The organism is Sorangium sp. So ce406, assembly GCF_051474675.1.
GTDB classification, from domain to species: Bacteria; Myxococcota_A; Polyangia; order Polyangiales; family Polyangiaceae; genus Sorangium; species Sorangium cellulosum_G.
Genome location: NZ_CP150340.1, coordinates 3343315 through 3400985, shown reverse-complemented (window position 1 = coordinate 3400985; position 57671 = coordinate 3343315). Strand labels below are relative to the sequence as shown.

At 73.6% G+C, this 57671-nt stretch carries 42 protein-coding genes and 2 tRNA genes (2 of these 44 only partly in view); 30 read left to right on the top strand and 14 right to left on the bottom strand.

The genetic code is table 11. The features are described from left to right. Positions 1–216, bottom strand: partial view of a carboxylating nicotinate-nucleotide diphosphorylase gene (gene nadC, locus WME96_RS12770; protein WP_437292311.1) — the beginning only. 636 nt of this gene lie to the left of the window's left edge; the window shows 216 of its 852 coding nt (coding positions 1–216); it begins with the start codon at positions 214–216; its stop codon lies off the left edge, out of view. Between the two features lie 320 nt (positions 217–536). Here nadC and WME96_RS12765 point away from each other — a divergent pair, with 320 nt between their 5' ends. From WME96_RS12765 to WME96_RS12755, 3 genes are all read left to right on the top strand, one after another. Continuing rightward, on the top strand, positions 537–2621 hold the full coding sequence (locus WME96_RS12765) for a protein kinase domain-containing protein (RefSeq protein ID WP_437290409.1): 2085 nt from the start codon (positions 537–539) through the stop codon (positions 2619–2621). 33 nt (positions 2622–2654) lie between these two features. Then, a complete protein-coding gene (locus tag WME96_RS12760; protein ID WP_437290408.1) occupies positions 2655–3608 on the top strand; it encodes a hypothetical protein in 954 nt (317 codons plus the stop codon). 108 nt (positions 3609–3716) lie between these two features. After that, the gene (locus WME96_RS12755) at positions 3717–3920 is read left to right on the top strand and encodes a hypothetical protein (protein ID WP_061618641.1); all 204 of its coding nucleotides are present in this window, start codon (positions 3717–3719) and stop codon (positions 3918–3920) included. Between the two features lie 41 nt (positions 3921–3961). On the opposite strand, the gene uvrA is transcribed toward WME96_RS12755, so the two are convergent. The 3 genes from uvrA to WME96_RS12740 form a co-directional block, all read right to left on the bottom strand. Further along, on the bottom strand, positions 3962–9313 hold the full coding sequence (gene uvrA / locus WME96_RS12750) for an excinuclease ABC subunit UvrA (RefSeq protein WP_437290407.1): 5352 nt from the start codon (positions 9311–9313) through the stop codon (positions 3962–3964). Positions 9314–9626: 313 nt separating this feature from the next. Then, on the bottom strand, positions 9627–11120 hold the full coding sequence (locus WME96_RS12745) for a collagen-like protein (RefSeq protein WP_437290406.1): 1494 nt from the start codon (positions 11118–11120) through the stop codon (positions 9627–9629). Positions 11121–11133: 13 nt separating this feature from the next. Beyond that, positions 11134–11451 carry a hypothetical protein gene (locus WME96_RS12740; RefSeq protein ID WP_437290405.1) on the bottom strand — a complete coding sequence of 106 codons (318 nt, stop codon included), beginning with the start codon at positions 11449–11451 and terminating at the stop codon, positions 11134–11136. 231 nt (positions 11452–11682) lie between these two features. Here WME96_RS12740 and smpB point away from each other — a divergent pair, with 231 nt between their 5' ends. From smpB to WME96_RS12725, 3 genes are all read left to right on the top strand, one after another. Then, positions 11683–12234: an SsrA-binding protein SmpB gene (gene smpB / locus WME96_RS12735; RefSeq protein WP_433935731.1), complete on the top strand. Its 552-nt coding sequence runs from the start codon at positions 11683–11685 to the stop codon at positions 12232–12234. Continuing rightward, the gene (locus tag WME96_RS12730) at positions 12231–12530 is read left to right on the top strand and encodes a hypothetical protein (RefSeq protein ID WP_437290404.1); all 300 of its coding nucleotides are present in this window, start codon (positions 12231–12233) and stop codon (positions 12528–12530) included. The genes smpB and WME96_RS12730 overlap by 4 nt, the downstream gene beginning before the upstream one ends. Positions 12531–12676: 146 nt before the next feature. Next, positions 12677–14131: a DUF362 domain-containing protein gene (locus tag WME96_RS12725; protein WP_437290403.1), complete on the top strand. Its 1455-nt coding sequence runs from the start codon at positions 12677–12679 to the stop codon at positions 14129–14131. On the opposite strand, the gene WME96_RS12720 is transcribed toward WME96_RS12725, so the two are convergent. The 7 genes from WME96_RS12720 to WME96_RS12690 form a co-directional block, all read right to left on the bottom strand. Further along, the gene (locus WME96_RS12720) at positions 14109–14651 is read right to left on the bottom strand and encodes a hypothetical protein (RefSeq protein ID WP_437290402.1); all 543 of its coding nucleotides are present in this window, start codon (positions 14649–14651) and stop codon (positions 14109–14111) included. The two genes, WME96_RS12725 and WME96_RS12720, sit on opposite strands and share 23 nt — an antisense overlap. Positions 14652–14736: 85 nt before the next feature. Beyond that, entirely contained in the window at positions 14737–15150 is a 414-nt protein-coding gene (locus tag WME96_RS12715; protein WP_437290401.1) for a hypothetical protein, read from the bottom strand. A gap of 120 nt (positions 15151–15270) precedes the next feature. Continuing rightward, entirely contained in the window at positions 15271–16035 is a 765-nt protein-coding gene (locus WME96_RS12710; protein ID WP_437290400.1) for a hypothetical protein, read from the bottom strand. After that, positions 16025–17326 carry an ABC transporter ATP-binding protein gene (locus WME96_RS12705; protein ID WP_437290399.1) on the bottom strand — a complete coding sequence of 434 codons (1302 nt, stop codon included), beginning with the start codon at positions 17324–17326 and terminating at the stop codon, positions 16025–16027. The genes WME96_RS12710 and WME96_RS12705 overlap by 11 nt, the downstream gene beginning before the upstream one ends. Further along, positions 17323–18063 carry a hypothetical protein gene (locus WME96_RS12700; protein WP_437290398.1) on the bottom strand — a complete coding sequence of 247 codons (741 nt, stop codon included), beginning with the start codon at positions 18061–18063 and terminating at the stop codon, positions 17323–17325. The genes WME96_RS12705 and WME96_RS12700 overlap by 4 nt, the downstream gene beginning before the upstream one ends. Before the next feature lie 209 nt (positions 18064–18272). Further along, positions 18273–19565, bottom strand: a complete 1293-nt coding sequence (locus WME96_RS12695) for a formylglycine-generating enzyme family protein (RefSeq protein ID WP_437290397.1) — start codon at positions 19563–19565, stop codon at positions 18273–18275. Between the two features lie 4 nt (positions 19566–19569). After that, complete coding sequence (locus tag WME96_RS12690; protein ID WP_061617219.1) at positions 19570–21015, bottom strand: sigma-54-dependent transcriptional regulator; 1446 nt, start codon at positions 21013–21015, stop codon at positions 19570–19572. 377 nt (positions 21016–21392) lie between these two features. On the opposite strand from WME96_RS12690, the gene WME96_RS12685 reads away from it, so the two are divergent. From WME96_RS12685 to cyaY, 10 genes are all read left to right on the top strand, one after another. Further along, positions 21393–22196: a tetratricopeptide repeat protein gene (locus WME96_RS12685; protein ID WP_437290396.1), complete on the top strand. Its 804-nt coding sequence runs from the start codon at positions 21393–21395 to the stop codon at positions 22194–22196. Between the two features lie 133 nt (positions 22197–22329). Next, on the top strand, positions 22330–23538 hold the full coding sequence (locus tag WME96_RS12680; protein ID WP_437290395.1) for a hypothetical protein: 1209 nt from the start codon (positions 22330–22332) through the stop codon (positions 23536–23538). Beyond that, the gene (locus WME96_RS12675; RefSeq protein ID WP_437290394.1) at positions 23535–24797 is read left to right on the top strand and encodes a hypothetical protein; all 1263 of its coding nucleotides are present in this window, start codon (positions 23535–23537) and stop codon (positions 24795–24797) included. The genes WME96_RS12680 and WME96_RS12675 overlap by 4 nt, the downstream gene beginning before the upstream one ends. Positions 24798–24808: 11 nt before the next feature. Further along, positions 24809–25387 carry a hypothetical protein gene (locus WME96_RS12670; protein WP_437290393.1) on the top strand — a complete coding sequence of 193 codons (579 nt, stop codon included), beginning with the start codon at positions 24809–24811 and terminating at the stop codon, positions 25385–25387. A 163-nt stretch (positions 25388–25550) separates the two neighbouring features. After that, entirely contained in the window at positions 25551–26252 is a 702-nt protein-coding gene (locus tag WME96_RS12665; protein ID WP_433935718.1) for a winged helix-turn-helix domain-containing protein, read from the top strand. A 3-nt stretch (positions 26253–26255) separates the two neighbouring features. Further along, complete coding sequence (locus WME96_RS12660) at positions 26256–27632, top strand: histidine kinase dimerization/phospho-acceptor domain-containing protein (RefSeq protein WP_437290392.1); 1377 nt, start codon at positions 26256–26258, stop codon at positions 27630–27632. 279 nt (positions 27633–27911) lie between these two features. Further along, entirely contained in the window at positions 27912–28652 is a 741-nt protein-coding gene (gene uppS / locus WME96_RS12655; protein ID WP_437290391.1) for a polyprenyl diphosphate synthase, read from the top strand. A 132-nt stretch (positions 28653–28784) separates the two neighbouring features. Further along, a tRNA-Arg gene (locus tag WME96_RS12650) sits at positions 28785–28858 on the top strand. 64 nt (positions 28859–28922) lie between these two features. Next, a complete protein-coding gene (locus WME96_RS12645; protein ID WP_437290390.1) occupies positions 28923–29222 on the top strand; it encodes a hypothetical protein in 300 nt (99 codons plus the stop codon). A 120-nt stretch (positions 29223–29342) separates the two neighbouring features. Then, positions 29343–29681: an iron donor protein CyaY gene (gene cyaY, locus WME96_RS12640; protein WP_437290389.1), complete on the top strand. Its 339-nt coding sequence runs from the start codon at positions 29343–29345 to the stop codon at positions 29679–29681. A gap of 10 nt (positions 29682–29691) precedes the next feature. On the opposite strand, the gene WME96_RS12635 is transcribed toward cyaY, so the two are convergent. Then, positions 29692–31248, bottom strand: a complete 1557-nt coding sequence (locus WME96_RS12635; protein ID WP_437290388.1) for a hypothetical protein — start codon at positions 31246–31248, stop codon at positions 29692–29694. Positions 31249–31682: 434 nt separating this feature from the next. Here WME96_RS12635 and WME96_RS12630 point away from each other — a divergent pair, with 434 nt between their 5' ends. From WME96_RS12630 to WME96_RS12595, 8 genes are all read left to right on the top strand, one after another. Next, positions 31683–33890 (top strand): pseudouridine synthase, encoded by a 2208-nt coding sequence (locus WME96_RS12630; RefSeq protein ID WP_437290387.1) that lies wholly within the window; start codon positions 31683–31685, stop codon positions 33888–33890. Between the two features lie 270 nt (positions 33891–34160). Continuing rightward, complete coding sequence (locus WME96_RS12625) at positions 34161–35648, top strand: HD domain-containing phosphohydrolase (RefSeq protein WP_437290386.1); 1488 nt, start codon at positions 34161–34163, stop codon at positions 35646–35648. A 2-nt stretch (positions 35649–35650) separates the two neighbouring features. After that, a complete protein-coding gene (gene lipB, locus WME96_RS12620) occupies positions 35651–36499 on the top strand; it encodes a lipoyl(octanoyl) transferase LipB (protein ID WP_437290385.1) in 849 nt (282 codons plus the stop codon). A 144-nt stretch (positions 36500–36643) separates the two neighbouring features. Continuing rightward, a complete protein-coding gene (locus tag WME96_RS12615) occupies positions 36644–38914 on the top strand; it encodes a hypothetical protein (protein WP_437290384.1) in 2271 nt (756 codons plus the stop codon). Between the two features lie 163 nt (positions 38915–39077). After that, complete coding sequence (locus WME96_RS12610) at positions 39078–39773, top strand: hypothetical protein (protein ID WP_437290383.1); 696 nt, start codon at positions 39078–39080, stop codon at positions 39771–39773. Between the two features lie 124 nt (positions 39774–39897). Then, a complete protein-coding gene (locus WME96_RS12605) occupies positions 39898–40449 on the top strand; it encodes a hypothetical protein (RefSeq protein WP_061617968.1) in 552 nt (183 codons plus the stop codon). 358 nt (positions 40450–40807) lie between these two features. Continuing rightward, positions 40808–43930: a hypothetical protein gene (locus WME96_RS12600; RefSeq protein WP_437290382.1), complete on the top strand. Its 3123-nt coding sequence runs from the start codon at positions 40808–40810 to the stop codon at positions 43928–43930. A gap of 67 nt (positions 43931–43997) precedes the next feature. After that, positions 43998–46085: a S9 family peptidase gene (locus WME96_RS12595; RefSeq protein WP_437290381.1), complete on the top strand. Its 2088-nt coding sequence runs from the start codon at positions 43998–44000 to the stop codon at positions 46083–46085. 112 nt (positions 46086–46197) lie between these two features. Here WME96_RS12595 and WME96_RS12590 read toward each other — a convergent pair whose 3' ends face one another. After that, positions 46198–46926 (bottom strand): hypothetical protein, encoded by a 729-nt coding sequence (locus WME96_RS12590; RefSeq protein WP_437290380.1) that lies wholly within the window; start codon positions 46924–46926, stop codon positions 46198–46200. A 463-nt stretch (positions 46927–47389) separates the two neighbouring features. Between WME96_RS12590 and WME96_RS12585 the strand changes: the two genes are divergently transcribed. After that, on the top strand, positions 47390–48157 hold the full coding sequence (locus tag WME96_RS12585) for a hypothetical protein (RefSeq protein ID WP_437290379.1): 768 nt from the start codon (positions 47390–47392) through the stop codon (positions 48155–48157). A gap of 40 nt (positions 48158–48197) precedes the next feature. Beyond that, positions 48198–50405 (top strand): type VI secretion system Vgr family protein, encoded by a 2208-nt coding sequence (locus WME96_RS12580; RefSeq protein WP_437290378.1) that lies wholly within the window; start codon positions 48198–48200, stop codon positions 50403–50405. A 63-nt stretch (positions 50406–50468) separates the two neighbouring features. On the opposite strand, the gene WME96_RS12575 is transcribed toward WME96_RS12580, so the two are convergent. Then, the gene (locus WME96_RS12575) at positions 50469–51554 is read right to left on the bottom strand and encodes a hypothetical protein (protein ID WP_437290377.1); all 1086 of its coding nucleotides are present in this window, start codon (positions 51552–51554) and stop codon (positions 50469–50471) included. 656 nt (positions 51555–52210) lie between these two features. Between WME96_RS12575 and WME96_RS12570 the strand changes: the two genes are divergently transcribed. The 4 genes from WME96_RS12570 to WME96_RS12555 form a co-directional block, all read left to right on the top strand. Further along, positions 52211–52344 (top strand) — tRNA-OTHER (locus WME96_RS12570). A gap of 58 nt (positions 52345–52402) precedes the next feature. After that, positions 52403–54079, top strand: coding sequence for a TROVE domain-containing protein (locus tag WME96_RS12565; protein ID WP_437290376.1), 1677 nt, complete (start codon positions 52403–52405; stop codon positions 54077–54079). Positions 54080–54262: 183 nt separating this feature from the next. Continuing rightward, the gene (locus WME96_RS12560; RefSeq protein WP_437290375.1) at positions 54263–56929 is read left to right on the top strand and encodes a DUF2169 family type VI secretion system accessory protein; all 2667 of its coding nucleotides are present in this window, start codon (positions 54263–54265) and stop codon (positions 56927–56929) included. Continuing rightward, a protein-coding gene (locus WME96_RS12555; RefSeq protein WP_437290374.1) for a pentapeptide repeat-containing protein crosses the window boundary here: on the top strand, positions 56916–57671 show its 5' portion. 309 nt of this gene lie beyond the right edge of the window; 756 of the gene's 1065 nt are visible here — the first part of the coding sequence; it begins with the start codon at positions 56916–56918; its stop codon lies beyond the right edge, outside the window. The genes WME96_RS12560 and WME96_RS12555 overlap by 14 nt, the downstream gene beginning before the upstream one ends.

Sequence of the window (57671 nt, the reverse complement as noted above, 5' to 3'; positions counted from 1 at the left end):
CGGGACGAGCACCTCGCCCTCCACCGCCGGATCCAGGCGCTGGAAGACGCGGAGGAACACGGCCCCCCCGCACGCGACGAGCGGCTTGCGCGCGACCGCCTTCGCGGTGGCGCGGGCGGAGGCCTCGACACAGGCCTCGGTGGTGAGATCGCCCCCCGCGAGATCTTCTTCCAGAGCGCGATCGATCAAGGCATCGAGCAACGGCGCAGCCAGCACAGGCATCTCCCTCAGCGCCGCACCCCGGCGGCGCCCCCAGGTATACCCGCTCCCACGCGCGCGCATCAGCGCCGTCGTACCGTCAAGGCCTCACAATAACGCACTGCATCATCGCCAACCCCTGGGCTGGCGATTGCGACCTCGGCGGTATGGCTGCCCTGGACGGGACCGGGACGGGACGGATAGGGCTTGCGTCGCCGAAAAAACGGTGCCGATCGCGACCATCGCGACCTTGTGTCGCACAAATGGGGCTGACGTTCGTCTACCAGCCTGTGAGACTCTCCGAGCAACTCCAGCCCCAGCGCCCTCAACGGAGATCGATGCGTCCGCAGGCAGGCCAGGTCATCAACAACAAGTACCGACTCGTGCGCGTCATCGGGGACGGCGGCATGGGGAGCGTCTACGAAGCCCGCCACGAGGTGCTGGGGACGACGGTCGCCCTCAAGTTTCTCCACCCCGAGCTGTCCCGCCGCTCGGGCCTGGTGCAGCGCTTCCTGCAGGAGGCGCGCGTCTCCGCGCAGATCCAGAGCGCGCACGTGGTCCGCGTGGTCGACGTCGACCAGACGACCTCCGGCCTGGCGTTCATCGTGATGGAGTACCTGGAGGGGAAGACGCTCCAGGCCCTCTACGAGGAGCTGTACCGGGCGGGCGTGCGGCTCGCGTACGCCGACGCGCTCGAGTACGCGATGCAGATGCTCGAGGGCGTCGAGGCCGCCCACCGCGCGGGCGTCGTCCACCGGGACCTCAAGCCGGACAACGTCATCATCACGAGGACGTCCAAGGGGGAGCCGCTCATCAAGCTGCTCGACTTCGGCATCGCCAAGCTGAAGGTCACGGGGGAGCTCGATCGCGGGCTCACGCGCCCGGGCGTGATCATGGGCACGCCCGAGTACATGGCCCCGGAGCAGGCGTACTCGGCGGACTCCGTGGACGCGCGCGCCGACATCTTCTCGCTGGGCGTCATCATCTTCGAGATGCTGGCCGGCCGTCGGCCCGTCGGCGGCGATGAGCCCCAGCAGATCGCGGGCGCCTACCTGTCGGGCCAGATCTCGCGGCTCTCGGACCTCGCCCCCGAGATCGCGCCCGCCCTCTGCGCCGCCGTCCACCGCGCGATGGCGGCCTCGCCGCCCGATCGGTTCGCGACCACCGCCGAGTTCCGCAGCGCGCTCGAGCCGTTCGCCCGGGCCGCCCGCGCCCCCTCGGCGCTCACGCCCTCGCCCTCCGAGGTCAGCCTGGCGCGGTCGTCCGCGTCTGCCCTGCCGGCGGCCCTCGCGGCGCCCGGGGTGGCCTCGCCTTCCGCGCTGGCGCCCGCGACCAACCCGATGGGCGACGGCCGCATCAGCGCCGTGCCCAAGACGATCCCGCCGGAGGACGACGGCGCGCAGCGCGCCGTGAGCGGCCCCCCGGGAGCCCCCGGGGCCTCGACCCCCATGGGGGGCTTCTCGTCGGACGCCCGGGGCCCCTCCGCGTCGGCCCCGGGGTTCACGCCCAGGCCGGAGCCCTCGTCGGGCCCGTACTTCGCCCACGGAGGCTACCCTCCGGTCGGGCAGCCTGCGACGGTGAACGCCGCGCCGTACATGCCGCCGCACGGGATGCCCGGCGTGCCGGCCACGAGCCACGAGCCTGGGCCGTTCGACGTGTCGCCGCGCCCGGGCGGGACGGCGGTCGGAAACGCGCCTCCTTTCATGGGCCGGAGCTCGGCGGCGCCCGCGGGCGCGTTCAACGGCGGTCCGGCGCCCGGCTACGGCGGGCCCTACGGCGGCGGCCCGCAAGGGTACATCCCCGGGACGGCGCCGATGGAGCCGCTGCCCGGGACCACGCACGGCGGCTCGGCGCACCGGGCGCAGCCGCCTCGGCGCGGAACGTCGGTGTTCACCATCCTGCTGCTCGCCACGGGGATCACCGGCGCCGTCGTGGGCGGCCTGTACATCGCCAACGAGGTCAACCGCGGGAGGCAGGCGGACGCGGTGCCCACCATGCCGACGCTCCAGCCGGCCATCACGGTCCCCTCGGATCCCGGCCCCGCCACCACGACGCCGCCCGCCACGACGCCCCCCGCCGTGACGTCGCCCGCGGTCGAGCCGCCGCCGGTCGTCGCCAAGCCTCAGCCCAGGCCGCCATCGACCACGACCTCGAAGCCTCCGACGACGCCGAGCGCGACAGGGACGCAGACACCGCCGACGCGGCCGAGCGGGACGACGATCATCCCCACGCTGCCGCCCCTCGTCATCCCCTCGACGTTCCCCCCGTTCCCGTTCCCTGGGTCGACCAGCGCACAGCCTCCGACCAACCCGCCGACGACCACCACGCCGAGCCCGCCGACGACCAGCCCGCCGACGCCCACCACGCCCACCACGCCGTCCGAAAGGCCGCGACGACGCGTGATCATCGTACCGAACAACTGACTCGCCCGGCGCGCACGGTAGGATGCGATCCCGATGAGCAACCAGAATAGCGGTCCGCCGCCCGGATGGCCTGCGCCCCCGAGCGGCATGTACGGCCCTGGCAAGACCGTGCCCGGCGAGCCTCCGGTCGCAGGGCTCAACTCGCCTCAGGGCACCTTCCCCGTGCCTCCCGGCGCCGCGCCGCAGGACCCAGGAGCCGCAGGCGCGAGCGTCCCGCGGACCATCGTCGAAGGCGGGAGCAACAGCGCGCCGCCGCCCGGCGCGTACGGCGCTCCTCCGGGCGCATACGGCGCGCCGCCAGCGGGCGCGTACGGTGCAGGGCCGGCAGGTGGAGCCGGACCGTATGGCCCCGGTGCAACGGCGACGTACGACGGCCCCCCCGGAGCCGGGGGCGTCTACGGGCAACCGCCCCTGCCGCCCGCCGGTCCGTTCGGCGGCTCGCCGTTCGGCGCACCCGGGGCTGCCGGCGCGCCGGGGTATCCAGCGGGGGGCGCTCACCAGATGCCAGGCGGCGCCCCGCCGTACGCGGCCCCGATGCCCGCGCGGCCTCGCCCGAAGAGCTCCGGCCTACCGCTCGCCTTGATCGGGCTCGGTGCGTTCGTGGTCTTCGGGGGCGGCGCGACCGCCTACTTCATGGCGCGGAGCGGAAGCTCGTCTGACGACGCCACGCTGCCCGCGGTCGATGCGCCCCCGCCGACCCCCGTGTCGGTCGCCGGTGACGCGCCGCCGCCCCCGCCCGCGACCACCACGCCCGAGCCACCCCCGCCGGATCCCGTCCCCGTGGCAGCCCCGAAGCCGCCGCCGAAGACGCAACCCAAGCCGGCGTCGACGCCCAGCGCGGGCGCCACGACCACGCCTCCGGCGACCACGCCCACCGCGACCACGCCTCCGGTGACCCCGACGACGCCGTCCGCGACGACCCCCACGCCGACGCCCTCCACGTCCTCGTCGGGCCGGCGGAGGATCGTCCTGCCCGGCAGGAACTGAGCGGATCCACGCCGGCCGCGCCATCGCCGACAGCGGCGCGGCCGGCGCGATCCGGGGTACCCCTGAGCCCGCTTGACATGGCGGTCAGGGTGAGCAGGTTCCGATGCCATGAGCAAATCCGGGATCGCCGCAGTCCTCTCGTTCCTCGTTCCGGGCGTTGGGCAGCTCTATAACGGCGCGTTTCTGCGCTGCATCTTCTGGCTGATCATCACGCCCGGCCTGTGGATCGGCTCGGGCGGCTGGCTCGGCTGGATCTGCCACCTGATCTCCGCGTACACCGCGTACCAGTACGCGAAGCGCTCCGACGCCTGACCCGCGACCCCGAGGCGAGCGCGCCCCCCCGGCGCGCTCGCTCAGGTCGCCTTCGCGAAGATCCTCTTCAGCACCTCGCCCGTCGCCGTCGCCTGACGCGCCACCTCGCGCGGGGTTCCCTCCGCCACGATACGTCCCCCGCCCGCGCCGCCCTCCGGGCCCAGCTCCACCACGTGATCCGCGCACGCGATGACCGCGGGGTGGTGCTCGATGATCACGAGCGTGTCGCCGCGCTCGACCAGACGATCGAGCACGCGGACCAGCCGCGTCACGTCCGCCAGGTGCAGGCCGGTCGTGGGCTCGTCGAGCACGTAGAGCGTGGGCTTGGGGCGCGCGCCGGCCGTCAGCTCCGCCGCGAGCTTGAGCCGCTGGGCCTCGCCGCCCGAGAGCGTGTGCGAGCCCTGGCCGATGTGGAGGTAGCCAACGCCGAGATCGCACATGGTCGCGAGCGGCGCGCGGATCCGCGGGTGCGCCGCGAAGACCTCGACCGCCTCCTCGGCGGTGAGATCGAGGATCTCGCCGACGGACAGGCCGAGGTAGCGCACGTCGAGCGTCGCCGGCTCGAAGCGCGCGCCGCCGCACGCCTCGCAGGGCGTGGTCACGTCGGGCAGGAACGACATCTCGTGCGCGATGACGCCCTGGCCCTCGCACGCGGGGCACCGCCCGCCGGAGGCCGTGTTGAAGGAGAACCGCGCCGGACCGTAGCCGCGCACCTGCGCGTCGGGGCACGCGGCGTAGAGCTTGCGGACCTCGTCCCAGACGCCCAGGAACGTCGCCGGGACCGAGCGCGGCGTCCGCCCGATGGGCGACTGGTCGACGGCCACCGCCCGGAGGATGCTCTTCGGCAGCTTGAGGGCCTTGTGCGGGCCCGGCTCGGGCGCCTCGAGCTTCAGCGCGCGGCGCGCGGCGGGGTAGAGCACCTTCTGGATCAGCGTGCTCTTCCCCGAGCCGGACACCCCGGCGACCACCGTCATCCGGCCCGCGGGGATCCGGAGCGCGTCCCCCTGGAGGTTGTGCGCGCGCGCCCCGAGCAGCTCGATGTGCTCGCGCGCCGGAGGGCGCGCCGGGCGCGCGCTGAGCAGGGCGTCCTCGCCGGCGAGCGCGCGGGCCGTCGGCGAGTCGGGGTTCGCGAGCACCTCGCGCGACGCGCCCGCCGCGACGATCCTGCCGCCCTTGCGCCCGCCCGAGGGGCCGAGGTCGATCAGGTGATCCGCGGCGCGGATGGTGTCGGCGTCGTGCTCCACCATGAGCACGGTGCTCCCCATGGCGGCGAGCCGCCGCAGGTTGTCGAGCAGCCGATCGGTGTCGCGCGGGTGCAGGCCGATCGTCGGCTCGTCGAGCACGTACAGCGCGCCGGTGAGGCCGCTGCCGAGCTGCGCCGCGAGCCGCAGGCGCTGCATCTCGCCGCCCGAGAGCGTGGACGCGCGCCGGTCGAGCGTCAGGTAGCCGAGGCCCACCTCGCAGACGAAGTCGAGCCGGCGGCAGAGCTCCTTGTGCGGCGCCTCGGCGATCAGCGCGCGATCGCCCGTGAAGCGCAGCCCCTTCGCCCACGCCGCCGCGGCGGCGACCGATCGGCCGGACGCCTGGTGGTACCGCTCGCCGGCGAGGCGCACGGCGCGCGGGACCGGCGCGAGGCGCGAGCCCCCGCAGGCCTCGCACGGATCGGGCGTCGCGAGCGCGTCGTCGTCGAAGTCCGAGGCGCCCGTCCCCTCGCACGCCTCGCAGCGGCCCTGCTTCGTGTTGAACGAGAACCAGCGCGGATCGAGCTCCGGGACGCCGACGCCGCAGCGCGGGCAGGTGCGCGTCGTGGAGAGGAGCTGCTCGCCGCCGCGGCCGCCGGCGAGCTTCACCGCCCCCCGCCCGAAGGCGAGGGCGCGATCGAAGAGCGCGCGATCGAGGCCGTCCATGCGCCCCTCGTACATCACGAGGTCGATCGAGTGCTCGCGGCGCTTGTCGAGGCGCGGCGGGCTGTCGGTCGCGCACGGCTCGCCGTCGGCGAGCGCGCGGGTGATGCCGGCGCGGGCGGCGGCGGTGAACACGTCGAGGTACGTCCCCTTGCGCGCCACGACGGCGGGCGCGAGGAGCGTCCGCGCGCCGCGCGTCGCGAGGAGCGCGCGGTAGACCTCGTCCGGCGAGCGCGCCTCGATCGGCACGTCGCAGTCCGGGCACCGCGCCTCGCCGACCTTGGCGTAGAGCAGCCGCAGGTAGTGCGCGATCTCGGTCACGGTCGCGACGGTCGAGTTGGCGCCGGAGCGCGTGGTGCGCTGCTCGAGCGCGATCGACGGGGGCACGCCGGTGACGCGGTCGACGTCGGGCCGCGGCAGCGTGGGGAGGAACTGGCGCGCGTAGGGGGTCAGCGTCTCGAGGAAGCGCCGCTGGCCCTCGGCGAAGACGACGTCGAAGGCGAGCGTGCTCTTGCCGGAGCCGCTCGGGCCCGTGACGACGACGATCTGGCCGTGCGGGATCACGGTCGAGACCTCGGCGAGGTTGTGCTCGCGCGCGCCCTCCACCTCGATCCGCCCCTGGTCGAGCGGCGCGCGCGCGGCGCCGTTGCCGCCGCGCCTGGCGGGCTTCGGGGCGGCGGTCGCCGCGGCCGCCGCGCCGCGCCGCGGTCGCCGCGCAGCCCCCTCTCCGCGCTGCGCGAACCAGTCGGCGAGCGAGCTGCCGGTCCGGCCCGTCGTCCTGGCCACCTGCTCGGGCGTCCCTTCGGCCACGACGCGCCCGCCCTCGCTGCCCGCGCCCGGCCCGAGGTCGATGACCCAGTCGGCCGCCGCGATGACGTCGAGATCGTGATCGACGACGATCACCGAGGCGCCCTCGGCCACGAGCACGGAGAGCGCGGCGTTGAGGTGCTTCACCTCCTCCGGGTGCAGGCCGGCGCTCGGCTCGTCGAGGAGGAAGAGCGCGCCCGCGCACGGCTCGCCGAGCGCGCGCGCGATCTTGAGCCGCTGCGCCTCGCCGCCCGAGAGCGTCGAGAGCGGCTGGCCGAGCGTGAGGTAGCCGAGGCCGAGCTGCTTGAGCGGCGCGAGCGCCCGCCGGACGGCGGGCTCCCGCGCGAAGGCGTCGAACGCCTCGTCGATCGAGAGATCGAGCACGTCGGCGACCGAGCGGCCGTCGAGCTTCACCTCGAGCACCTCGTCGCGGAACCGCTTGCCCTTGCAGGTCGGGCAGGTCAGCGACACGTCCGCCAGGAACTGCATCTCGATCGTCTCGCTCCCCTCGCCCGAGCACGCCTCGCAGCGCCCGAGCGCGACGTTGAACGAGAAGTGGCCGGGACCGAGGTCCCGCGCCGCCGCCTCCGGCTGCTCGGCGAAGAGCGCGCGGATGCGGTTCCAGGCGCCGGTGTAGGTCGCGGGGTTGCCCCGGGAGGTGCGCCCGAGCGGCGCCTGGTCGACGAGCGTGATCGTGCGGATGTCGGCCGTGCCCTCGATGCGCCTGTACAGGCCGGGCGCGTCGACGTCCTTGTAGCCGCGCGCCCGCGCGATGTGCCGGTAGAGCACGTCGTTCACCAGCGTGCTCTTGCCCGAGCCGCTCGGCCCCGTGATCGCCGCGACGACGCCGAGCGGGATGTCGACCGTGACGTCGCGGAGGTTGTTCTCGCGCGCGCCGTGGATCGAGATCTTGCCTGTCGGCGTGCGGCGCTCCGCGCGCGCCGCGACCAGCGGGCTGCGCGCGGCGAGCCCCTCGGGCGGGCCGTCGAAGGTGACGCGCCCGCCCTGCTTGCCAGCGCCGGGGCCCAGCTCGACGACGCGATCGCTCGCCCGGATGACGAGGGGCTCGTGCTCGATGACGAGCACCGCGTTGCCGCGGTCAGCGAGCTCGCGCATGGCCGCGATGAGCGGCGGGATGTCCGTCGGGTGCAGGCCGACGGTCGGCTCGTCGAGCACGAAGAGCGCGCCCGTCAGCGAGGTGCCGAGCGCGGCGGTGAGCGCGACGCGCTGCGCCTCGCCGCCCGAGAGCGTGCGCGCCTGGCGAGAGAGCGAGAGGTAGCCGAGCCCGACCCGCTCGAGGTAGCCGAGCCGCGCGATGAGCTCGCGGCGCGCCATCTCCCCCTGGCCGGTCTGGGGGCGCTCGGCCTCGAGCCGCGCGCGGGCGTCGCGGAGCTCGAGCTCGTGCCACGCGGCGAGGTCGAGGCCGCCGACGCGGTAGAGGAGCGACTCGGGGGAGAGCCGCTTGCCGCTGCACGCGCCGCAGACGTCGTAGGTGCGGTAGCGCGCGAGCAGCACGCGGACGTGCATCTTGTAGGTGCGCGTCTCGAGCCAGCGGAACCAGGCCTTCACGCCGGGGTACTTCCCCTGGTTCCACGTGCCCTCGCCCTCGAGCACGAGCGCGCGCTGCGCCTCGGAGAGCTCGCGCCACGGCCGGTCGGTGCGGATCCCGTTCCGCTCGCAGAACGCGCGGAGCACCTTCCGCTCCCACGTGGTCGAGCGGCCGTTCCAGGGGCGGATCGCGCCGCCCGCGATCGACTTCGCCGGGTCCGGGATCACCTTGTCGTAGTCGATGCCGAGGGTGCGGCCGAAGCCGCGGCACGAGGTGCACGCGCCGGTCGGGGACTGGTACGAGAACAGCCCCGGGCGCGGCGGATCGAAGGCGCGCGCGCACGAGGGGCAGGCGAGCCCGCGCACGAGCCGGAGCCGCGTCGACCCCGCCCCGTTGCCGTTCGGCTCCTCGCTCTTGCGGTGCAGGTGGAGCGACGCGTCGCCGCCGCCGCCCTTCCACGCCTCCTCGATGGCGGCGCCGAGGCGCCGGCGCTCCCGGGGGGCGACGCGGACGCGATCGACGATGACCTCGACCTTGTCCGCGCCGCTCAGCGCCTCGGAGGGCGCCACGCTGTCGATGTCGCGCGCCTCCCCGCGGACGAGCAGGCGACGGTAGCCGGCGGAGAGCAGCGACTCGCGCACGTCGAGGAAGCGCTCGGCGCCCGCGACGGGGATCGGGTACGTGACGAGCGCGGTCGCCCCCTCGTGCGCGCTCGCGGCGAGGTCGGCCGCGCGCGCGGGGTCGGTCCGCGCGGCGGGCGCGTCGCACGAGGGGCAGACGGGCACCGCCTCGCGCGCGAAGAGCGCGCAGAAGTACGGCTCGAGATCGGCCATGGTGGCGACGGTCGACCGCGAGCTCTTGACCGGCGCGCGGCGATCGACCGCGACGCCGGCCGCCACGGGCTCGAGCGCGTCGATCGGCGGCCGCTCGAGCCGCTCGAGGAACTGGCGCGCGTACGGGCTGAAGCTCTCGACGAACCGGCGTTGTCCTTCGGAGTAGAGCGTGTCGAGCGCGAGCGAGGATTTTCCGGCGCCGGACACGCCGGCGATGGCCACGAGCTCGCCGGGCCGGAAGTCGAGGTCGATGCCCTGGAGGTTGTGCGTGCGGGCGCCGCGGAGACAGATCGATTGCATAGAGGCGCGGAAGGGTGGGCCCCGCGGGGATGGCGTCCGGAGCGGACAGGCCCGCGTGAAACCGCGAGTGTTTAGCCCCCTTTCAGCCGAGCGTCCAAGCGTCGCGAACGATCGTGCGTGGGCGGCGCACCGGCGCACGCGCGCTGCGGCCTTGCGTTCTTGGGCGCGAAATTATCGCGTGTCGTGCCGAGTCCGTGCGCTCACCGCGCGCGAGCAAGGCGCGTGCGCTCGTGTCTGTCCGGTTCGATTGGAACAGTGCGGTCAGCGAGCACTTGAACGACGTGGATCGCGAGGGCCTGGCGGACGAGAGCGGCTAGGCGCCGTTGACGAGGAGGAGCGAGAGGTAGCCGTAGTCGTTGCTGACCCAGTTCGCGCTGAAGGTCTGGCCGCACATCCCGATGTTGTAGGTGCCCGCGGTGAGGCCGGTGATCACGGCGCTGAGCCCGAAGGACACGCGCGTGCGCGCCGGGACGCGACCTCCCGTCATGCCGAGTCCGGCCACGCGCACGTCCTCGAGGACCGGGCCGGACGGTCCTGAGCGGTACCGCTGGTAGCACATGTACAGGTTGAGGTTGTCCGCCGGGAGGGTCTCCGCTCCCAGGTATCGATGGGCGGTCGCGTAGATCGCCTGGCTCGTCGACGAGATCTCGACCGAGGCCGTGGGCCCGAAGAAAGCGACAGGCATCCCGGCCGGCAGCGTGTCGTTCGGGCCGATCCCGTGGACCATCAACGACAGCACGACGCCTTGTGGCCCGGCCGGACCGGCGGGGCCGGTCGCACCGCGGGGCCCCTGCGCGCCCTGCGGCCCAGTGGGGCCCGCGGGGCCGACCGCGCCGTCCAGCCCAGGAGGCCCCTCCGGGCCCATCAGACCTTCTGGCCCCATCGGACCGACCGGACCTTCTGGCCCCATCGGGCCGATCGGGCCTTCCGACCCCCTCGGCCCCACCGGGCCGATCTGGCCCTCGGGTCCCATCGGGCCTTCTGGCCCCCTGGGCCCCGCGGCACCCGCGGGCCCGGTCGGGCCTTCCGGACCCCTCGGTCCGACCGGACCTGCCGGCCCCATGGGTCCGGTCGGCCCCACCGGCCCGGCGGGCCCGAGGGATCCCGCTGGCCCCGCCGGCCCCTCCGGTCCTTCAGGGCCCCTCGGCCCTGTCGCTCCGGCGGCGCCCGCCGGCCCCGTCGGCCCCGCCTGGCCTGGCGGCCCTGCCGGCCCTGTCGCTCCGGTGGGGCCTTCCGGACCGGCCGGCCCCGCAGGCCCCTCCGGCCCCTGAAGCCCCGTCGGCGAGCCGACCCACTGCCCGTTCTCGTCGATCACCAGGGTGCCGTTCACCGCGACCCCGCTCTGGTCGATCAGCACCGTGCTGCCGTTCGAGGTGTTCACCGTGACCGAGCTCGGCGTGATGTCGCCGCTCACGTTGCCGGCGAGGAGCGCATACGGCACGCTCGCGACCGTCGCGCGCGGCTTCAGCTCGACGTCGTCGCCGACCGTGATGCCGAGGTAACGCTCGGCGCCGTCGAAGATCGCGCCCTGGAACGGGACGATCGAGCCGAGGCGCACCGAGAAGAAGCCGTCCTCGAACGTGATCGCATGAGCCTCGCTCCAGAGAGGCGTCGACGCATCGCGTTCGTCGTAGAGGGCGAAGACGACCTCGATCGTCTCGTTGATGGGCGCGCCCTCCGCGTCGTAGAGCCGGCCCTGGTGGGTGATGGTCGACGGCACCGCCGCGGCCGCGGTCCCCGCGCCCGCGATCGCGCCCGCCGCCAGGGCGTAAGCCGTCATGTACCGCGCGATCGCCGATGCCCTCATCGCCTGGTCCCCTTCATGGCGAGCTCCCGTTGGCCCCGATGAGCCCGCCCTGCATCCGATATCGGGGTGATGTCGTCGTCTCCTGGTTCTGCGCCGGCTGGCCGAGCGTGAACACCATCCGGTAGCGCGCGCTCTTCGCGACCTCGCCGGCGGTCACCGTCTCGCTCGCCCCGATGGGCGCGCCCCCACCCTGCCCCTCGCCGCCGCTGCCCGAGCCCGCGGCCGCGTCGTGGCCGCCATCGCCGCCGGCCCCATCGCCACTCGCGATCGGAGGACCCACCATCCCCGGGTCGGCGGCGCAGCTACACGCAGGGGTCAACGCAGCGATCACCACCGCTCCGAGCCAGGCGGAAAAGCGCAATCCGCGGTTCACTGAGTCCTCCGGCCCGACGGCGAGTCGTGCTCAAGATGCATTGGACGAGCGACGGCGATCGGCGTCAAGCGACGACCCCGCCGCCGCGCGGCAGCGCCGCCGCGCCCCGCGGGAGCGGCGCGCTCCGCCGGCCCGGCGGGCGCGCGGTGAGACGGTGGACAGGCGGCGGCGCGCGCGCTATGCGGCCGCGTGAGCCGCGCTGACAAAGAGAAGGAACGAGAGGGAGAGAAGCTCATCGTGCGCAACAAGCGCGCGACCTTCGACTACACGCTCGAGGACCGGTACGAGGCGGGGCTGGTCCTGCTCGGCAGCGAGGTGAAGATGCTCCGCGACGGCGCGGCCGAGCTGACGGACAGCTGGTGCGCCATCGAGAACGGCGAGGTGTTCCTGAAAGGGGTCAACATCCCCGTGATGCCCCAGGCGGCGTTCGGGCACGAGCCGAAGCGCGCGCGCAAGCTGCTGCTCCACGAGAGCGAGATCGAGGCGATCCGCAAGGGCGTGGAGCGCGAGGGCATGACGGTGATCGCGACCCGCCTGTACTTCAAGAACGGCCGCGTGAAGGTGGAGATCGCCCTCGCCAAGGGGAAGAAGACCGTCGACAAGCGCGAGAGCCTGAAGGAGAAGGACGCCGCGCGTGAAGCGCGCGCGGCCATCGAGCGAGCCCGCGGCGGAGGTGGGCGCGGCGCCCCGCCCCGCGCGGCGCGCAGCGAGAACCGCGCCCGCCCGCGGAGGCCGGAATGACGCCGCACCTCACCTGGTCCAAGGGCGGCGAGGCCGAGCTCATCGAGATCGACGGCGACCGCGTGCGGCTCCGCTCGACCGCTTCCTCGGCCCCCGGCGCGCGCGTGGAGGGCTCGCTCTCGACCGGGACGGCGATCCGGGTGAAGGTGGCCCGCTGTCGCCTGCTCGCCCCCCACGCGCCGGACGCTCCGACGCCGGCCGAGCGCATCTATGAGCTGGAAGGCCGGCTCATCGACGCAACGCGTGATGTCCGCGCCGAGCTCGCACGGCTCGTCGCCGACGAGCGTCCGAGCTGATCCACGCCGCGGCGCGGCTTGCGGAGCAGCGGATGTTGCGGTGACCCACGGCGACATTTACGCTGGTTTCCATGAAAATTACGTCGCGCCCTCGTGTAATTCTGCGGCGCTGCTCGACGTATGATGTGGCGCGGATCCGCGACATCGTGCGCAGCGGCCTCGAGGAGCTGTCGCTCCGCCCGCACGGCCGGACGCTGATCAAGCCGAACGTCGTCGCCTCCGGCGCGCACTTCCCGCACGCGTATACGCGGCCCGAGTTCATCGAGGGGGTGATCGGCGCGCTCAAGGATCGCGACGACGGACGCGTGACCGAGCTCGCCGTGGGGGAGCGGTGCGGCATCACGCTCCCGACCCGCATGACGTACGAGGGCGCCGGCTACTACCCCATGTTCCGCCGGACCGGGGTCAAGCACTACCACTTCGAGGAAGAGCAGCAGGTCGAGATCCCGCTCACGCACGAGGGCCGGCTGCGCGACTACGTGTTCACGCCGGAGCCCGTCGCGAAGGCCGACTTCTTCGTGAACTGCCCCAAGTTCAAGTCGCATCCCTGGACGACCGTGACCTTCTCGATGAAGAACTACATCGGTATCCAGGACGATCGTCACCGCCTCATCGATCACGATCACCGGCTGAACGAGAAGGTCGCCGACCTCCAGTACATCGTGCAGCCGCAGTTCATCGCGATCGACGCCATCACCGCGGGCGAGGGCCGGATGCTCACGCCGTCGCCGTTCGACCTGGGCCTCATCATCATGGGGAACAACCAGGTCGCGTTCGACGCGGTCTGCTGTCGGATCATCGGCGTCGATCCGCGGAGCGTCGAGCACATCCGCCTGGCCTCGGAGCGCGGGTTCGGACCGATGGACCTCGGCGAGATCGAGATCACGGGAGACGTGACGCTCGAGGAAGCGCAGCAGAAGGCGAAGGGGTTCAAGGTGGGCCTCGTCCGCGTCGAGAAGTACTTCGAGGGCACCAACATCACGGCCTACGCGGGGTCGCCGCCCGAGCCCGAGCACACCGACTACTGCTGGGGCGGCTGCCCGGGGGCGATCGAGGAGGCGATCGAGATCCTGCGCGAGTACGACAAGGAGTGCGACGCGAAGATGCCGCGGATGCACGTCGTGTTCGGCGCCTACGAGGGGCCCATCGACGCGAAGCCGGGCGAGAAGGTCGTCTTCATCGGCGACTGCGCGACGTACAAGGGCAAGATCGGCGATCAGCTCATCAGCATCGACAGCCTGTACCGCGAGCGGAGCGCGCGGGATCCGTACACCGCGAAGCACGATGACGTCCTCGCGAAGATGGTGAAGGTGACGACCAAGCTCGCGATGGCCCGCAACGAGACCGTCATCCGGCTCGAGGGCTGCCCCGTGAGCGTGGCGGAGCAGGTGCTCACGCTGGTCACGCTGGGCAAGACGAAGAACCCGTACTTCGCCGCCGATCAGCTGCTCGAGTTCAACAAGGCATACGTCGCCTGGCGCGGGGCCTCGCTCGCGAAGCGGCTCTCCGGCAAGCCCTACCAGGTCCACGGGGCGTGCTCGCGCGGCGCGGCCGCCCCCGAGCTCCCGTCCGAGCCGCCTAGCCCGCCGGCCGCAGAGTGAGCTCGAAGAGGATCTCGAGCTCGTCGCGCACCTTGAACGCGCCGAGCGGCCCCTTGACCTCGCGCACGCCGAGCGCGGCCATCGAGAGCTGACAGCCCCCCGCCACCCCGACGGCACCCTCTCCGCGATCGCTCGCGGAGAGGCGGGTCGCCAGCGCGGCGCTCCCCGAGGCGATCTGGACGCGCACCTCGGCGCGATCCCGCGCGATCCCGGAGGCGCGGACCTCCACGACCGCGGTGCCCCGGAGCACCTCTTCCCGGATGCGCCGCTCGATGTCGCGACGATCTCCGTCCGAGAGCGCGTCCGGGTCGAGGCGGTCGCCGCGCAGGACCCCCGCCACGCGGAGCCCGGCCGCGGGGATCGAGAGCTCGGCCGTCCAGGCGTCGCCGTCGAGCCGCGCCCGGCCGCGCAGCTCGGACGCGGAGATCTCGAGGTCGTGCGCCAGGCGCGCGAGCATCCCGACGGCGCGGGTGCGGATCGTCAGGCTGGACGCGGCGGGGTCGAGGTGCAGCTCGTTCAAGGGACGAAGCTCCTTGTCGCCAGGAGGCGGAAGGCCGGAGTCAACTGCGAGACCGGAGGCATGCGGGAGACCGGAGAGAGCGCCGTCAGCGGCGCTTGGAGCGACGCGGTCCGTCGGGGACGAGCACGTAGCGGCTCGATGTGGGCTCGGGCTGCCGGAGCAGCTCGGCGCGGAGCAGCGCCTCGGCGAGCCGCGCCTCGATGACCTCGTCGGTGATGCCCGGCTCCAGGGTGACCACCGCAGCCTGGATGTCGCGCGCCAGCGCGTCGAACTCCGCGCTGTCGAAGGCGTAGATGTCGTCGGGGAACAGCAGCGCGAGCGGCTTTCGCTCCACGGCCGTGTTCGTCAGCGCCGCGAGATCGCTCTCGACGATGAGCATGACGCGGGCCCGCAGGCACATCCCCCTGCACCGGACCGCCAGCTCCTCCGCCGAACCGACGAGCAGGACCGAACGAGGCGTGTTGACCGCCTTGGTGGCCTCGTCGTCGCCGTGAGTCATTCCTCGGAGAGTACGTGAACGCGCCGATGAAGGCATCCCCTTGCGGCATCGCGGAGGAGGTCAGGCGGCCGGTCGCGGCAGCGCTGGGCCGAGCGCCCTCCGCCGCCCCGGCACGCAGCGCTACTCCCTGCACCGAGCCGCGGCGGCGAGCGCCAGAAGGAGCGCGCTGAGCGCGAGCAGGCCAGCGCTCACGGATTGCTCGAGCCCGAGCGGCGAGGGCCCGCCGAGGAGGTTCATCGCGTTACCCCGCGGCAAGAGCGCGCCCGCCACCCCGGCCGAGCCCCCGAGCAGGAAGTCGGCCACGAGCGGCACGAAGCGGCCGCGGCCGCGCCGCAGAAAGGTGGCGCCGAGCGAGAACCATCCGGCGTAGGCGGCGCCGGTGAGCGCGCCGATCCACCCACTGATGAGCACGTCTCGGACCCATGGCGCAGCGCCGGGGCCGTGGGCGAGCGAGACGACGACGACGGCGAGCAACGCGCCCACCACCGCGGACGACAGGAGCGCGGCAAGGGCGATGCCCAGCGCGACGTGATGGGACGAGGCACCGAAGCGAGCCGCCGGCCAGGCCGCCTCGCGCAGCGCGGTCCGATCGGCCGCGTCGGCGGCGAGGGCGAAGATCGTGAGCGGCGTGACGAGGCGGAACGTCGCGAGCAGCGCCCGATCCACGGCCCCGGAGGAGCCGAACGCGACCTCGATCACCGCGGCGGCGGCCGCGAGCGCGACGCCGAGCCCGAGCGCCAGCAGCGGGCGCCGCGCGAAGAGGCGGCTCAGCGCCAGCTCCACACCGAGCCGGACGGCCAGGAGCGCGGTCGCGCTCCGCTCGGGGCGCCCACCGGCGGGAACCAGCGGCTGGACTGCAGCGCTCGGAGCGCTCTCACCGAGCATCGTGGGGTCCTGTCTCCGCGACGTGCGCCGCACCGTCGGTCGGCGATGGATCGGCCGCGGGCGGTCCGCCGGAAGCGTCGCCGCCGAGGGGCGATGGCAGCGGGCCGGCGGGCGACGGGCCCGAGGGCGGTGGGGCAGGCGGCGCCGGACCGGGCGGCGCCGCCGCGCCGAACGCCGCCACGGCGACCGGATCCTGGGGCGGCGCGCCGGGCGGAGGCGCGGTGCCGGGCGGCGGCGCGGCGTCGCCGACGGGCGCGCCGAACGGCCGGCGCGGGCGCACGGCGGCCAGGTGCAGCGCGGTCGCCGCCCTCACGTCGTGCATCGACGGCGCCGCCGACGAGATCGCGGCGAGCGTGACGTCCTCCCGCGCGGCTGCATCCAGGATCGCGAGCGCCGCCGCCTCCCTGTCCGCGGCCCGGATCCGCAACGTCGACGATGCGCCCGCCGGCCCCTGCTCCCACGATCCCGCGCGCACGGCGGGAGAGGCCGCGAGCGCCGCGGCGAGCGCGCGGGCGCCGGGCGCGTCGGGCCCCCGCTCGTGGAGGAGCACGTGGAGCTCGACCTCGGGCCTCCCTGCGCCCGGCGCGGCCGGGGTCGGGGCGCCGGCGAGGCGCTCGCCGTCGCCGGGCTCGGTCCGGGCGATGACGCCGCGATCGAGCACGTGGATGCGCTCGGCGAGGGCCCTCGCGTCGACGGTCGAGGACGTGATCAGCACGACACAGGCGCCGCCGTCGGAGAGCGCGCGGAGGCGCTCGCGGACCAGCTCCGGCGACGGCACGGCGACGTCGGCGAACGGCTCGAAGAGGCAGAGCAGCAGCGGCTGCGGCACGCCCAGGGCGAGCGACAGCTCGACGGACCGGGCCTCGGCGAAGCTCAACGAAGCCGTACGGCGGGCGAGGAGCGACGCGACGCCGAGCGGATCGAGCAACGCCGCGGCGCTGCTCGGGGGCGCGCCGCGGGCGCGGAGCGCCACGGACATGGAGGACGCCACCGAGACACCGTCGGGCAGCTCCGGGGCGACCGAGAGCACGCCGATCCGCGCCCGCGTGGCCGCGCTCCGGAACGGGTCGCGGCCCGCGATGAGGACGCGGCCCGCGAGGGGCGCGGCGCGCCCCGCGAGCAGCTCGGAGAGCGCCAGCGTCCCGTCCTCCGGCGCGCCGAGGACGGCGTGCACGCCCGGGCCGAGCGCCGCCGTCACGCCGAAGAGGCTCCCGCGGGGGCGCCCCGCCTCGCCGGCGCTGTCGCGCGCGCGCACGCCCTCGAGCACCACGATGGGCGCGCCGGGGCTCATCCGACCGGGCCCCCCGCCGAGCGGGCCGCGAACGAGAGGAACGCGCCGAGCGCGCCCGGGATCGACCACCGCGCGTCGCCGGCGAGGTCGGCGAGCGCCCAGGGGATGAAGATCAGCGAGAGGAACAGGGCGCGCCCCCGCGGCCCGGCGACGCGGCCGCTCGCCGCGGCGAGGCCGCCGAGCGTCACGCCGGAGACGACGCCGAAGAGGGCGAGCGCCGCGCCGAAGGCGAGGTGCTGCAAGGCGAGCAGCGCGGAGCCGGAGAGCAGCGCCGCGAGCGCCGAGAGCGCGGCCAGCGGGAGCGCGACGACCCGCGCCACCTCCAGCATCGCGGCGAGGCTGCGCGCGCCGTGGAGCGACTCCCGCGAGATCCCGCGCGCGGCGGCGAGCGCCTCGATGCCGTCGCGGCGGTCTGCCGCGGGCCGATCATGCGCCGCGGCGAGGGCGATGGGGCCAGCGGCCACCCACGCGAGCCCGCGCGCCGCGGACCCGAGCAGCCCCTCCAGCGACGTCGTCCCGTCGTCCAGCCGGAGCACGAGCGCCATGGCGCCGTACCCCAGCGAGATCAGCGCGGCCATGGCGAGGCCGAGCCGCCCGCCGCGCGCGCCGCGGAGCCGCGCGCAGCCCAGCGCGACCGCGGCGCGCAGCGCCTTCCGGACCGCCGCGCCCCGCCGCCCGAGGTCGTCCGGGCGCCTGATCGGCGCATCGCGCGGTTCGGGATCGTGCGGGCGGGTCATCGGGGAGGCGTATGGACGGTGCGCAGGGAGCGCGCGAGCTGAGCAGCGACGGAGCGCGCCGCTAGCGCTGCCCTTCCAGGCGCGCGGGCGCAAGGCCAATGTGCCATGGTCGAGCGCGCCCCCGGAATGTGGTTGCCGCCGCGGCCCGGCGCCACCCCCTCCGCGGCCCCGGAGCCGGCGGCCTCGGCGCTCGCCGCGACGCCGGGCGACTAGTCGTACGAGAGCCCGCGACGGCCCTTGTGCTTGCGCTTGCGCTCCTTGTCGGCGACGCCGATCTTCCCCCACTCGTACGTGACGCGGCGACGGAAGGCGCCCAGCGCGTCGCCGCCGTAGAGCAGGAGCTCGCGCGGGGAGTCCGTCTCCCCGATCGTCGGCTCCCAGAGGTCGGACGGGACGAAGGCGAGCAGCATCGGCGCGCTGAAGCGCATCCGGGCGATGATGAGCCCGCACGTCGTTCCGTCGCCGGGGCGCGCGCGCTTCGCGCGCTTGCCGCGCCCGCGCGCCTCCGTCTTCGCGCCGCCCGGGCGCGCGCAGCCGCCGCCGAGCACGAGCTCCTCGTTGCCGCGGGGGTGCCAGGTCCACGTGCGCTCGACCTTGAACGCGTCCTCGGCCGGCACGGGCCCGGCCGCGGCGCGCACCTCCTCCGGCGCGAGCAGCGAGAGCTGCGCCGCGACGCGGGCGTCGACGAGCGACTCCAGCCGGAGCGGACGATCGCGCGTCACCTCGAGCACCACCTCGAAGCTGTTCACCTCCCCGGCGCAGCAGCGCACGCCGACCTCGGGGCGGCGCGTATCGGGCTTGACGCCGCGCCCGTGGGCGCAGCGCCCCACGAGATCGCCCGTCGGCCCGTTGCCCCCGCGCAGCGTGACGAGCCCCGGCTTGCTGCTGTCCCGCAGCCACTGGCTCGAGGTCCAGGTCCACACGCCGCCGTGGAGATCGTGCACGCCGAACCCGCTCACGCACCCGGCGTTCACCCCGTTGGGCGTCAGCACCCGGCTCTGCCCGGTAGCGCACGCCGAGGCCTTGTACGTGTCGCCGTACTCGTACGTGGTGTTCGCCGGCCCCTTGCAGGCCCGCTCGATCTCGAGCTCCGTGCAGAGGCGCTTGCCCTGCGCCTCGCAGAGCGCGCGCGCCTCGTCCTGCGCGACGTTCGTGGTCGGGATCGCGCCGACCTCGTTGGGGTACGAGTAAAGGTCGATGTAGAAGCCGTGCATCACGACCTGCGCGCCCGCCATCTCCTCGTCGGCGATGCGCGGCAGCCGATCCGGCGGCGTGCCCGCGATGAGCACGCCCTTCGGGATCCATGCCATGCCCGGGCGCGGCTCCGGCTCGTTCAGGCCCACGTCCCAGGGCGGCGCGGCGTCGAGATCGGCGTCCGTGCTCGGCGACGGGCCGCCGCGATCGCAGCCGAGAGAGGCGGCGAGGAGCCCTGCGAGCGACACGGCGGCGGCGAGGGCCTTCCCCCTCGGCGTGCGGCCGGAGCGGTGCTCTCCAGGGACCACGAGCTCACTCGGGGTCGCGCTCGCGCAGGTTCAGCTCCTTCATCTTGAGCTGGAGACCCTTGCGCGAGATCTTGAGGAGCCGCGCGGCGTGCGTGACGTTGCCGTGCGTCTGCTTGAGGGCGCGCTCGATGAGGTCGCGCTCGAGCTTGCTCATCGCCGCCTTGACCTGCTCCTTGAGCCCGTCGGGCGTCGACGGGGCGAGGGCAGGGTCCGCCGTCGCGGCCACGAGCGGCAGCGACGCGCCGGTCGACGAGCTGGGGCCGCTGCGGATCTCCTCCGGCAGATCGTCGAGGCGGATGCGCGAGCCGTCGGCGAAGAGCAGCGCGCGCTCGACGACGTTCTCGAGCTCGCGGATGTTCCCCGGCCAGCCGTGCGACGACAGGCGCTCGAGCGCCTCGGGCTCGATGCCCTCGATGCTCTTCTTCAGGCGCGCGTTGAACTTCGCGACGAAGTGGGCGCAGAGGTGGGGGATGTCGCTCCTCCGCTCGCGCAGCGCGGGGAGCGCGATCGGGACGACGTTGAGGCGGTAGAAGAGGTCCTCCCGGAAGGTGCCCGCCGCGATCTCCCGCTTCAGATCGCGGTTCGTGGCGGCGACGAGGCGGACGTCGACGTGGATGGTCTTGATGCCGCCGACCCGCTCGAACTCGCTCTCCTGGAGCACGCGCAGGAGCTTCACCTGCATCTCGGTCGGGATCTCGCCGATCTCGTCGAGGAAGAGCGTCCCGCCGGAGGCGAGCTCGAAGCGCCCCGGCTTGGACGCGACCGCGCCGGTGAAGGCGCCGCGCTCGTAGCCGAAGAGCTCGGACTCCATGAGATCCTTCGGGATGGCCGCGCAGTTGACCTTGATGAACGGCCGGTCGCGCCGGCTGGAGTTCTCGTGCAACGCCCGCGCGACGAGCTCCTTGCCGGTGCCGCTCTCGCCGCTGATGAGCACCGTCGTCGGCGTGTCGGCGACCCGCTCGAGGATCGCGTAGAGCTCCTGGATGGGCGGGCTCTCGCCGATGATGCCGAACCGGTCGGAGCCGCCGCGGGGCTGCGCCGCGGAGACGTCGCGCGTGGCGTCCGCGCTCGCGAGATCGCGGGTGCGGAGGGCCTTCTTCACGACGACGCGGACCTCGTTCTGATCGAACGGCTTCGTGATGTAGTCGAACGCGCCCGTCTTGAGCGCCTCGACGGCGTTGTCGACCGTCCCGTGGGCCGTGAGGAGCACGACCGGCCGCGAGGGGTCGTCTCGGAGCGCGGCGCGGAGCAGATCCATGCCGTCGACCTTGGGCATGCGGAGATCGGTGATCACCAGGTCGATGTGGTGCTCCTTCAGGAACGCGAGGCCTTCCTCGCCATCCTCGGCGGTGTGGACCTCATAGCCATCCCGGCCGAGCTGGGCGCTGAGGACCCGCCGGAGGTTCGCCTCGTCATCCACGACGAGGATCTGCTTCTTTTCGGGGAGCATCACCGGGCGAGACTAGCAGAACCGGCCGCCTGGCAAGCGTCGGGACCGCCCGTGCGGCCGCGCCAGCGCCCCGAGCGCGACGTCGGCCGCGCCGTGACGCCGCGCCAGCGCCGCCGAGCGCGACGTCGGCGCGCCGTGACGCCGCGCCGACGCGCTGTACGGCGGCGGGCTTCCCCGGCGGTCGCCCGGGTCGCCCGCTCGGCCCGCCGGGCCGGCAGGGCGATCGCATTGCCTCGAAGTCCGCCCTGATTCCTTTTTCTCGCTGCCGGCGAGACGGATCAGTATGCTGCGCCCACTTCTCGTGGAGGGCGGCTCGGATGCGTGTGCTTCGGACTTGGCTGGTCGGTCTCGGCGCGGGGATGTTCCTCGCTGCGGGGTTGGCCCTAGCAGGAGATCCGGCCATCGAGTACCCCGAGTGCAACAGGACGGCGACGCCGGCCGACCTCGAAGGCGCCAAGGGCGCGCACAAGGCGGCGACGCAGTTCTACGAGCGGGCTGACTACGACCGCGCCATCCAGTACTGGAAGGACGCCTACCAGCTCGACTGCACGGCGCACGGCGTGCTCATCAACATCGCCAACGCCTATGAGAAGAAGGGCGACCGCGCCGAGGCGGTCACTGCGCTCGAGACGTACCTGGCCCGCACGCCGGACGCGAGCGACGCGCAGACGTTCCGGGACAAGATCCAGAACCTCAAGAACTCCATCCGGCCAACGCCGACGCCCACAGCGAGCGAGTCCGCGTCGGCGCCCGTGCTGCCCCCGCCGGTCCCCACCGCCTCGGCGGTCCCGAGCAACACCGTGGAGGCGCCTCCGCCGCAGCCCCCGCACGGCTACGCGCCGTGGATCGCCACGGGCGCCGGCGTGGTCACGCTGCTCGTCGGCGGCATCCTCACTTCGAGCGGCTTCGCGGACATCAGCGCCGCCGAGGAGAGCTGTCCGAAGCGGATCAACTGCGAGCCGGACGTGGCCGACCAGGGCAACCAGGGCCGCACGCAGGCGACCGTCGGCGGCGTGCTCCTCGGGCTGGGCGCAGCGGGCATCGCCGGTGGCCTCATCTGGGAGTTCGGGTTCAACCAGCCCCGGACGCCCTCCGGCCTGCTCGCGCCCGCCGCCAAGCTCCGGGTGACCCCGGTCGCCGGGCCGGGCACGGCCGGCGTCGGCGTGTCCGGCCGCTTCTGACGGCAGGCGAGCTGGTGACCCGCTGCCGGCGCGGCGCGGGCGCAACGTGAGCTGCCATCCCGGCCTGCCGGGGCGCGCTGGCGCCGCATGCAAGCAAGGGGGCGCCCGCCGGCGCATCGTTTACTCTTCCACCGTGCGTCTCAGCTCCTCCGCCCGCTTTCTCCTGACACGGTCCTGTCTGAACAGAGTTGCGATCCCCGGCGCGCTCGCGATCGCCGCGACGGCGGTGCTCGCCGACGCCGGCGAGAGCCCTGCCCCGGCGATCGCGCGGGTCGGCCGGCTCCTCGTGCCCGCGGCCGTCGCGGCGCCCAACTCGAGCGCCGCCTCCACGAGGGTGGCGATCCTCGCGACCTACCCGGGGGCAGCCCTGACCACGCTCCACATCGCCTCCCTCGGCGGGGCCAAGGCCGGGCCCGCGCTCGCCACGCTCCGGCACCTGAGCGATGCGGTCGTCCGCGCCCGCGTCGTGCCGCGGACGCCGATCGTCCTCGCGACCGCCGACACGAGCCCCTCCCGCGATCGCTCGTTCAACGCGAGCCTCTTCCGGCTCGAGCCGCACGCGGCGCCCGTCGCGCTCTGCGACGGCGTGGTGCACGCGAGCCGCCCGCTGGTCACCGCCGACGGGCGCGTCTTCGTCTCGCGCGGCGTCGCCGGACCGGAGCCGCCGCCCGACGGCGACCTCGCGCGGCTGCGGGTCGACGCGCTGACGATCGACGAGGTCGATCTCGCCACCGGCGCGACCCGCGCCGTGCACAGGCACACGGGCTACCTCGCCTTCCTCGCCGGGGCGTGGGACGACGAGCTCGTCGTCTACCGCGTCGCGCCGGGCTCGGCCGACATCGTCCTCGTGAACCCCGACACCGGCGCGACGCGCGTGGTCGCCCCGTCGATCCCGCCATTCGCACGCGATTTTTCCATCGACGCGGCGGCGGGCGCGCTCGTGTACCAGGGGCGGCACGAGGTCGACCCGGGTACGTGGGTCATCGACCGGCTCGATCTGAAGACCGGCAAGCGCACCCGGATCGAGACGAGCGCGAGTAACGGCCTCGCCCCGCACGCCTGGCCGGGCGGCGGGCTCGCGTACACGCCGGATCGCAGGACCGGGCTCCTCCTGGTCGGCGCCCGCGCCGCGCTCCGCGGCCCGCTCGGCGCTGGCGTCGACGCCGTGCAGGCCGTCTCGCCGGACGCAGCGTGGGTGGCCGCGCTGCACACGAACCCGTCCGCGTTCCCCGTGCCGTTCGCGATCCACGCGGAGAGCGGCGAGGTCGCCGCGATCCCCGCGCCGTCCGGCGCGCGCATCGCCGTCGCCGGCTTCACCACCGCGAAGGAGGAGCCGCGATGAGCCGCTGCCTCCTGGGCGCCGCGACGATCGGCGCAGCCGTGCTGCTCGCGCCGACCGCCCGCGCGGCGTACTGCCCCTGCTACACAGCGTCGAGCGCCTACAACGATCGCGGCTGCGCGATCGACGCGGTGCCGGGGACCAACCCCTCGATCGCGGAGTGGAACGCCATCTTCGATCGCGTCTCGCGGGGCCCCGCGGCCTGGGGGGAGGCCGGGCCCGCGCCCTTCGACCTTCGCCAGGGCTGCGACGTGTCCGAGGCGCCGCGCGAGGTCCCCGCCACCTTCCCCTGCGAGCTGCTGAAGGCGATCGGCATGCAGGAGTCGGGATGGCAGCAGTTCTGCGCGCCGGACCGACCGATGGACCAGGCAGGCGTGAGCTCGCGGACGATCATCTCGTTCGATTGCGGCTACGGCGCCTCGCAGATCACGAGCGGCATGCGCAACGGCGACAGCCCGGACTTCGATCCGCGCCGCGTGGCCGCCGATCCGGCGTACAACGCGGCCACCGGCGCGCACATCCTCGCCATGAAGTGGAAGGCCACACGCTGCGTCGGCGACCGGCAGCCGTCGGTCATCGAGCACTGGTACAGCGCCCTGTGGGCCTACAACGGCCTGTCGTACGTCAACAACCCGAACAACCCGAACCACGACGCGGGCCGCGGCGTCTACGATCCGGCGATCGGCGGCGCCGCTCCGTACCAGGAGCGGGTGCTCGGCCGGATGGAGCACACCGGGGAGCGCTGGGAGCGGACCGAGGTCGCGTACCCTGCCCTGGGAGAGATCGGCGGCGACAGGAGCCCGAGCGCGCTCCCGGATCCGCGCTGCGCTTCGCCGACGGACTGCACGCGCACGCGGCCGCTCCACGTCACGCGCTGCGCTGACGAGGGCGGCGAGACGGGCGGCGGCGGCGCAGGCGGAGCCGGCGATGCAGGTGGAAGCGGCGGCGAGGGCGGAGCCGGCGTTGCTGGCGGAACCGGCGGAGCTGGCGGAACCGGCGGCGAGGGCGGAGCTGGCGGAACGAACGGCGACGCGGGAAGCGGGGCCGTCACCGCGGGACAAGGAGGCGCTGGAGCCAACCCGGGTCACGAAGGCAACGACGACGAGGCCACCTCGACGACGGTGGGCGTCTACGGCCGTTGCACCTGCGACGCGCCCGGGAGCGGCGCCGCGGCCGGCGCGGCGTCCTGGCTCGCGCTCGGCGCCGGCGCGCTCGCCGCGGCCTGGCGGCGGAGGCTTCCGGGGCGTCGCCGCGCCGACTAACCTCGCCGACCATGCCACTCCCGCCCGGATCCGAGCGCATCGCCGCGTGGGCTGCCCGGCGAGGCCTTGCGTTCACGCCGCGCCCCGACGAGGCCTGGTTCCGCCGCTGGGAGCCGTACGACACGATCGCGCCGCCCTCCGCCTACCTCTCCGCGTGCACGTGGACGGCGAACCCCGGGCACGCGGTGATCGCCGAGCCCTGGTACGCCGACGGCGAGGCCGAGCCGATCGAGCGGTCGCTGCTCGGCTTCGCGACGCACCCGGCGCTCCCGCGCCGCGCCGCGATGCGCGTGGGCGAGCACTTCCTCACGCGGGTCGCGTTCATCGAGAGCCCTCCCCCGCCCAGGGTCGCGCTCGGAGACGCGCTCTGGGACGCGCACGTGACGACCTTCGCCGCCTCCCAGAGCGACGCCGCCGCGGCGTTCCATCCGCGCCTGCGCAAGCTCCTCGCCCGCCGCGGCTTCCAGGGCCACCTCGAGCTCCGGCGCGGCGGGCTCGTGGTCCACTGCGCCGGCCTGCGGCCCGTCCCGGAGCACTACGAGAGGCTGCTCGGCGTGGTGCGCGAGATCGTCAACGCGGCGATCACGTGAGCGCGTGATCACCTGAACCGGCGTGAACCGACGCGAACCGACGCGAACCGACGCGACCACGCACGCTGACGTGACATGACGCGGCGCAACGCGCGGCGCGCCGGCCGCCCCCGCCGGCCTGCCCTGTCGACGCGTCCGCCGCGCCGTTCTAGGCTCCCCGACCATGGCCAAGGTTCTGGTCGTCGAGGATGAGCCGGCGATCGCCGAGTCCATCGCCTACTTCCTGCGGCGCGACGGGTTCGCGGCCACCGTCGCCACCACGCTCGCGACCGCGGAGCGGGAGATCGACAAGGCGGACCTCATCATCCTCGACCTGATGCTCCCCGACGGCAGCGGCTTCGACCTCATCGGCCAGGTGCGGCGGAGCGCGGCGCGCGCCGCGATCATCGTCCTGTCGAGCCGCGACAGCGAGGCCGACCGCGTCGCCGCGCTCGAGACCGGCGCCGACGACTACGTCACCAAGCCGTTCTCGCCCCGGGAGATCGTGGCGCGCGTCCGGGCCGTCCTGCGCCGCGCCGCGCGGCCCGCGCTGACCAGCGACGCCCCCGCGCCGCTGCCGCTCGCGGTCGACGAGGCCACGCGGCGCGCGCACGTCAACGGCCAGAAGGTCGATCTCACCCGCGTCGAGTTCGATCTCCTCGCCTGCATGCTCGCCGCGCCGGGCCGGGTCTTCACGCGCGCGCAGCTCATCGACCGGGTCTGGGGCGACGGGTTCGCGATCACCGACCGGACCATCGACTCGCACGTGAAGGGGCTCCGGAAGAAGGTGGTCGAGGCCGGCGGCGACGCCGACCTCATCGAGACGGTGCGCGGCGTCGGCTACCGCGTCACGGACAGGCCGGGCCCCAGGGAAGGCGGAGACTGACCCATGCTGCGCCTCGTCGTCACCGCGGCGGCGGCGGTCTCGATCATCCTGCTCGTCGCGCTGTTCGCCTCGCGCCTCGTCCGCGCGCGGACGGCCGGCATGAGCATCCGGATGCAGATCTTCATCGCGCTCGGCGGCATCGTCGGCGCGTTCGCGTTCGGGCTCGGGCTGCTCGTCATCGATCGCATCGAGGCGCGCGCGACGCTGCTCGCCGAGGGCAGCGCGCGCGACGAGGCCGCCGCGTTCGCCGCCGTCGCCGCGATGGAGATGGAGGTCCGCGGCGTCGACCTCGCGGCGGTGCGCGCGCTCGACGGCGAGGCAGAGGGCCCCGCCGCCCAGAGCATCGCCCTGCTCGACCCGGAGGGCCGCGTGCTCCGGGCGCGCGGCGCCTCGCCGGGCGAGCCCGGGACGGTCTTCGTGACCGCGCCCATCGAGGTCCGCGGCCGGCGCGTCGGGAGCGTGCAGGTCGTCAAGCCGACCATCGTGGTGCAGCGCATGGTCGCCGACTTCGCCCCGCCGATCCTCGTGATCAGCACGGTGCTCGGCGCCGCCGCGGCGCTCTCGTCGTTCCTGATCGGCCGCACCATCGCGACGCCGATCGAGGCGCTCACCGAGTTCGCGGTGCGCGTGAGCGAGGGGGAGGTCCGCGCGGCGCCGCCGCCGGCGCAGGGCCGCGAGGTCCAGCGGCTGACGCGCGCGATCGACTCGATGCGCCGCCAGCTCGAGGGCCGCCCCTTCGTCGAGACGTTCGCCGCGGATCTCTCGCACGAGCTCAAGAACCCGGTCGCCGCGATCCGCGCCAGCGCCGAGGTGCTCGCCGAGGGGGCGCTCGACGACCCCGAGGAGGCGGCCCGCTTCGTCGCGCGCATCCGCGAGGCGATCACGCGCATCGAGGCGCTCCTCGGCGAGCTCCTGTCGCTCGCGCGCCTCGAGGCGCGCGGCGTGGAGCACGCCGCGGTGGTCGACCTCGTCGCGATCGCGCAGAGCGCCGCGGCGCGGGCGCGCGAGCGCGGCAGCCGCGTCGAGCTCGACGCGCCGGGCTCGGCGGCCGTGCGCGGCGACGAGCAGTGGCTGTCGCGCGCGCTCGACAACCTGCTCGACAACGCGCGCACGCACGGCGACGCGGCCGCCCCGATCCGGATCGCGCTGTCCCGCGTGGGCGGACAGGTCGCGATCTCGATCCGCAACCGCGGCGAGATCGGGCGGCACGTCGCGGGCCGCCTGTTTCGCCGGTTCGTGACGACCCGCGCCGACCGGGGCGGCACCGGCCTCGGCCTCGCGATCGTCAAGGCGATCGCCGAGGCCCACAGCGGCTCGGCCGAGTGCACCCACCGCGGGCCGCCCGAGGTCGAGTTCAAGATCTCGCTGCCGGGAGCCTGAGCCGGCACCCCTGAGCTCCCCCGCCTTCCCACACCTCCCCCGCGCTCATCCTGGTTTCCGGATGGTTTCCTCCGTTTGACACCGCGCACGATCGGTGGTTGCGAAGGCGCGGCTGGCGGTCGGGCGAGGCGATCTGCGTCGCGCGCGGCGCGTCACGCGCCGATTCCCTTGAGCTCTCCCGCGCCATCCTCCACAGAACCTCCACAATCGCATCACCGTCGTCCCCCCTACCGCGCCCATCCTCGGCGCACAGTGCGTCGTCCCCACCCAGGAAAGCCCATGACGTCCAGCAATCTCCCGAAGCACGTCGCGATCATCCTCGATGGCAATGGCCGCTGGGCAGCGGCTCGGGGCCTGCCCCGCATGCAGGGGCACCAGCACGGCGCGCAGGCCGTGCGCCTCTCGGTGCGCGCCTGCCGCGATCGCGGCATCCCGTACCTCACGCTCTACGCGTTCAGCGTCGCGAACTGGTCGCGGCCCAAGGACGAGATCGACGCGCTGATGCGCATCTGCCAGGAGTTCGCCGAGGGGGAGCACGACGAGCTGATCCGGCGCGGCATCGCGGTGCAGGTGGTCGGCGATCTCGAGGAGATCCCGACCCCGACGCGGCGCGCGATGGAGAAGCTCGTCGAGGACACGGCGGGGGGCACCGAGATGACCCTGGCGCTCGCGCTCAGCTACGGCGGCCGCCGCGACATGGCGAACGCGATGCGCGCGCTCGCCGTCCGCGCGCGGGCCGGGCTGGTCATCCCGGAGGAGATCAACGAGCACTCGCTGCGGAACTTCCTGACCACCAGCGCGATGCCGGATCCGGATCTCATCATCCGCACCGGCGGCGAGAAGCGCCTCAGCGACTTCCTGCTCTTCGAGGCCGCGTACGCGGAGCTGTTCTTCACGGACACGCTCTGGCCCGACTTCACCGAGTCGACCTTCGACGAGGCGGTCGCGACCTACAGCCGGCGACAGCGGCGGTACGGCCGGACCGGTGAGCAGGTCCGGCGCCTCGCGGCGTCGACCTGAACGGAGACGGCGGGGTGCGGCGCTCTCGCGCGCGCCCCACGCCCGCGGCCCTCGTCACGCGCGCCGTGCCGCGCGCGTAACGCTCGATTCCGGGGCCGCGATGCAGTACGAGAGATGCGCTTGTCGTCCCAAGCGCCCGTAGCTCAGCTGGATAGAGCAGCGGCCTTCTAAGCCGCGGGTCGCAGGTTCGAATCCTGCCGGGCGTGCCGAAACGTCCTCGGAGCGTCGCTTGACGGTGCCGCCTGCCGCGGACCACCATGTCCCTGGCGCATGAACAACAAGGTCGTGCTCGTGCTGGGCGGTCTGGTGCTGGGCGCGGCCTGCGCGCTCGCGACAGGGCGGGTGCGCGCGCAGGGGATCGCCCCGCCCGCGCCGGGCGCGCCGGGCGCGCCGGCGCCGCGGTGGGAGCAGGACTGCGAGCAGACGCACGGCATCGAGGAGGCGCGCGCGGTCGCGAAGGCTCGAGGCGAGGGCGGCTGGGAGCTCGTGGCGCTCGACGCCGGCGTGATGTGCTTCAAGCGGCTGGCCCCGGCGCCGCCGAAGCCGGCCGACCCCTGGCCGGGCTACTGACGGCGGGCGGATCGACGCCCCGCGCGCTGCGCCTCCGTCCCTCCGCGCTCGGATCGCGCGCGCACGGGCGCGGGCGCTTCCCCATACCGCCTGCGCGCGCGCCGGTGTAAGCGGATCGGCATGAGCGGAGAGCCCCTGTCGGAGCGAGAGTTCGACGCCGTGGCCGATCGGTCGTTGCGCGCGCTGGATCAGGCGATCAACGAGATCCCCGACGGCGTGGAGGCCGATCTGCAGAGCGGCATCCTCACGCTGGAGTTCGAGGACGGCATCAAGTACGTCGTCAACAGCCACCGCGCGGCGCGGCAGATCTGGATGGCTGCCGAGCGCGCGGCGTGGCACTTCGACTACCAGCCCTCCGAGGGCCGCTGGGTGGCGCAGCGGACCGGCGAGGAGCTCTGGAGCACGGTCGATGCCGTGCTGTCCCGGAAGCTCGGCCGCGCCGTGAAGCTCGAGCGCTGAGCCGCTGCGGTCAGAGGGCGACGCGCATGCCGAGCCCTCCGAGCAGGCCCGTCACGGAGGCGCCGACCCTGAGGTCGAAGGCGACGCGATCCCACGGGCGGAGCGCGAGGCCGATCTCGGGCAGCAAGAGCCACGGGTAGACGACCGGCTTCAGGCCCTGCGGCTTGCCGCTGGGGCGGGTGAACCAGCTCGGCTCGACGTAGCCGGGGTAGTGGTCTGCGTCGTAGTCGAGCTGGTTGCAGTACCGGAAGCTCCCCGCCGGGTCGTTCGGCCCGCGGCACTTCTTGTAGCGGTACGGGTCCCCCGGCACGAAGGAGCTCGGGTCGCCAGGGACGGCGTCGGCCGGGTACGCCTGGGTCCGGTAGAGGTCGCCGAGGAACGTCCAGCCCACGCCGATGCCCGCGCCGAGGCGGAAGGCGAACACCTCGTCACGATCGAGCGGGATGTTCCAGACCAGGCGGGCGCCCGCCTGGAGCGCCTGGAGATCGCTCTCGACGATCTCGTAATCGGTGTCCGGGTGTCCCTTCGGCTTGAAGGGCGTCTCTGGCATCTGGAAGCGCGCGTACGCGACCGAGAAGACGAGGTCGAACCGCCCTCCGAGCCTCGTGGAGAGCGCGATGTCTCCGCCGGGAACGAGGACGTTCCGACCTCCTTCCCCGAGGAGCTGGAACGCGATCTGGGGGATGAAGAAGCCCTGGAAGCCGGCGCCGAGCCACACGTCGCGCTGCCTGCGCCGCGGAGGGGGCGTCGGCTCGGGCATCTCCACGGGGCGCTCCGCCACCTCGCCCGCGCCTGGCTTGCCCTCGGCCGGTTTCTCCGGCGGCTTCGTCGCCACCGGCTTCGGCGGCGGCTTCTTCTCCGGCGGCTTCGTCGCCACCGGCTTCGGCGGCGGCTTCTTCTCCGGCGGCTTCGTCGCCACCGGCTTCGGCGGCGGCTTCTTCTCCGGCGGCTTCGTCGCCACCGGCTTCGGCGGCGGCTTCTTCTCCGGCGGCTTCGTCGCCACCGGCTTCGGCGGCGGCTTCTTCTCCGGCGGCTTCGTCGCCACCGGCTTCGGCTTCAGGCGCAGCTTGATCTCGCGCCGCTGCTTCTCCTTCAGCGTGATCTTCTGCGAGCTCTCCTCGTGGCCCTCGGCCCTGGCGACGACGACCAGCTGCACGCCCGGATCGAACCGTTGCGGCGTCGATGGATCGCCGATCGCCTCCCCGTTGATCTCGACCACGAGCCCCTCGTAGGGCTCGACCGGCTTCACCACGAGCGTCGGAATGCGCGCGTCGATCTGAGCCGCCTTCTTCTTTGCAGATGTGATGGCGGCGACATCTCGCGCGCTGTACCCGGGCTCCTTCTTCTCGCTTGCGACGGTGTGGTAGATCTCGCTCGCCTTCAGCAGCTCGCCTTGCTTCGCGTAACAGTCAGCGAGCGGGACCGCAGAGCTCGGGCGATGCCGCTGGCTCTCGGCGGACTCGAGGAGCGGGATCGCCCGCTTGCAGAAGCCGCCCTTGGCCGCATTGATGCCCTGGTTCGCCTCCTTGTCGCCCGGCGCGGCGAGCGCCGAATGAGCGAAAAGCACGGCCAGGAGGCCCACGAGAGAAGCGATCGGAAGACGCAAGAGGCGCTCAGTTTACCACCTCGCCCGCTGGACGCGCGGGCCGGACGTGTCGCTGCTGCGGATGTCGCGAACGGCACGCCCTGACGAGGATCGCGGAGCGCTGCCCACATTGGCTCCTGGCTTACCCGACAGCCACCTCGACGGAGCGAGCCGGTCCTGGACGGCCCGCCGAGCACCCACCCCGCAACGCGCCCGGAACGCGTCCAGAACGCGCCCCGAACGTCAGGGTACGACAGACGAAAAGCTCGACGCGCTCCGCTTTACACCTTCGACGCTGGACGAGAGCCCCTGTAAGCTCCCCCGGAATGGCTTCCGGCGCAGGTATCGAAGAACCGCACGGGCTGGGCGAGAGCACCAGCGCAGAGGGATCGGGCGGCGGCGTTTTGTCCGGGCCCGTGCGGCGTACATTGAAGGCAGGCGAGATCCCGAACACGCTGATCGAGTGCTCGCACTCGGTCGAGTGCGCGGGTTGTCCGCTCATCGCGGGCGATTACGCTGAGCAGCTCGGCACGAAGCGCGCGCGGGTCGTGTCCGCGGCGGCGCACTACCCGTCGCTCGAGCTGCTCCAGACGAGCCCGGTCATCCCGGCCGATCCGATCACCGGCTATCGCGGCCGAGCGAAGCTGATCGTCGCCCCCTCCGGCGCGATCGGGCTGTACGGCCGCACAGGGCATCACGAGGTCGTCGACATCCCGGGCTGCCGGGTCCTCGCCCCGGCGCTCGCCGCGGTGACCTCGCGGCTCCGCGAGCTGATCGCGTCGCCGCCGCCCGAGGTCCGGCCGCTGCTCCTGCCGTACGATCCGGCGCGGGGCGGCGTGCTCCGCGCGCTCGATCTGCGCGAGGTCCACCTCGCGCCGGGGACGCCGCTCTTCGCGGAGATGGGCGCGACGGAGGACAACCCGGCGTTCGTGCTGATCACGTTCGTCCTCCAGCGCGAGCGCGCGTGCACGCGCGACGAGCTGCGCGAGGCCGGCCGCGCGATCCGCCCGATGCTCCCCCGCGTCATCGGCGTCGCGGCGAACTTCCACGACGCGGAGGCGCCGCAGATCCTCGGCCCCGAGACGATCGTGCTCGACGGCGTCTCGCACGCGGAGGATCGGATCGGGCAGACCTACCACATCGCCGCGTTCGGCTCGTTCGTGCAGGCGCACCGGGCGCAGGCCGCGCGCGTGCACGCGCTCCTCTTGCGCGAGATCGCCTCGCTCGAGAACGACGGGCCCGTGATCGAGGGCGAGGCCGCGATGGGCCCGGCCTCCCGGCGCAAGGAGCCGCCGCGCATCCTCGACCTGTACGGCGGCTCGGGCGCGATCTCGCTCGCCCTGGCGCAGGGGGGCAACCGCGTGCTGATGGTCGAGTCGTTCGCGCCCGCGGCCTCGAACGCCCGCGCCGCGGCGGAGGCCCAGGGGCTGAGCCAGCGCGTCGAGGTGCGCACCGGCGACGTCGCGGAGATCGTCGCCTCCCTCGTCAACAGCTCGGAGAAGTTCGACGGCATCGTGGTGAACCCGCCGCGCCGCGGCGTCTCCCCGACGGCGCGCGAGGCAATCGCGCGGCTCGCCGCGCCGCTGCTCGTCTACGTCTCGTGCGACCCCGACACGCTCGCGCGCGACCTCGATCACTTCTGCCGCCTCGGGTACTCGTCGACGGAGCTCACGCCGCTCGACATGATCCCGCTCACGGAGGAGATCGAGACGATCGCCGCGCTCCGGCGGACGCCCCCGCCGGCGCCGAAGGTCATCTACGACGACGACGGCGTGCTGGTGGTCGAGAAGGGCCCGCACGAGCCGGTGGCCTCGCAGGCGGAGTACCTCGGCTCGCTGCTCACCCGCTGCGCCCGCATCCCGGGCGTCACCTCGACGCCCGTCATCGTGCACGCGCTCGACCCGGGCACGAGCGGCCTGGTCATGCTCGCGCGCAACGAGGAGGCGGCCGCGCGCTGGACCGAGGCGCTCACGAAGACGGGTCGCCTCATCTACCTGGCGGCGGCGAAGGGCGTCACCCCGGGCAAGGGCGCGATCACGCGCGACCTCCGGGAAGGCACGCGCACGTACACGGCGCGCACGCGGTACCGCCGCCTCGCGGTCGCGTCGGGCCACTCGATCCTCCGCGTCATCCCGGACGGCGGGCGCACGCACCAGATCCGGCGGCACCTCGCCGCGATCGGCCACCCGATCCTCGGCGACGAGCGCTACGGCCACGTGCCGACGAACCGCTACTTCGAGGAGAAGCACGGGCTCGATCGCTCGTTCGTGCACCTCGTGCGCATCGAGATCGAGCACCCCCGCACCGGGGTGAAGATGATCATCGAGTCCACGCTGCCCGGCGATCTGCGGTCCGCGCTCGAGCGGTCGACCGGCCCCTCGGTCCTCCGCTTCCTCGAGCAGAAGCACGCGCTCGGCGAGCAGCGGGCCGTGGCCGTGACGAGCACCGCCACGGATGAGCCGGCGCCGAGCAGCAGGATGATCCCGCTGCGCACCGACGACTCCGAGTCCGCGCCGCCGCCCTCGATCCGCAGCCCCGGGCCCATCTCGATCCGCGTCCCGGATCTGGACGAGTCGCCCCGGACCATCCGGCACCCGATCATCTCGACCGGCGACGAGGACTGAGCGGCCGCACGGCTGTGCCCGCCTGCGGCACAGCGGCCGGCCGCGCCAGGCCATGGCGGTGCGCTCCCGCGCCGGTCTTCCCCTCCCCGCCCCCCACGACATCTCGCCCGCGCCGCGGCACCAGGCCCGCGGCGGAGCGTCGTGACCCCGGCACCACCGCCGGGGCGCGGGGCCTCGCGCTACGCCGAGGCGCGGGTCGGCTCGCGTGCCCGACCTGATCCCACCTTGGATCGATGAGCAGCGGGCGGATCTGGTAGGCTTGCCGGCGGCATGTCCACGTTTCCAGAAGACCGCCCTCGCATCCTCGTCGTGGACGACGAGAAGGTGATCCGCGACATGCTGGCCGACTTCCTCGGCATGGAGGGCTACTACGTCCGCACGGCGGAGGACGGCACCAGCGCGCTGAACGAGCTCACGAAGGGCCATTACGACCTGGTGATCAGCGACCTCAAGATGCCGCGGATGGGCGGCATCGCGCTGCTCGACGAGATCGGCAAGACGGCGCCGAACGCGCTCACGGTCATCATGACGGGCTTCGGCACCGTCGAGACCGCGATCGACGCGATGAAGCGGGGCGCCTACGACTACGTGCTCAAGCCGTTCAAGCTGGACGAGGTGGTGCACGTCGTCCAGCGCGGGATCGAGAAGCAGCGGATGGCCGCGGAGAACATCCGCCTGCGCGAGGCGGTGTCGCTCTACAAGGTGAGCGAGGCCATCGCCGCGAGCCTCTCGCTCGACCAGGTGCTCGAGACCGTCGCCGACAGCTGCCTGCACGAGGTGCGCGGCGATCTCGTCTCGACGTGGCTCGACGACGGCGAGGGGAGCTTCTTCGAGCGGCAGCACCTCCGCGGCGCGTCGGTCCCCGCGGACGCGGACCTCGGCCGGCTCGACCCGGCGATCGTGCTCGAGCACTTCCGCCCGGACGCGCTGCTCCTCGAGCAGGGCATGAAGGGGCTCAGGTTCTTCGCGGCCGAGCCGGCGCTGCCGCTGCAGTCGCTGGTCGCGGTGCCGCTCCGGATCCAGAAGCGCCTCATGGGCTTCATCTCCGTCGCGTCGTTCACGCGGACGAAGCGCTTCGACGAGGGGCAGCGCAAGCTGCTCAGCATCATCGGGTCGCGCGCGGCGGCGGCCATCGAGAACGCGCGGCTCTACCAGGACCTCCAGGCGACGTTCCAGCAGACGATCGAGGGGCTCGCCAAGGCGATCGACAAGATGGATCGCTACACCGCGGGCCACTCGGATCGGGTCGCGATCTACGCGGTGATGCTGGCCGAGCGGCTCGGCCTCGGCCCGCACGAGATCGAGATCGTGCGGCAGAGCGCGCTCATGCACGACATCGGCAAGATCGGGTGCGTGCTCAACCTGAACAAGCCGGGCAAGCTCACGAACGACGAGTACGAGGTCTTCAAGCGGCACCCCGCCTACGGGCGCGACATCCTCGATCCGATCAAGTTCCTGCACCCGCTCATCCCCGGCGTGCACCTGCACCACGAGCGCTGGGACGGGCGCGGCTACCCGCTCCGGATGCGGGGCAACGAGATCCCGATCATCGCGCGCATCATCTCCGTGGCCGACACGTACGACGCGATGACGAGCGACCGCTCGTACCGCAGGGCGCTCCCCCACGAGGTCGCGGTGGCCGAGATCGAGCGGTGCTCGGGGTCGCAGTTCGACCCCGAGGTCGCGGCCAGCTTCACGACGCACATCGAGGCGTACCGCGACGAGCGGCGCGCGCAGGGCGAGAAGATCCCCGAGTAGCCATGCCGACGACCTCGCTCCGCGACCTCCTGAAGCCCCCGCACGACCCGGACGCCGCGCTGGCCGCGCCCGGGCCGAGGCGCGCGCGCGCCGCGTGGATCGGCCGGCGCCGCTACGCCCCGATCCACGATCTGCAGAAGCAGCTCATCGAGGCGCGCGCGGAGGGGCGGATCGGCGACACGATCCTGCTCCTGGAGCACGATCCGGTGATCACGCTCGGCCCGCGGGCGAACCCGGAGAACGTGCTGCTCGACTCCCGCGCGCTGAACGAGCGCGACATCGATCTCGTCGCGACCGGCCGCGGGGGCGACGTCACCTACCACGGGCCCGGCCAGCTCGTGTGCTACCCGCTGCTCGATCTGAGGCCCGACCGGTGCGACGTGCGCCGGTACGTGCGGTCGCTCGCGGAGGTGATGATCCTGCTCGCGCGCGAGCACCACGTCGAGGCCGGCGTGGTGGACGGGATGATCGGCGTCTGGGTCGATCGCGCGGCCCCAGAGGAGTGGGGCGGCGCCGAGTGGGCGCGCGAGATCGCCAAGCTCGGCGCGATCGGCGTGCGCCTGTCGCGCTGGCTCACGATGCACGGCTTCGCGCTCAACATCGCGGTGGATCTCAAGGGGTTCGAGATGATCGTGCCCTGCGGCATCCGCGAGCACGGGGTGACGTCGCTCCACGAGCTGACCGGACGCAGGCTCAGCGTCGCCGAGGTCGCCCTCGCGAGCGCCCCGCAGCTCGCCCGTGGGCTCGACATCGAGGTCGGCCGCGTGGAGGATCTCTCCGGGGTCGCCGACCTCGCGGGCGCGCTCCTCGCCCCGGAGGCCGTCGCCGGCGAGGGCCGGAGCGCGCCCTGACCCACGCCGGCCGCCGCCGGCCATGCCTGGCGGCGCGAGGCTCACCGGCGCGATGCTCGGCGGCGGTCGCGCCATCGTCGCGCCGCGGCGGCGCGGCCAGGCAAACGGTGTCGCTCGGCCGTGCCGTGGGCTAAAAGCCGTCGCGTGAGCGCGCAGCCCACGACTCCGCCCCGCCAGGGCGACGGGAGCTCCCCCCTCGGCCGCGGCGCCGCGGCGGCGCGCCCGCCGTGGCCGCGGCCCCTCGCCGCCTCGCTCGCCGCCGCGGCCGGCGCGGCGCTGCTCGCCCTCGCGCTCCTCGGCCCCGTCGCGATGGTCGCCGTCGGCAAGCGCAGGGCCGCCGCGTGCCTCGCGTTGATCGAGGCGCCGCGCGGCCCCGCGCTACCCGACTGCCGCCCCGAGATCCGCTGGTTCGCGCTGCCGTCCCGGCTGCCGTGGACCGACGAGGCGGCGAGCGCGCACGCCGAGGAGCTCGGCGTGCGCGCCGCGGTCGCCGCGTACATCGACGCCGCCGTCGGCCGCCCGGCGCGCGCGGCGCTCGCCAGCGCGACCGAGGCGCTCGACACGACCGAGTCGGTGGTCGCCGCCGGCTCCGGGCGCATCACCTTCGATGCGCTGGGGCCCGCCTGCGGCGCGCCGCGCCTCGGCCGCGAGGCGGCGAGGCTCGGCGACCGCCGCACGCTCCTCGAGCAGCCCGACCGCTGGCCCGACTGGCACGTGCGCGTGCACGCCCTGCGCGCGGCGCTCGCCGAGGGGGACCTGCCGCGCGCGCTCGCGATCGCGAGCGGCTACGCGGGGATGGATCCGCGCGACGAGGACCTGCGCACGACGACCGGCGCGATCCTCTGCCTGGGCAACAGCGCCGAGGCGAAGCGCGGCGTCGAGCTCCTGACGCTGAACCAGAACGACCGGGCGTCGAAGCGCCACGCGGGCATGGCGCGCAACTGGGGCGAGATCCGCGCCGTCCTCGTCGCCTGCGCAGCGCGGGCCGGCGTGGAGCCTCCGCCGACGCCCGAGGACCCGGAGGCCGGCGTGGCCGACGCCGTCGAGGCGCGGCTCGCGCAGCGCGCCCGCCTCGCCGCCGCCATCGCCGGCCCGGGCGCCGCCGAGGCGAAGCAGCGCGCGCTGCGGGCGATCCGGGACCTGCTCGGCTCCGCCGCCGCGGTCGCGCCGGGGGCCCGCAGCGACCTGCTCGCGGTCGTGCTGGCAGAGGACGACGCGATCGACGCGGCCGAAGCCGCCGCGCTCGCGCTGCCCGAGGACGAGGGGGACGAGCCTGCGACCGGGGAGGAAGGCGCTGCGGTGATCGGAGCGGCGGGCGCTGCTCCGGCGGGCGTTGCGCCGGCGCTGCGGGCGGGCTCGCTGCTCGCGATCGACTGGCTGCCGGAGCGCGGGCTCGCGAGGCCCGCCGTCGCCGGGTCGCTCCGCGCGCGCGCCGCGGCGCGGGCCGCCGAGCTGGCCGCCGCCCCTCGGCTCTCGCCGCCGGAGCGCGACGCCCTGCGCGCCTCCGCCGGCGCCCTCGCGCTGGACGCCGCGCGCGAGCTCGCCCTCGAAGGCGACGCGCCGGCGGCGATCGACGCGCTGGATCGCCTCGCGGCGCTCGCCCCGGAGCTCGCGCCGGACGCGGCCCGCGCGCTCGCGCGCTCGAGCGCGTGGCTCCTGGCGGGCGATCGCGATCGCGCGCTCGATCTGATCGAGCGCGTCGACCTCGCCGCGGCGCCGCCGTCCCTCCGCGCCGCCGTGCTCCTGCAGCGCGCCGAGCTCCTCGCCTCGCGCGGGCGCCGGCTCGACGCCGCGCGCGCTGCCGTCCTCGCGGACGAGGAGTCCGCCGCGCGCTCCGACCCTGCGCGCGGCGCGCCCGGCGCGCGCCCCGGGCTCGACCTGCTCGACGTCCGGGCGCGGTGGACCCGGCTCGCCCTCGCGCGTCCCCCGGAGGCCGCGCCGCTCCGGCAGGGCAGCCCGCCCGCGGCGCTGCCGGCGGATCTCTCCGCCGCGTGGCCGTGGGTCGGCTTCGCCAGCCTCGACGCGCCCTGGGCGCGCGCCGACCAGCCGGCGCTCTCGCGCGCGCTCGCCGCCTGGAGCGCCGCGCGCGACGCCCCGCCGACAGCGCGCCGCGCGCTCCGCTACGCCGCCCTTCGCCGGCGCGGCGACGCGCCGCCCGCGCTCGTCCCGTACGCCGCGGTCGCCGCGCAGCTCCTCGGCGACGGCGAGGGCGACGCCGAGGTGTGGCTCGACGCCTTGCTCGCGATCGACGCCGCGCGCTTCTCGCTCCGGCACTACACGTTCGCCCGGGCCGAGGCGGCGCGATGGCGCGGCGACGACAGCAGCGCGGCCGCGTGGCAGCGCCGGCACGACGCCCTGCGCGCCGTGGCCGCCGACCCGACCCGGGCCGAGATCGCGCGCCACCTCGGCCTCTGAGCCGCGCCCCGCGCAGCGCACCCCGGACGTACCCCTGCGGCGTGGCGTTTCGTCCCATGCCCAGAAAACATGGAGCTCACGTCCTCGTACGGCTGGCGGTGGAGGTACTCGGTTCCTACGCTACAGCCTGGCTCGCGACGGATCGCTCGCGGGGAGAGTCCTCATGTGTCCTCATTGCGGAAAGAACGCGCCCGTCATTCACCGCGGGCTCGCTGCGTATTGCACCGCGTGCGGCCGGGAGCGCCTGCCCTTCGCGGGCAAGTCGGTCAGCCTGGCGGGGAAGCCGTCCCGGTTCGGCGGGGCCGTCGCCGGCGCGCTCGGCTGGCTGGTCCTCATCGGCGGCACCGCGCTGGCGCTGCTCCTCGGCCTGGGCGCTGCCGCGCTGTTCCCCGGCTCGATCGCCGGCCTCGCGATCGGCCTGCCGATCGGGTTCGTCGCCCTCACGGTCGGCCTGCTCCTGCTCATCGGCGGGCGGAAGCTCTCGCGCTCCGGGGTGAAGGCCTCCCGTGACGCGCAGGTCCAGGCGATCTTCTCGCTCGCGTCGCACCGCCGCCGCCCGCTCACGGCGCACGAGGTCGGCGTCGTGCTCGACCTGCCGACCTCGGAGGCGGACGCCCTGCTCACCGAGCTCGCCAAGCAGCGCCCCGACGAGGTCGGCGTCGAGATCGGCGAGCGCGGCGACATCCTCTACACCTTCCCCGGCATCTCGGGGCAACCCGGCGTCCGCTTCCCCCAGCCCTCGCTCCGCGTCGATGCGCGCGACGGCGCGCCCGACCCCGCGGCGCGGATCTACGCGGAGGAGTTCGAGGAAGAGGACGCGGGGGTCTCCCACGCGCCGCGCCGCGAGCAGCTCCGCTGAGGATTCCCGCGGCGCGCATGCTAGCCTCGCGCCGCGCGCCCGCATCGAGAGCCCGGGGCGCGCGTCGCCACCTGCGCCCCGCGGTTCGACGCGGGGCGCTCCGGGCCGATCGCCGCCACCGACCATGAGATGCTCCCCTGCCGCCCCGCTCACCGCCGCCGCGCTCGCGCTCGTCGCGCTCCTCGCCCCCTCCCGCGCAGACGCCTTTGAACGGCAATGGCACGCCGGCGCCAGCGTCGGCTACGCGCTCCTCGCGGACGGCGGAACGTACCCCGGGATCGGCGGCAGCTTGCACCTCTCCTACGGCCTCACGGACGCCTTCAACGCGCTCGTCGAGCTCAACACCGCGTCGCACCCGGGCGGCGATCTCATGTTCCTCGGCGCGTCGGCCGGCGCCGCGTACGTCATCGACATCCTGCAGTGGGTCCCTTACGTCGGCCTCATGACCGGCGCGTACGACAGCGTGCGCCTCGCGCCCTGCGGCTCGTATGGCCGGCCGGGCTGCCACCGCGGCCAGTTCGGGGTCTCGATCCCGTTCGGCATCGACTACGCCTTCAACCGCGAGTTCGCCGCCGGCTTCGCCGGCAAGTACACGCTGCTCCTCCCCGGCGCGGGCGACGGTCCGGGGAGCTACTTCACCGCGTTCGCCCGCGCGGAGTTCCTCTGGGGCTACTAGCCCCGCGGCGCGCGACCGAGCCCGCCGACTGGAAGCCGATCCTCGACCCGGAGAGCGCCCTCTCGCGCGTGACCTCCTTCGGAGAGGACGCGCGCGGCGAGCGCCTCGTGCTCTCGCAGGACGGCGAGCACCACGTGCTCTCGCGGGACGGCGAGATCCACAGGTTCACCCGGCGCCGGTGACCCGCGCCGGCGTGCCGCGGAGCCCCGCGCGCGCGGCCCGGCGACCGGGTGCGTCCCAGGCAGGCTTCCGGCGGAAAACGGCTGTCATTCCCGTGCCGTCTGGCGCGGGAAGCGTTTACAAAGAGCGGGCGCAGTCGTGCGAGGCCTCCGAGCAAGCCCGACGGAAGGAGCGGACCGTGGAACAGCTTTGGCAGCGCGTTTCTGAGGGCCGGCACACGGCCCTGCTGGACATCGTCCCCGGGGAGCCCCCGTCGCACCTCGGGCTGCGCGTCCTGCGCGTGCGCTGCGATGTCCCCGAGGCGGCGCTGGGACCGCTGCACGAGGTGCGGACCAAGGTCGAGCGGCTCGTCGGCGGGCCGCCGCCGCTGCTCGATCAGGCGCGGAGCCGCGTCGTCTCGGGGCTCCGGCGCCGGCTCCTCGGCGACGTGCACGAGCGGATGGCCGACGCCGAGTTCATCGACGCCGTGAACCGGCTCGCGCAGCAGACCGATCGCCGGTGGGCCGTCGTCTTCGACGCGGTGGAGCTCGCCGACCATGCCACGCTCGACGTCCTGCGGCGGGTCGTGTCCCGCCACGAGGCGCTCCGGGTCGCGCTCGTCCTGTCCTTCCGCCTGCACGCGCCGACCGGCCCTGCCGGCGAGCTGCTCGGCGCGGTGCGCGCCTCCTTCGGCGCCGACGCCGTCATCCGCCCGCCGGACGGCACGACCACGCTGACGAGCGTGACCGCGCCCCCGCCGCCGCCGCAGGTCGCGCTGCGCGAGCTCCCCGGCGAGGTGCTCCGGGTGCTCCGCGCCGGCGCGATCGTCGGCTCGGGGTTCGAGAGCGAGCTCGTCGCGGCGCTCCTGCGCGTCGACGCGGTCGACGTGCTCGAGGCGCTCCAGCGCGCCGCGGACGTGGGCGTCCCGCTCGAGGACCGCGGCGAGGGGCGCTTCCACCTCCCGCAGGAGACCGTCGTGGCGCTCCGCAGGTCGATCCTCCCGTCGCTCGCGCGCGTGTGGCACCGGCGGCTCGCGACGCTCCTCAGCGAGGACGTGCTCGAGCCGGACGCTCCGGCGCGCGAGCTGCCCGCCGCGGCCGCGGCTGACCCGAAGGGCCCTGCCGCCGCGCCGGCCGCGCAACCCGGCGCCGCCTCGCCCGCGCACGCCGCCGCCTCGCCCGCGCACGCCGCCGCCTCGCCCGCGCACGCCGCCGCCTCGCCCGCGCACGCCGCCGCCTCGCCTGCGCACGCCGCCGCGCCGCCGACGCAGAGCGCGGCCGTCCTGATGTCGCCGGTGGAGCGCCACGTCCTCAGCGGCGCGAGCCTGAGCGCGGCGCGCGGAGACGACGCCGCCGCGCGGGCCGCCGCGGCGCTGGCGAGGCCCGGGGCAGCGCCGGGCCAGGCCGCGCCTGCGTCCACCACGGCGGTGCCCGCCATCGCGACGCCGCGCACGATCGCGGTGACGCCGTCGCCCGCAGCGGCATCGCCCGCGGCCACCTCGCCCGGCGCGACCGCCGCCGGAGGGACGGCAGAGGGCAGCGGCGCACCGGCGATCGAGGCGCAGGACAAGGACCTCGAGCCCGGGCTCCCGGCCGCGCGCGGCGTGGCGCCGCGCGCGGCCGACACGCTGCGGCCGCCGCCGGCGATGGCCCATGCAGGCGCGGGCGGCGCGCCCACGAACAGCGCCCGCCGCGCGCCGCCGCGCGCCGCGCAGGAGCGTCCCACGCCGATCGCGCCCGCCGGGCCCGGCAACCCGCCGTGGCCCTACGCCGAGCTGTTCCACCGCAGCCCGGAGAGCCGCCGCCTCTCCGAGCCGCCCGAATCGGTCCGGTTCGACGCCCCGCCCGACTCGCTGGACGCGCCCATCCCGGGCCCTGTGCGCGTGCCCCCCGATCTCGCGCCCAGCGGCGGCGGCGCCTCCTTCGACGAGCCGATCCGCTCGGTGCGCGGCGCCTCGCTGCGCATCCCCGCAGCGCTGTCCGATCGATCGCCCTCCGGCCCATCCCGCCCGCACGCGCCGTGGCCCGCCGCGGCCGACTCCGCGGCCCCGGCGCGCCTCGTCGACCCGGCGCGCGCGGCGGCCAGCTCCCTGCGCGCCGCGGCCCCGCTCGGCCTGTCCCTGCACCCGGCCCCGCTGGCGCCCGACCGCGCCGAGGCGGCGACCGCTGCAGGCGCCGCGCTGCACGGCGCCGGGCGCCGGGCCCGCGACGCGCGCGCGGCGGCCCACCTGACCGAGGCGGGCGAGCTGGAGGAAGCCGCGCGCCGCTACCGCGCGGCCGCGGCGGAGGCGGCGGCCATGGGCGCGTACGCCCAGGCGCTGAGCTACGGGCAGAAGGCGCTCGCGCTCCTCGACGGCATGCCGCCCACCCCCGCGCGCCGGCGGCTCCGCATCGGCGCGCTCGCCGGCATCGGCCGCGTGCAGTGGCAGGCGGCCGGCCCGGATCCGGCCTTCACGCTCGCGGGCGCCCTCGAGGTGCTCGACGCCGCGCGCGCGCTCCTCGCGCAGGGCGACCCGCCCGAGCTGCACGCCGAGCTCGCCGCGCTGATCGCGAGCGTCTGTTACGACATCGGCGACATGCGCTCGCTGGAGCGCGCGCTGGACGAGCTGACGACGGCGAGCCGGCTGCTGCTCGACGCCGGCGACGCGCTCGGCTCGGCCCGGCTGCTCAACGACCAGGCGGCGGTCTACGTGCGCATGGGCGATCCGGTCCGGGCGACGCACCTCCTGACCGAGTCGCGCCGGGTCTTCGAGGAGCGGGCCCGGCTCGATCCGGTGGCGCGCGTCGAGCTCGCGGAGACCGACCACCTCTTCGCGCGGATCCCGCTCCACGTCGCCGCCCGCCCCGGGCGCGAGTCCGACGCGCTCTCGATGGGGATCGACCACGCGCTCGCCGCGGAGCGCACCTACAAGCAGCTCGGGGACACCCGGGAGCTCGCCCGCGTCTGGGAGACGATTGGCCGGCTGGAGCTCCGCAAGGGTCGCCTCGATCGCGCGACGCAGCGCCTGACCGCGGCGATCGAGGCCGAGGAGGCGCTCGGCGATCTCATCGGCCTGGCCCGCTCGACGGCCGCGCTCGCGGAGGTGCTCTCGGCGAAGGGGCTGCACCGGGAGGCGCTGGCGGTGCTGGCCGAGTCGATGGCGATGAACCTGGAGAAGGGCTCGCCGCTCGGCCTCGCGTACAACCGCCGCGCGCTGAACGCGCTCGTCCCGAACATCTCGCTCCAGGGGGAGGAGGCCGAGATGCTGCGGAAGATCGCGGCGCAGCTCGCGGCGGCGGAGGCAGCCCTCGGCCGCCTGAAGCTACCGGGCGAGCCCGACTGAGCCGGGCGCCCGCGCCGCGCGGCCTTTGACCTTGCCGGGGCGCGGCCGCTCCGGCGAAATGTCCCACATGTCGCCTTCCTCCAAGCAGCGCCGGCGCCGCGGCGGCGCGCTGCTCTCCCTCCTCGCCCTCCCGGCGGCGTGCGCGCCTGTCCCTTCGGCCTCGGCGCCGCCCGCGCCCACCCCAGCCGCGTCCGCGCGGCCGGCGCCGTCAGCCCCGGCCGAGGCGCCGCGGCCTGCGCCCGCGCCCGAGAAGCCGGGGTACGAGGGGCACGGCGCGACCAGCGTTTCTCCCGAGATCCTCGCGCGGTATGCGCCGCCTCCGCTCCCGGACGAGGTGTCGCGCCAGATCCAGGGGTTGCTCGACGTGCGCGCCCCCGGCGGCGGCGTCCTGGGGCCGGACGGCAAGGCGCTCTACTTCACCTGGACGATCACGGGGACGAGGCAGGTCTTCCGGCTCGACGGGCCGCTGCGCTTCCCGCTGCAGCTCACGGGCGGCGAGGATCCGACGGTGGTGGAGGACGTCACGCCGGACGGCGCGCACCTCGTCCTGTCGCGCGACCGCAAGGGCGAGGAGAACCCCGGGCTCTACCTCCAGGACGCGAAGGGCGGCCCGCTCCTCGCCATCCAGCACAAGCCTGGCGTGCAGACGCAGCTCCAGCTCATCTCCGACGACGGGCGGCACGTCTATTATCGAGCCAACGACATCAGGAAGGACGCGTATGCCATCTACCGGTATGACATCGCGTCGAAGCAGCGAGATCTCGTGTTCGATCGCGAGGGCATCTGGCGCGCCGTCGACGCTGCGCGCGACGGCCGCATGCTGCTGGCGAAGGACGTGGGCTCCAACATGAGCGAGCTCTACGAGTGGGCGCCGGGCGCGAAGGGCGCCGCGAAGCCCGATCCTGCGGCCGGCACGCTGACTCCGCTGTTCGGGCAGGGCGAGCGCGAGGACTACAAGGCCATGTACGGCGCGGCGCCCGGCGAGGTCATCGTCCTCACGCCGCGGCTCGGGGAGTACCGCCGTCTCTACAGCTGGAAGGCGGGGAAGCTCACCCCGATCACGCCGGAGATCCCGTTCGACGTCAGCGCCTTCTCCATCGATCGGGCGAAGACGCGGATCCTCTACACGGTGAACGAGCGGGGTTACACGCGGCTCCGCGCGCTCGACGCGAGGACGCACCGCGAGGTCAAGCTGCCGGCGCTTCCGGCGGCCGATCACGTGGTGCCGCTCGCCACGACACGGAACGGCCGGTACACGACGCTTCTCCTGGAGACCTCGAGGTCGCCTGCGACGGGCTATGTCCTCGACTGGACGACCGGCAAGCTGACCCAGTGGCACGCCCCGAGCATGCCCGAGATCGCGCCGGACGCGTTCGCGGCGGCCACGCTGGAGTCCTATCCGGCGCGCGACGGCGCGCAGATCCCGATGTTCGTTCGCCGCCCCGCGCGGTGCGAGCGGCCGTGTCCGGTCATCGTGCATTTCCACGGCGGCCCGGAAAGCCAGGTCAGGGCGGGGTTCAGCGCGCGGGCGCAGATCTTCGTCGACGCGGGGTTCGTGTTCGTCGAGCCGAACGTCCGCGGGAGCGACGGTTACGGCAAGACGTGGCTGCACGCCGACGACGGCGCGAAGCGGCTCGGCGTCATCACCGACATCGAGGACGCGGCGAAGTTCGTCCGGGCGACGTTCGGCCACGAGGGCCGGCCGCCCAAGGTCGGCATCTTCGGCGGGAGCTACGGCGGCTATTCCGCGCTGATCGGCATGACGATGTTCGCCGGGGCCTACGACGCGGGGGCGGCGGTCGTCGGCATGAGCAACCTGGTCACGTTCCTCCAGAACACGGCGCCTTATCGGCGCATCCTCCGGATCTCGGAGTACGGTGATCCCGACAAGGACCGGGAGGCGTTGATCAAGCTGTCGCCGATCACGTACCTGGACCAGGTGAAGGCGCCCCTGCTGATCGTGCAGGGGGTGACGGATCCGCGGGTGCCTGCCGGCGAGTCGGTGCAGATCCAGCGGGCGCTGGAGGCAAAGAAGATCCCGTCCGAGCTCATCTTGTTCCCCGACGAGGGGCACGGGGCGCAGAAGCGGGACAACCAGGTGCTCCAGTACGGGCACCTCGTGCGGTTCTTCCGGACGCACCTCGGGCAGCGGTAAGGACCTTTGTTGTTCGGGAGCGCGGGCGGGCCGGGCCTCCGGGCTGCCCTCGCCTCGGACCTGGGAAGATGAGAGGGGTCCGCGGAGGCGTGCCGGGGGCGGAGAGCGGTGATCAGGAGGGCGCGGGTGCGTCGGTCGGTGAACGCGGCGCTGGTGGGGTCGATCTGGTCACGACGCGGGTCGCGTCCGCGAGGTCCTCGAAGATCTCCGGCATCAGGGACACCTTGCCGTGGAGCCGGAGCACGCTCTCCACGAGGAGCTTCGCGGCACCGTAGATGGTGAGCCACTCGTCGCGCGCGGCCTTCATCTCGGGCGTGATGGCGCGGCGCGCGAGGCGGCGCTTGCGCACGTTCCTGAGGAGCGGCTCGAGGGCCTCGCGGGAGCGCTGGAGCTCGGCCGCCCACGCCTCGTGATCCGGAAGCCGACGCTCGTTCTGCTCGACCGCCTCGAGCGCGTGCGTCAGCGCCGCGGCGAGCTCCGCGGGGCGGCGACGGAGCACCGTGGCGAGCGTCTGGCCCTGGAGGAGGCTGCGGGCCAGCGCGACCCCGCCGGGCCGCGACGCCGCGTGCTCGACGAGGCGACGCATCAGGTCGCGGGCCGCCGCGACCGGATCGACCTGCCCCCTCTTCAGGGCGCGCGGCGCTGGCGGGGCCACGGCAGCGGCGATCGCATCCCGCTTCGCCTCGCCCAGGGCCGCGGTCGCGGCGACGAGGCGCGCGGTGACGGCGCGCAGGGCCTGCTTGAAGCCCGCGTCGACCGGCACGACGAGCCGCTGGATCTGCGACGCGGTGAAGCGGCCATATTCCTGGATGTCGCGCTGGTAGATGGTGGGATCGGACATCGGAGCAACTCCACTGCGCGGGCGCGTTCAGGGCCTCTCGGAGACCGCCGCGGCCACCGGCCAGCCACGCCGCCGAGCGCGGTGGCATGAACGGCAGGCGGCCACAGCCGGTGCTCTCTACCTGACGCGCGCGAGCGGAGGGAGGGAATTTTGCGCGCCATGGCGAGACGAAGCGGTTCGATCTCTCCGGTTGATGGCGCATGCTCGCAGGTACAGGCAGAGGACGACCCATGTCGATGCGTGCAGCACGAGCGGAACGCCGTGCAGCGCAGCAGCTGCGCGGAGGCGGCAGCATGGTGCCGCGCCGGTGCTCTGGAGCTTCGCAGCGCAGCCCGGCGCGTGATGCCGCTCCCGTCGGCGCCGTGCGTCCTTGCGTCAAAACGCCAGCGCCATGATAACTGTCGCTGGCGTTGATGCGGGCAGTCGCCTGGAGAGCGCGGGAGCGGCGGCACGGCCGACAGCGATGATCACGAAACAGCTCAAGAGCCTGCTGATGATCCCGTCACCCAACGCGCTGCGACCCCGGTCGCACGCGCTGCCCCCGGAGGCAGCAGCGAAGGCGCGCGCCGCCGCCGAGATGGGCGGCGCAGCGCGCCAGGAGCCATCGGCGCCGCTCGATGCGGACGGGGCTCCGCGCGCGCTCGGCGAGCTTGCCCCGAGCCGCGCGCCGGCCGTGCCGAGCTACCTGCGCGCCGCGCCGAAGCCGGCGGAGCCGGCCTCTCTGGTTCCTCCGGGCATGCGGGGGTTCGGGGATCTCCGTGGCACCCATCCCGTCTCCGGCGCCGCGTCCACCGCGCCCGTGCTGCCGTTCGGTCCCCCTGCCCTGCCGACTCCCGCGACCCCCGCCGCAGAGACGGCCGTGGTGCCCCGAGGCATGCGCGGCTTCACCAGCCTGACCGGCACGCACCCGACGTCCGGAGCGCCCTCGGCGGCGGTATTGCCGTTCTCGTCCAGCGCACCCGCCGCTCCCTCGAGCCCGCCCTCGGTCCCGGCGCTCTCGCTGGAGCAGTACGCGTCCCTCTGCGCCGAGCTCGCCGTCGCTCCCGGCGACGCCGAGGCCCTCTTCGGCCGATACGGCCTCGGCCAGCCCGACGCGCGCCTTGCCGTGGACCGCTTCTGGCGCGATCGGCTCGCGCGCGACGAGGCGGCGCACCGGCGCTGGCAGGAGCTTTACTGGCAGCAGCGAGCTCGCTCTTCCGCCGTCGGGAAGAGCCCGCAAGAGCCCCGATGAACGCCGCGCCCGCGGGCGCGAACCTCGAGGAGACCCGACCATGGCCATCGACGTGAGCCTGACGTTCCCCGGATCTGGAGTCACCGGCTTCGAGGTCCATCAGTTCGAGTACAGGGATGCCCTCAACGAGCTCTTCGAGCTGACGCTCGACGTGACGACCACCGATCCGGAGGTCGACCTCTCCGGCGTCGTGGGCGAGGAGATCGTCGTCGAGCTCAAGGGAGAGCCCTTCCTCAAGAAGGTGCACGGCCTCGTGCGTCGCGTGCGGCAGCTCTCGGCGGAGCCCACCGGCGTGTCCCGGTACGAGCTCGTCGTGGTGCCCCCGCTCTGGCTCACCACGCGTGGAGCGGATCACCGCATCTTCCAGGACCTCACGGCGGACGATGTCGCCCGGGTCGTGGTGGGGGCGTACGGCGGCCGGATCCCGGCGCCGAGCTCGCTCATCGCCTCGCCGGACCGGCCGGCGCGCGAGTACCGCGTCCAGTACGGGGAGACCGACTTCGATTTCATGTTCCGCGCCCTGGCGGAAGAGGGCCTCATCTCTTATTTCGATCACGGGTCCGGGAGCAGCGACTGGGTGCTCACCGAGGACACGGCCTTCACCGACGACGGCGCGCCCCGGGTGCCATTCGTGCCGCCGGCGGACGCCGGCATGAGCGCGGCGGCCCCGACGGTCTCGTTCATCGCGATCACCTCGTCGATCGAGACGTCGATGGTGACGGTGCGCGATTACGACTTCAAGAAGCCGGAGTACGTGCTCGAGCAGCGTGCCGAGACCTCGCAGAAGGCCTTCGTCCGCGAGGCGACGCTCGAGCGGTACGAGTTCGCGACGAACAGGTTCACCGCCGCCTCCGAGAAGCACGGCGAGGCGCTGGCGAAGCGGTACCTGGAGGAGGCCCGGTCCGAGCGGCGGGTCTTCGAGTGCCACACGAGCTTCGCGCTCGGCGCTGGCGGCCGCTTCACGGTCGAGAAGCACCCGCGCGCCGACGTGAACGGCCAGCTCCTCGTGATCCGGTCGCGCTGCGCGGTGACGGAGGGAGCCGACGGCCACCCTGTGCGGCGGCACGTCCTCGTCTGCGTGCCGGCGGTGGATCCTTGGCGCCCGGCGCGCCGTCCCAAGCCGCGCATCTTCGGCACGCAGACCGCCTTCGTGGTCGGCAACAAGGCCGGCGTGGACGAGATCGACGTCGACGAGCACGGCCGGGTCAAGGTCGAGTTCCGGTGGGATCGCCGCGACCTGCACGAGGGCAACCCGACCCGCTTCGTCCGCGTCTCGCAGGGCTGGGCGGGGCTCGACTACGGCATGGTGATGCTGCCGCGCGTGAACGAGGAGGTCATCATCGCCTACCTCGACGGCGACCCGGACGAGCCGGTCGTCGTCGGCCGCCTGCACAACTCATGGAGCGTCGCGCCGCTCAAGCTGCCGGCCGAGAAGACGCGATCGATCTGGAAGAGCAAGACGTCGCCCGGGGGCGATGGGTTCAACCAGATCATGATGGAGGACAGGAAAGGCGAGGAGCTGCTCGAGCTCCACGCGCACCGCGACAACCTCGTCACGGTCGGCGCGACCCAGACCGTGGACGTGGGCGGCGACCAGAAGGTCCACGTCGCGGGCCAGCGGGAGGACCATGTCGAGGGCGCGGTCAAGGAGGACTACGACACGTCCCTGACGACGACCGTCGGTGGGCCGCAGAAGACGACCGCGAAGGCCGTGACCGAGCGCTACGCCAGCCAGGACACCGAGATCGATGGCAAGAAGCACACGAAGGCGGGCGCGGTGGACGAGGACTTCAAGAGCCTGAAGACGAAGGTCGAGGGGCTGCACGAGGACAAGTTCGGGACGATGAAGCTGGAGGGCGGGAACGTCGAGTGGCGGGTGGGGGCGCTCGACTGGGGGACGAAGGGGCTCAAGTGGGAGCTCAGCGAGGGCGGCACCATCAAGGCGCCGAGCTTCGTCATCGACACGCCGCAGTTCAAGGTCACCAACGCGGGGAGCCACAAGGAGGTAAAGGGCGCATGGGAGACGCTGTGCGCAGCGTACAAGGACACCACGGCACACAAGGCAGCATTTCTCACATCCGACACGAAGCGCGTAACGGTAGAGTACAAGTTCTTCGGGACCAGCCAGAACTTCGGCGTGCAAAAGATCGACGTTACCGGCATGAAAATCGATTTAGCCGGCTTCAAGCTCCAAATAACGCCTACAATCTCAAGAAACTCGGGGAAGTTTCGGACATCGCCGGAGTGAAGACAATGATTGCCGGCATCTTTTCCATCGCGTGAGCAGCTTCCCGCCCGCTTTGTAACCATATCATTCAAGCAAGGATGGGATGGGATCGACGTGAGTCAACCCAGGCCTTCCTGGAACCATCCAGGCTCGCACCCTACCCCCCTCGCCGCCGAGCTCATCAAACCGCCTCTTATCGAGAGCCCACAGAGCTGCGCACGCGAGGACATGAGCAGGCTGATTGGGCGACGTAATCAGAACTTTCGTGCTGAGCCCCGAACTCCAATGGGCAGACAAGCGGCCGACGACTTCGTTTTCAGGGCGACATATGCGCCGGTAGCGCAACATCGCCCTGAGCCATAGACATAGAAAAACAGCAGCCGGCGCGACGAAACAGGCAGCTATGGCCATCTCGGCGTGCTCAAACACGCCGGGGGCGACGAAGAAAAACCCCGTACCGCCCAGGATCCCCAGACAGCCACCTAATCTGAAGACAGGCATCTGGAATCGTATGAGGTTGGCCGGCGCGCGTCGCGGATCGGCGGCGACGTGCACGGCGAGCCACCACCGCCTCTTGATGCGCGGCGGGTGCAGCGCAGCCCACACCGCATCAGGCAGCGCCACCCGCGCCGCGCAGTAGCCGCACGGCACGATCCGGCTCGACCCGTCCGCCACGAGCGGCCCGCCGCACTGCGTGCAGGCGACGTGCACCGGCTCTCGCGGCCGCTCCTCGGCAACCGCCGGCTCGTCGCTCACGAACCCGAGCACCGGGCTCTCCGCCGGCAGCCACGGCGGCTTCGGCAGGATGGCGCGCCCCGCGCCGCACGCCGCGCAGACGCAGCCCCCCTGCGGCGAGAGGCGCATCGGCCGCGGGCAGCGCGGGCACGGCGGCGCGTCGTGCCCGCGCTGCCACTCCACGTGCGGCCCCGGCGGCGGCCCGCCCTCCCCCCACTCCGGGCCGTGCCGCAGGTACCCGGGCGCGAACTGCACCACGTCCTTCTCGACGCCGCGCAGCGCCTCGTCCCAGACCGACGGCGGCAGGGCCGACTCCATGAGGCAGCTCGAGCAGCGGCACCGGTCGGTCAGCGTGTTGACCGCCATCGGCGCGCTGCAGTGGGGGCACGGGCTGAGGAGCTCGATGCCGGCAAACTCGACGGTCGCGGTGCTCATCCTGTCCCTGGGTCGACGGCGCGCTCGAACGCGTTGCGCGACTGTACACGAAGCGGCAGCGCGCAACGCGGCTCGGCGGCGCACACCGCAGGCTCGACCACGATCCCGACCTCGGCCCCCCTCGGCCCGCAGTCGCCGGGGAAGCCGCGACCAACCCGCTCGCTCGTTTCACAGGCTCCGCCACGTCCCGACCTGTCCGATCCGTCGAAATCATGCCGTTCGATAGGTCGCGACCTGTCCGATCCGTCGAAATCATGCCGTTCGACAGGTCGCGACCTGTCCGATCCGTCGAAATCATGCCGTTCGACAGGTCGCGACCTCCGCGCGCGCTCGTCACGAGCGCCGGCCACGATCGCGACCTCCCGGCCCCCTTCGGGCCATCCGCCCGATGCAGCGCCGGTCCCGTCCCCGGCCGTGCGCCACGGTACGCCAGACCCAGGGCCCCATCGCGCGCCGCCGGCCGGGCGGCGGGAGCTCGGCCGGCGGCAGCTCGCCTCCGCGCCCGCGGCGACGCGCCCCTCCTCTATCCCGATTTCTAAGTACTTATCCTTTAGGATAGTCCGCTCCCGCGTCCCCGCCCGTTTCACACGCCTTTCCCCCGGAAACCCCGCCCGAGCCCGCCTGGCATCCTCCCTGCAATACCCCTCAGCGTCCACGCCAGAGTAGCTCAGCGGTCAGAGCACGAAACAACTCCGGACGGTGTTCTCCGGCGCGATGAGCGCCGGCAGTGAGCTCCGGGGTTACTTCCCTTCTCAGGACGAGGTCGCGGGTTCGAGTCCCGCCTCTGGCACAAGGGCGCAGCGCGGCAGTGAGCGTCACGGTTCCTTCGTTCCGATACGACAACCCCCGTGACCACCATCCTCCGCGCTGCGCCCTTCTTCTCGACCCCTCGCCGCGCGTGCGTCGAGGAAGGAGGCATCATCATGGCGTTCTTTCAGCAGCTCAAGCGCAAGGCCAAGCACGACACCGCGTCGCACCTGAACTGGATGGGCGGGCGCTCCTACGACATCGCCGATCCGCTGAAGCGCCTCCGCCTCGCGGCCTCGTCGTGCTTCTTCGGCGAGCCCATGTACTACCACCGTGAGCCGGCGGACCCGCGCCCGGTGAAGGCGAAGAACAAGAAGCACCCCGCCGATGGCGCGCGGCTCTCGGACGCCGACGTGAAGCGCCTGCGCGAGACGCTCGGCGCCGTCGACCCGGCCGAGTGGCGCAAGCTCTCGCCGGCGGCGCTGATCGAGAAGGCCATCGACGAGGCGCTCGCGGCCGATCCGGAGGCGACGCTCGCCGAGGCGGCGCGGCTGCGCGAGGAGGAGCACCTGCGCACGACGCCCCAGGTCATCCTGGTGCGCGCGGCGAACACCGCGTCTGTGCGCGGGACGGGCCTCGTTCGCCGCTACGCGCCGCGCGTCCTCCAGCGCGCGGACGAGCCGGCGGTCGCGCTCGCGTACCAGCTCTACCGGTTCGGCAAGCCGGTGCCCAACGCGCTGAAGCGCGCGCTCCGCGACGCGCTCGAGCGGTTCGATGATCACGCCCTCGCGAAGTACCGGCTCGAGGGCAAGGGGAGCAAGACCGTGGACGTCGTGAACCTCGTGCACCCGAAGAGCCCGAGCGTGGACCGCCTCGCGAAGGGCGCGCTCCGCGCGACCGGCCGCACCTGGGAGTCGATCATCTCGTCGCGCGGCTCGAACCGCTGCGCGTGGCGCAAGGCGCTGCCGGTCATGGGCCACATGGCCCTGCTGCGGAACCTGCGCAACCTCATCGAGGCCGGCGTGCCGACCGAGGCGTTCTTGCCGAAGCTCGTCGCGACGGCGGCGGAGGGCAAGCAGCTCCCCTTCCGGTACTACAGCGCCTACTGCGCGGTGAAGGACCGCGCGCCGGGCGCCGTGCTGGACGCCGTCGAGCAGTGCCTGCACCGCTCCCTCGGCCAGGCGCCGCACTTCCCTGGCCGGGTGATGGTGCTCTGCGACAACAGCGGCTCCGCGCAGGGCACGACCACGAGCAGCCTCGGGACGATGCGCGTCTCCACGATCGCGAACCTCACCGGGGTCGTGGCCGGGATGCGCGCGGACGACGGGCACCTCGGCGTGTTCGGCGACCGGCTGGAGACCTTCGCGGTTCGAAAGAAGGACAGCGTGTTCTCCCAGCTCGACCGGGCGGAGCAGATCGCCCGCACGATCGGCATGGCGACCGAGAACGGCGTGTGGCTGTTCTGGGATCGCGCCATCCGCGAGCGGCAGCGCTGGGACGCCGTGTTCGTGCTGAGCGACATGCAGGCCGGCCACGGCGGCCTCTACGGCTCGCGCCCGAAGGACTACGCGGGCTTCGCCTGGAACGAGCGCTACATCGACGTGGCGAAGCTCGTCGCAGCGTACCGCGCGCGCGTGCACCGCGACGTGCGCGTGTTCCTGGTGCAGGTCGCCGGATACCAGGACACGCTCGTGCCCGAGTTCTACGATCGCACGTACATCCTCGGCGGCTGGGGCGAGGGGCTGCTGCGCTTCGCCGCGGCGATGGCGCAGGCCTAGCGGCGCCCACCTGAAACCCCCGCCGGATTCCTGGCCACCGCATTGACGGATGCGAGCGGCTCGATGACAGTGGCGCCGCGGCGCGGCCCCCAGCAACCACGATCCACAGCCAGCCCGGCGGCCTCGCATCCCCTCGGCGCCGAGGCCGCGGGCCTGCTCTCCGGCGGCGCGCCACCCTTCCTCATGAAGACGATCAAACCCCAGAAGCTCGGCCTCCTCCACCGGGTCTTCGAGGACGGCAGCGACTGCTATCTATCGGTCACGATCCTCGCCTTCTTCTCGCTTGGTCCGCCGGCAGCCCTCCTCTCGGAGATCGATCTCTGGAAGTTCACCGCGGCCGAGCTCGGCAAGGACGCCGTGCTCGACATGGGGATGCCCAAGCCCAGGGGAGAGCTCCTGATCTCCGGGCGGGCTTACCCTCGTGGGGGGCGGGCGCCGGCGTGCGCGGTGCGGGCGCGGCTCGGCGCGGTGGACAAGACGCTCTACGCCATCGGCGACCGGACCTGGCGGCGCGGCGCGCCCACCGACCCTGAGCCGTTCACCGAGATGCCGATCGTCTGGGAGCGCGCCTTCGGCGGGCCGGGGTTCGCGATGAACCCCGTCGGCAAGGGCGCGCAGCCGGTGGAGACCGACACGGGAGAGCTCCACCCGCTCCCGAACATCGAGCTGCCGGGGACGCTGATCACGTCGCCGACCGATCAGCCTGCGCCGGCGGGCTTCGGGCCGATCGACATCATGTGGCCGCAGCGCTTCGCCAGGATCGGCACCTACGACCAGAAATGGCTCAAGGAACGGTTCCCGGGCTTCGCCGAGGACACGGATCTCGGCGTGTTCAACGCTGCTCCCGAAGACCAGCAGATCCAGGGGTTCTTCCGCGGCGACGAGCCGATGGTGCTGGAGAACATGCACCCGGAGAGGCCCGTGATCGAGGCGGCTTTGCCGGGGATCGCGACGCGCGCCTTCATCAACCGGAAGGACGGAGACGGCGAGAGCTTCAGCGAGGTGCCGATGCGCCTCGAGACAGTGCACCTCTTTCCGCACGCCGAGCGCGGGGTCCTCCTCTTCCGGGGCATCGCGCTCGTCGACGAGGACGACGCGGCCGACGTGCTGCACATCGTGATCGGCGCGGAGACGCTCGGCGAGCCCAGGCCGATGGAGCACTACCGCGACGTGCTGGCGCGGCGGCTCGACCCGAAAGCAGGGCACCTGGCCGCGCTGCGCGAGAGCGATCTCCTGCCGCCGCTCCCCTCGGGCGCGCGGCCGCCGCGCGACAGGTCCGATGTCGAGCGGCTCCTGGAGAGCGACGATCTCCTCCGGAAGAACATGCAGGGCGGCGCGCGGCGCAGGGCGGAGGCGAACCGCCGGCAGGCGCGCGCGACGGTCGCGGAGCTCGGGCTCGACCCGGCGCAGTTCGGCCTCGATCAGGCCGAGGAGCCCGCCGTCGAGGAAGCGCTCCCCGACATCGAGGACCTGGGACCCTTCGTCGAGGCGCTGGAGGCGCGCGCGGAGCGAGAGCGGGCCGAGGCGGAGGACCGCCGGGCCAGGGCCGAAGCCGAGGCGCGCGCGGCGTACGCGGCGGCCGGGATGGATTACGACGCGCTCCAGGAAGAGGCGATGAAGCAGGCCGCCGGTCCACCGAGGTTCTCGGCGAAGGCCGAGCGCGAGCGGCTCGAGGATCTCGCGACGCTGCTCGCGAACGCCGGTTACCCGAACGCCGAGCTCGAGGCGACGCTCGCGGATCCGGCGCTGGATGAGCGGCTCGCGCAGATGGAGGCGCAGGTGCTGGAGGGGTACCGGCAGACAGCGCACTTCGGCCCCGCGGCCGGCAGGCTCGTCGGCGAGGCCGCGCGACGCCTGCGCGACGAGGTGATCGAGGCGCACCGCGCTGGGCGCTCGCTCGCCAGACGCGACCTGACCGGCGCGGATCTCTCCGGCCTCGATCTCCGCGGCGCGATCCTCACCGGCGCGCTGCTCGAGGGCGCGAGCCTCGCGGGCGCCGACCTCCAGGAGGCCAACCTCGAGCGGGCCGTCCTCGCCCACGCCGACCTCTGCGGCGCCGCGCTCCGGGGCGCGAAGCTCGAAGACGCGAACCTGGGGCTGGCGAAGCTCGGGGGCGCCGACCTCTCCGGCGCCGACCTGTCCGGCGCGGTGCTCTACCAGGCGGACCTCTCGGGAGCGTCGTTTCGCGGCGCGGAGCTCACCCTGGCGGATCTCTCCGAGGCCACGCTGCGCGACAACGACCTCTCCGATGCCCTGGCGCAGCTCCTCACGCTGCTCCGGGTCGACTTCGCGGGGTCGAGGCTCGCGGGCGCAGATCTCTCCAGGTCCACCTTCATCGAGTGCAATCTCGCGGGCGTCGATCTCTCGGGCGCGCGGCTGATCTCGACCGCCTTCTTCTCCTCGGAGGGACGAGGCGCGGTGTTCCGCGGCGCGCAGGCGGAGAACCTGCGCATGGTCAAGGAGTGCGCGTTCGACGGCGCCGACTTCCGCGGCGCCACGCTCGACGGCGCGAACCTCCGGGGGGCGAGCCTCTCCGGCGTCGACTTCACCGAGGCGCGGATGAACGGCAGCGATCTCGGCGACTGCGACCTGCGCGGCGCCCGGATGGCCTGGATCGCGGCGAGGGAGGCGCGGTTCATCCGCGCCGACCTGTCGGACGCCGATCTGACCGGCGCCGATCTGATGCTGGGCGTCCTCCAGAAGGCGAGGCTCATGGGCGCCGATTTCACCAGGGCCAACCTGTTCCGCGCCGATCTCGCGAAGGTGTTCGGCGACGAGCGGACGCGCTTCGACGAGGCGAACATGGACGAGGTGCGGTTCGTGCCGCGGAGGTCGCGTGGACAGGGCTGAGCTCATCGCGATGATCCAGGGCGGCGAGACGATCGCGGGCGCCTGCATCGACGGGGAGGACCTCGGCGGCGCCGATCTCTCCGGCGGGCTCTTCGAGCAGGTGAGCTTCAAGGGGGCCCGGCTCGCGGGCGCCTCGTTCAAGGAGTCGATCCTCACCGCCTGCGACTTCACCGAGGCTGACCTGACCGGCGCCAACCTGCACCACGTGGCGATGCACCGGTGCGTGCTCGCCCGGGCGAAGCTGGCGCGCAGCACCTGGGCCGCGGCGCAGGTCGCCGAGTCCGATCTGTCGTTCGCCGATCTCTCGGAGGCGGATCTGATCATCGCCGCGTTCGCGAACGCTCGCTTTGCAGGCGCGAGTCTCGCGCGCGCGAGCCTGGATCGCACCGTGCTCGTCGACGCGGACGTCACGCACCTCGATCTCTCGGGCGCTCGGCTGGAGTTCACGCACCTGATCAAGGCGGACATGACGACGGTCGGGCTGGTCGGGGCGCGCTGCCAGAGCGTCGTGTTCATCGGCGGCCGGTTCGCGGGGATGGACCTCTCGGGGCTCGACTTCACCCTGAGCCAGTTCACCGAGGCGGATCTCACCGGGGCGAACCTGACCGGCGCGAACCTCACGCAATGCGGCTTCAAGGGCGCGAACCTCAGCGGCGCTCGGCTCGACGAGGTCAAGGCGGCCAACGCGATCTTCGTCGAGGCCAACCTGACGGACGCGAGCCTGCGCGGCGCGCTGCTCAGG

What these genes read in the sequence shown, in the direction of transcription:
- WME96_RS12590 (WP_437290380.1), bottom strand. Translation starts at nt 46,926, where the DNA reads ATGTCCGATCCCACCATCTACCAGCGCGACATCCAGGAATATGGCCGC.
- WME96_RS12575 (WP_437290377.1), bottom strand. Translation starts at nt 51,554, where the DNA reads ATGAGCACCGCGACCGTCGAGTTTGCCGGCATCGAGCTCCTCAGCCCG.
- uppS (WP_437290391.1), top strand. Translation starts at nt 27,912, where the DNA reads ATGACGTCCAGCAATCTCCCGAAGCACGTCGCGATCATCCTCGATGGC.
- WME96_RS12730 (WP_437290404.1), top strand. Translation starts at nt 12,231, where the DNA reads ATGACGCCGCACCTCACCTGGTCCAAGGGCGGCGAGGCCGAGCTCATC.
- WME96_RS12715 (WP_437290401.1), bottom strand. Translation starts at nt 15,150, where the DNA reads ATGACTCACGGCGACGACGAGGCCACCAAGGCGGTCAACACGCCTCGT.
- WME96_RS12595 (WP_437290381.1), top strand. Translation starts at nt 43,998, where the DNA reads ATGTCGCCTTCCTCCAAGCAGCGCCGGCGCCGCGGCGGCGCGCTGCTC.
- WME96_RS12585 (WP_437290379.1), top strand. Translation starts at nt 47,390, where the DNA reads ATGATCACGAAACAGCTCAAGAGCCTGCTGATGATCCCGTCACCCAAC.
- WME96_RS12755 (WP_061618641.1), top strand. Translation starts at nt 3,717, where the DNA reads ATGAGCAAATCCGGGATCGCCGCAGTCCTCTCGTTCCTCGTTCCGGGC.
- WME96_RS12625 (WP_437290386.1), top strand. Translation starts at nt 34,161, where the DNA reads ATGTCCACGTTTCCAGAAGACCGCCCTCGCATCCTCGTCGTGGACGAC.
- WME96_RS12760 (WP_437290408.1), top strand. Translation starts at nt 2,655, where the DNA reads ATGAGCAACCAGAATAGCGGTCCGCCGCCCGGATGGCCTGCGCCCCCG.
- WME96_RS12665 (WP_433935718.1), top strand. Translation starts at nt 25,551, where the DNA reads ATGGCCAAGGTTCTGGTCGTCGAGGATGAGCCGGCGATCGCCGAGTCC.
- WME96_RS12700 (WP_437290398.1), bottom strand. Translation starts at nt 18,063, where the DNA reads ATGACCCGCCCGCACGATCCCGAACCGCGCGATGCGCCGATCAGGCGC.
- WME96_RS12645 (WP_437290390.1), top strand. Translation starts at nt 28,923, where the DNA reads ATGAACAACAAGGTCGTGCTCGTGCTGGGCGGTCTGGTGCTGGGCGCG.
- WME96_RS12765 (WP_437290409.1), top strand. Translation starts at nt 537, where the DNA reads ATGCGTCCGCAGGCAGGCCAGGTCATCAACAACAAGTACCGACTCGTG.
- WME96_RS12690 (WP_061617219.1), bottom strand. Translation starts at nt 21,015, where the DNA reads ATGCTCCCCGAAAAGAAGCAGATCCTCGTCGTGGATGACGAGGCGAAC.
- WME96_RS12610 (WP_437290383.1), top strand. Translation starts at nt 39,078, where the DNA reads ATGTGTCCTCATTGCGGAAAGAACGCGCCCGTCATTCACCGCGGGCTC.
- WME96_RS12605 (WP_061617968.1), top strand. Translation starts at nt 39,898, where the DNA reads ATGAGATGCTCCCCTGCCGCCCCGCTCACCGCCGCCGCGCTCGCGCTC.
- WME96_RS12660 (WP_437290392.1), top strand. Translation starts at nt 26,256, where the DNA reads ATGCTGCGCCTCGTCGTCACCGCGGCGGCGGCGGTCTCGATCATCCTG.
- WME96_RS12705 (WP_437290399.1), bottom strand. Translation starts at nt 17,326, where the DNA reads ATGAGCCCCGGCGCGCCCATCGTGGTGCTCGAGGGCGTGCGCGCGCGC.
- lipB (WP_437290385.1), top strand. Translation starts at nt 35,651, where the DNA reads ATGCCGACGACCTCGCTCCGCGACCTCCTGAAGCCCCCGCACGACCCG.
- WME96_RS12670 (WP_437290393.1), top strand. Translation starts at nt 24,809, where the DNA reads ATGCCACTCCCGCCCGGATCCGAGCGCATCGCCGCGTGGGCTGCCCGG.
- uvrA (WP_437290407.1), bottom strand. Translation starts at nt 9,313, where the DNA reads ATGCAATCGATCTGTCTCCGCGGCGCCCGCACGCACAACCTCCAGGGC.
- cyaY (WP_437290389.1), top strand. Translation starts at nt 29,343, where the DNA reads ATGAGCGGAGAGCCCCTGTCGGAGCGAGAGTTCGACGCCGTGGCCGAT.
- WME96_RS12745 (WP_437290406.1), bottom strand. Translation starts at nt 11,120, where the DNA reads ATGAGGGCATCGGCGATCGCGCGGTACATGACGGCTTACGCCCTGGCG.
- WME96_RS12710 (WP_437290400.1), bottom strand. Translation starts at nt 16,035, where the DNA reads ATGCTCGGTGAGAGCGCTCCGAGCGCTGCAGTCCAGCCGCTGGTTCCC.
- WME96_RS12675 (WP_437290394.1), top strand. Translation starts at nt 23,535, where the DNA reads ATGAGCCGCTGCCTCCTGGGCGCCGCGACGATCGGCGCAGCCGTGCTG.
- WME96_RS12580 (WP_437290378.1), top strand. Translation starts at nt 48,198, where the DNA reads ATGGCCATCGACGTGAGCCTGACGTTCCCCGGATCTGGAGTCACCGGC.
- WME96_RS12560 (WP_437290375.1), top strand. Translation starts at nt 54,263, where the DNA reads ATGAAGACGATCAAACCCCAGAAGCTCGGCCTCCTCCACCGGGTCTTC.